At 64.3% G+C, this 55,415-nt stretch carries 61 protein-coding genes and 1 tRNA gene (1 of these 62 running past the window's edge); 21 read left to right on the top strand and 41 right to left on the bottom strand.

What is annotated here, in order from left to right:
- Window positions 1–356 carry the 3' end of a hypothetical protein gene (locus AC3WN8_RS23855; protein WP_492671992.1) on the top strand. 640 nt of this gene lie to the left of the window's left edge, so 356 of the gene's 996 nt are visible here — the last part of the coding sequence; the start codon falls outside the window, past its left edge; its stop codon occupies window positions 354–356.
- A 5-nt stretch (window positions 357–361) separates the two neighbouring features.
- Here the strand turns inward: AC3WN8_RS23855 and AC3WN8_RS23850 are convergent, their stop codons facing one another.
- From AC3WN8_RS23850 to AC3WN8_RS23775, 16 genes are all read right to left on the bottom strand, one after another.
- Window positions 362–1,513 carry a hypothetical protein gene (locus tag AC3WN8_RS23850; protein ID WP_492671991.1) on the bottom strand — a complete coding sequence of 384 codons (1,152 nt, stop codon included), beginning with the start codon at window positions 1,511–1,513 and terminating at the stop codon, window positions 362–364.
- Between the two features lie 79 nt (window positions 1,514–1,592).
- Window positions 1,593–2,663, bottom strand: a complete 1,071-nt coding sequence (rfbB, locus tag AC3WN8_RS23845; RefSeq protein ID WP_492671990.1) for a dTDP-glucose 4,6-dehydratase — start codon at window positions 2,661–2,663, stop codon at window positions 1,593–1,595.
- Window positions 2,656–3,522: a dTDP-4-dehydrorhamnose reductase gene (rfbD, locus tag AC3WN8_RS23840; RefSeq protein ID WP_492671989.1), complete on the bottom strand. Its 867-nt coding sequence runs from the start codon at window positions 3,520–3,522 to the stop codon at window positions 2,656–2,658. Before rfbD ends, rfbB begins: the two co-directional genes overlap by 8 nt.
- Entirely contained in the window at window positions 3,519–4,067 is a 549-nt protein-coding gene (gene rfbC / locus AC3WN8_RS23835; RefSeq protein WP_492671988.1) for a dTDP-4-dehydrorhamnose 3,5-epimerase, read from the bottom strand. Before rfbC ends, rfbD begins: the two co-directional genes overlap by 4 nt.
- Entirely contained in the window at window positions 4,064–4,945 is an 882-nt protein-coding gene (gene rfbA / locus AC3WN8_RS23830; RefSeq protein ID WP_492671987.1) for a glucose-1-phosphate thymidylyltransferase RfbA, read from the bottom strand. Before rfbA ends, rfbC begins: the two co-directional genes overlap by 4 nt.
- Window positions 4,946–5,057: 112 nt before the next feature.
- Window positions 5,058–6,713 carry an AMP-binding protein gene (locus AC3WN8_RS23825; protein ID WP_492671986.1) on the bottom strand — a complete coding sequence of 552 codons (1,656 nt, stop codon included), beginning with the start codon at window positions 6,711–6,713 and terminating at the stop codon, window positions 5,058–5,060.
- Window positions 6,710–7,201, bottom strand: coding sequence for an AMP-binding enzyme (locus AC3WN8_RS23820; RefSeq protein WP_492671985.1), 492 nt, complete (start codon window positions 7,199–7,201; stop codon window positions 6,710–6,712). The genes AC3WN8_RS23825 and AC3WN8_RS23820 overlap by 4 nt, the downstream gene beginning before the upstream one ends.
- Complete coding sequence (locus AC3WN8_RS23815) at window positions 7,110–8,306, bottom strand: AMP-binding protein (protein ID WP_492671984.1); 1,197 nt, start codon at window positions 8,304–8,306, stop codon at window positions 7,110–7,112. Before AC3WN8_RS23815 ends, AC3WN8_RS23820 begins: the two co-directional genes overlap by 92 nt.
- Window positions 8,303–9,706 carry an aldehyde dehydrogenase family protein gene (locus tag AC3WN8_RS23810; RefSeq protein WP_492671983.1) on the bottom strand — a complete coding sequence of 468 codons (1,404 nt, stop codon included), beginning with the start codon at window positions 9,704–9,706 and terminating at the stop codon, window positions 8,303–8,305. The genes AC3WN8_RS23815 and AC3WN8_RS23810 overlap by 4 nt, the downstream gene beginning before the upstream one ends.
- A 46-nt stretch (window positions 9,707–9,752) precedes the next feature.
- A complete protein-coding gene (locus AC3WN8_RS23805) occupies window positions 9,753–11,975 on the bottom strand; it encodes a TonB-dependent receptor (protein ID WP_492671982.1) in 2,223 nt (740 codons plus the stop codon).
- A 15-nt stretch (window positions 11,976–11,990) separates the two neighbouring features.
- Entirely contained in the window at window positions 11,991–12,449 is a 459-nt protein-coding gene (locus tag AC3WN8_RS23800) for a cytochrome C (RefSeq protein ID WP_492671981.1), read from the bottom strand.
- Complete coding sequence (locus AC3WN8_RS23795; protein ID WP_492671980.1) at window positions 12,446–12,898, bottom strand: c-type cytochrome; 453 nt, start codon at window positions 12,896–12,898, stop codon at window positions 12,446–12,448. The genes AC3WN8_RS23800 and AC3WN8_RS23795 overlap by 4 nt, the downstream gene beginning before the upstream one ends.
- Window positions 12,895–13,449 (bottom strand): methylamine dehydrogenase light chain, encoded by a 555-nt coding sequence (locus AC3WN8_RS23790; RefSeq protein ID WP_492671979.1) that lies wholly within the window; start codon window positions 13,447–13,449, stop codon window positions 12,895–12,897. Before AC3WN8_RS23790 ends, AC3WN8_RS23795 begins: the two co-directional genes overlap by 4 nt.
- A 21-nt stretch (window positions 13,450–13,470) precedes the next feature.
- Window positions 13,471–14,061 carry a redoxin family protein gene (locus tag AC3WN8_RS23785; protein WP_492671978.1) on the bottom strand — a complete coding sequence of 197 codons (591 nt, stop codon included), beginning with the start codon at window positions 14,059–14,061 and terminating at the stop codon, window positions 13,471–13,473.
- Window positions 14,058–14,570 (bottom strand): MauE/DoxX family redox-associated membrane protein, encoded by a 513-nt coding sequence (locus tag AC3WN8_RS23780; protein ID WP_492671977.1) that lies wholly within the window; start codon window positions 14,568–14,570, stop codon window positions 14,058–14,060. The genes AC3WN8_RS23785 and AC3WN8_RS23780 overlap by 4 nt, the downstream gene beginning before the upstream one ends.
- Window positions 14,570–15,745 carry an amine dehydrogenase large subunit gene (locus AC3WN8_RS23775; RefSeq protein ID WP_492671976.1) on the bottom strand — a complete coding sequence of 392 codons (1,176 nt, stop codon included), beginning with the start codon at window positions 15,743–15,745 and terminating at the stop codon, window positions 14,570–14,572. The genes AC3WN8_RS23780 and AC3WN8_RS23775 overlap by 1 nt, the downstream gene beginning before the upstream one ends.
- Window positions 15,746–15,889: 144 nt before the next feature.
- On the opposite strand from AC3WN8_RS23775, the gene AC3WN8_RS23770 reads away from it, so the two are divergent.
- Window positions 15,890–16,564, top strand: coding sequence for a TetR/AcrR family transcriptional regulator (locus AC3WN8_RS23770; protein WP_492671975.1), 675 nt, complete (start codon window positions 15,890–15,892; stop codon window positions 16,562–16,564).
- 23 nt (window positions 16,565–16,587) lie between these two features.
- Window positions 16,588–17,349 (top strand): WecB/TagA/CpsF family glycosyltransferase, encoded by a 762-nt coding sequence (locus tag AC3WN8_RS23765; RefSeq protein ID WP_492671974.1) that lies wholly within the window; start codon window positions 16,588–16,590, stop codon window positions 17,347–17,349.
- Window positions 17,350–17,540: 191 nt separating this feature from the next.
- On the opposite strand, the gene AC3WN8_RS23760 is transcribed toward AC3WN8_RS23765, so the two are convergent.
- Entirely contained in the window at window positions 17,541–17,759 is a 219-nt protein-coding gene (locus tag AC3WN8_RS23760) for a DUF6356 family protein (protein ID WP_492671973.1), read from the bottom strand.
- A gap of 106 nt (window positions 17,760–17,865) precedes the next feature.
- Here AC3WN8_RS23760 and AC3WN8_RS23755 point away from each other — a divergent pair, with 106 nt between their 5' ends.
- Window positions 17,866–18,348: an Lrp/AsnC family transcriptional regulator gene (locus AC3WN8_RS23755; RefSeq protein WP_492671972.1), complete on the top strand. Its 483-nt coding sequence runs from the start codon at window positions 17,866–17,868 to the stop codon at window positions 18,346–18,348.
- A gap of 51 nt (window positions 18,349–18,399) precedes the next feature.
- Here the strand turns inward: AC3WN8_RS23755 and AC3WN8_RS23750 are convergent, their stop codons facing one another.
- The gene (locus AC3WN8_RS23750; protein ID WP_492672016.1) at window positions 18,400–21,204 is read right to left on the bottom strand and encodes a M16 family metallopeptidase; all 2,805 of its coding nucleotides are present in this window, start codon (window positions 21,202–21,204) and stop codon (window positions 18,400–18,402) included.
- Between the two features lie 288 nt (window positions 21,205–21,492).
- Here AC3WN8_RS23750 and AC3WN8_RS23745 point away from each other — a divergent pair, with 288 nt between their 5' ends.
- The gene (locus tag AC3WN8_RS23745) at window positions 21,493–22,278 is read left to right on the top strand and encodes a histidine phosphatase family protein (protein WP_492671971.1); all 786 of its coding nucleotides are present in this window, start codon (window positions 21,493–21,495) and stop codon (window positions 22,276–22,278) included.
- A 62-nt stretch (window positions 22,279–22,340) separates the two neighbouring features.
- Window positions 22,341–22,985: an alanyl-tRNA editing protein gene (locus tag AC3WN8_RS23740; RefSeq protein WP_492671970.1), complete on the top strand. Its 645-nt coding sequence runs from the start codon at window positions 22,341–22,343 to the stop codon at window positions 22,983–22,985.
- Window positions 22,986–23,272: 287 nt separating this feature from the next.
- On the opposite strand, the gene AC3WN8_RS23735 is transcribed toward AC3WN8_RS23740, so the two are convergent.
- From AC3WN8_RS23735 to AC3WN8_RS23725, 3 genes are all read right to left on the bottom strand, one after another.
- Window positions 23,273–23,833, bottom strand: coding sequence for a hypothetical protein (locus AC3WN8_RS23735; protein ID WP_492671969.1), 561 nt, complete (start codon window positions 23,831–23,833; stop codon window positions 23,273–23,275).
- Window positions 23,834–24,156: 323 nt separating this feature from the next.
- Window positions 24,157–24,750, bottom strand: a complete 594-nt coding sequence (locus tag AC3WN8_RS23730; RefSeq protein ID WP_492671968.1) for a TetR/AcrR family transcriptional regulator — start codon at window positions 24,748–24,750, stop codon at window positions 24,157–24,159.
- 2 nt (window positions 24,751–24,752) lie between these two features.
- The gene (locus AC3WN8_RS23725; RefSeq protein ID WP_492671967.1) at window positions 24,753–25,895 is read right to left on the bottom strand and encodes a sterol desaturase family protein; all 1,143 of its coding nucleotides are present in this window, start codon (window positions 25,893–25,895) and stop codon (window positions 24,753–24,755) included.
- Between the two features lie 137 nt (window positions 25,896–26,032).
- Here AC3WN8_RS23725 and AC3WN8_RS23720 point away from each other — a divergent pair, with 137 nt between their 5' ends.
- From AC3WN8_RS23720 to AC3WN8_RS23685, 8 genes are all read left to right on the top strand, one after another.
- The gene (locus AC3WN8_RS23720) at window positions 26,033–29,440 is read left to right on the top strand and encodes a DUF2339 domain-containing protein (RefSeq protein ID WP_492671966.1); all 3,408 of its coding nucleotides are present in this window, start codon (window positions 26,033–26,035) and stop codon (window positions 29,438–29,440) included.
- 130 nt (window positions 29,441–29,570) lie between these two features.
- A complete protein-coding gene (locus AC3WN8_RS23715) occupies window positions 29,571–32,966 on the top strand; it encodes an acyl-[ACP]--phospholipid O-acyltransferase (RefSeq protein WP_492671965.1) in 3,396 nt (1,131 codons plus the stop codon).
- Between the two features lie 186 nt (window positions 32,967–33,152).
- The gene (locus tag AC3WN8_RS23710; RefSeq protein ID WP_492671964.1) at window positions 33,153–33,617 is read left to right on the top strand and encodes a helix-turn-helix domain-containing protein; all 465 of its coding nucleotides are present in this window, start codon (window positions 33,153–33,155) and stop codon (window positions 33,615–33,617) included.
- 55 nt (window positions 33,618–33,672) lie between these two features.
- Window positions 33,673–34,032 (top strand): hypothetical protein, encoded by a 360-nt coding sequence (locus tag AC3WN8_RS23705; RefSeq protein ID WP_492671963.1) that lies wholly within the window; start codon window positions 33,673–33,675, stop codon window positions 34,030–34,032.
- Window positions 34,033–34,226: 194 nt separating this feature from the next.
- Window positions 34,227–34,652 (top strand): hypothetical protein, encoded by a 426-nt coding sequence (locus tag AC3WN8_RS23700; RefSeq protein ID WP_492671962.1) that lies wholly within the window; start codon window positions 34,227–34,229, stop codon window positions 34,650–34,652.
- A 17-nt stretch (window positions 34,653–34,669) separates the two neighbouring features.
- Entirely contained in the window at window positions 34,670–35,047 is a 378-nt protein-coding gene (locus tag AC3WN8_RS23695) for a winged helix DNA-binding protein (RefSeq protein ID WP_492671961.1), read from the top strand.
- Between the two features lie 120 nt (window positions 35,048–35,167).
- On the top strand, window positions 35,168–35,602 hold the full coding sequence (locus AC3WN8_RS23690) for a hypothetical protein (RefSeq protein WP_492671960.1): 435 nt from the start codon (window positions 35,168–35,170) through the stop codon (window positions 35,600–35,602).
- 175 nt (window positions 35,603–35,777) lie between these two features.
- Window positions 35,778–36,926 carry an aminotransferase class V-fold PLP-dependent enzyme gene (locus AC3WN8_RS23685; RefSeq protein WP_492671959.1) on the top strand — a complete coding sequence of 383 codons (1,149 nt, stop codon included), beginning with the start codon at window positions 35,778–35,780 and terminating at the stop codon, window positions 36,924–36,926.
- A gap of 55 nt (window positions 36,927–36,981) precedes the next feature.
- Here the strand turns inward: AC3WN8_RS23685 and AC3WN8_RS23680 are convergent, their stop codons facing one another.
- From AC3WN8_RS23680 to AC3WN8_RS23655, 6 genes are all read right to left on the bottom strand, one after another.
- Window positions 36,982–37,263: a hypothetical protein gene (locus AC3WN8_RS23680; protein WP_492671958.1), complete on the bottom strand. Its 282-nt coding sequence runs from the start codon at window positions 37,261–37,263 to the stop codon at window positions 36,982–36,984.
- Between the two features lie 174 nt (window positions 37,264–37,437).
- Window positions 37,438–37,513, bottom strand: a tRNA-Lys gene (locus tag AC3WN8_RS23675).
- A 22-nt stretch (window positions 37,514–37,535) separates the two neighbouring features.
- On the bottom strand, window positions 37,536–38,024 hold the full coding sequence (gene folK / locus AC3WN8_RS23670; protein ID WP_492671957.1) for a 2-amino-4-hydroxy-6-hydroxymethyldihydropteridine diphosphokinase: 489 nt from the start codon (window positions 38,022–38,024) through the stop codon (window positions 37,536–37,538).
- A gap of 29 nt (window positions 38,025–38,053) precedes the next feature.
- The gene (locus AC3WN8_RS23665; RefSeq protein WP_492671956.1) at window positions 38,054–38,347 is read right to left on the bottom strand and encodes a putative quinol monooxygenase; all 294 of its coding nucleotides are present in this window, start codon (window positions 38,345–38,347) and stop codon (window positions 38,054–38,056) included.
- A gap of 13 nt (window positions 38,348–38,360) precedes the next feature.
- Window positions 38,361–39,209, bottom strand: coding sequence for an N-carbamoylputrescine amidase (gene aguB, locus AC3WN8_RS23660; RefSeq protein WP_492671955.1), 849 nt, complete (start codon window positions 39,207–39,209; stop codon window positions 38,361–38,363).
- Window positions 39,206–40,186: an agmatine deiminase family protein gene (locus AC3WN8_RS23655; RefSeq protein ID WP_492671954.1), complete on the bottom strand. Its 981-nt coding sequence runs from the start codon at window positions 40,184–40,186 to the stop codon at window positions 39,206–39,208. The genes aguB and AC3WN8_RS23655 overlap by 4 nt, the downstream gene beginning before the upstream one ends.
- 168 nt (window positions 40,187–40,354) lie before the next feature.
- Between AC3WN8_RS23655 and AC3WN8_RS23650 the strand changes: the two genes are divergently transcribed.
- Window positions 40,355–42,334, top strand: a complete 1,980-nt coding sequence (locus AC3WN8_RS23650; protein ID WP_492671953.1) for an alpha/beta hydrolase family protein — start codon at window positions 40,355–40,357, stop codon at window positions 42,332–42,334.
- A gap of 64 nt (window positions 42,335–42,398) precedes the next feature.
- On the opposite strand, the gene rpsD is transcribed toward AC3WN8_RS23650, so the two are convergent.
- Window positions 42,399–43,013 (bottom strand): 30S ribosomal protein S4, encoded by a 615-nt coding sequence (rpsD, locus tag AC3WN8_RS23645; protein ID WP_492671952.1) that lies wholly within the window; start codon window positions 43,011–43,013, stop codon window positions 42,399–42,401.
- 213 nt (window positions 43,014–43,226) lie between these two features.
- On the opposite strand from rpsD, the gene AC3WN8_RS23640 reads away from it, so the two are divergent.
- Window positions 43,227–43,532, top strand: a complete 306-nt coding sequence (locus tag AC3WN8_RS23640; RefSeq protein ID WP_492671951.1) for a chorismate mutase — start codon at window positions 43,227–43,229, stop codon at window positions 43,530–43,532.
- Here the strand turns inward: AC3WN8_RS23640 and AC3WN8_RS23635 are convergent.
- From AC3WN8_RS23635 to rpiB, 4 genes are all read right to left on the bottom strand, one after another.
- A complete protein-coding gene (locus AC3WN8_RS23635; RefSeq protein ID WP_492671950.1) occupies window positions 43,523–44,605 on the bottom strand; it encodes a TrmH family RNA methyltransferase in 1,083 nt (360 codons plus the stop codon). The two genes, AC3WN8_RS23640 and AC3WN8_RS23635, sit on opposite strands and share 10 nt — an antisense overlap.
- Before the next feature lie 90 nt (window positions 44,606–44,695).
- Window positions 44,696–45,157 (bottom strand): transcriptional regulator NrdR, encoded by a 462-nt coding sequence (gene nrdR, locus AC3WN8_RS23630; protein WP_492671949.1) that lies wholly within the window; start codon window positions 45,155–45,157, stop codon window positions 44,696–44,698.
- Window positions 45,158–45,160: 3 nt separating this feature from the next.
- Window positions 45,161–46,474 (bottom strand): serine hydroxymethyltransferase, encoded by a 1,314-nt coding sequence (gene glyA / locus AC3WN8_RS23625; protein WP_492671948.1) that lies wholly within the window; start codon window positions 46,472–46,474, stop codon window positions 45,161–45,163.
- The gene (rpiB, locus tag AC3WN8_RS23620) at window positions 46,471–46,917 is read right to left on the bottom strand and encodes a ribose 5-phosphate isomerase B (RefSeq protein WP_492671947.1); all 447 of its coding nucleotides are present in this window, start codon (window positions 46,915–46,917) and stop codon (window positions 46,471–46,473) included. Before rpiB ends, glyA begins: the two co-directional genes overlap by 4 nt.
- A 142-nt stretch (window positions 46,918–47,059) precedes the next feature.
- Here rpiB and AC3WN8_RS23615 point away from each other — a divergent pair, with 142 nt between their 5' ends.
- Both AC3WN8_RS23615 and AC3WN8_RS23610 read left to right on the top strand, forming a co-directional pair.
- Window positions 47,060–47,521, top strand: coding sequence for a hypothetical protein (locus AC3WN8_RS23615; protein ID WP_492671946.1), 462 nt, complete (start codon window positions 47,060–47,062; stop codon window positions 47,519–47,521).
- 123 nt (window positions 47,522–47,644) lie between these two features.
- The gene (locus AC3WN8_RS23610; protein ID WP_492671945.1) at window positions 47,645–48,076 is read left to right on the top strand and encodes a hypothetical protein; all 432 of its coding nucleotides are present in this window, start codon (window positions 47,645–47,647) and stop codon (window positions 48,074–48,076) included.
- Window positions 48,077–48,083: 7 nt separating this feature from the next.
- Here AC3WN8_RS23610 and AC3WN8_RS23605 read toward each other — a convergent pair whose 3' ends face one another.
- Window positions 48,084–48,374, bottom strand: a complete 291-nt coding sequence (locus AC3WN8_RS23605; protein ID WP_492671944.1) for a hypothetical protein — start codon at window positions 48,372–48,374, stop codon at window positions 48,084–48,086.
- Window positions 48,375–48,441: 67 nt separating this feature from the next.
- Here AC3WN8_RS23605 and AC3WN8_RS23600 point away from each other — a divergent pair, with 67 nt between their 5' ends.
- Window positions 48,442–48,873, top strand: a complete 432-nt coding sequence (locus tag AC3WN8_RS23600) for a hypothetical protein (RefSeq protein ID WP_492671943.1) — start codon at window positions 48,442–48,444, stop codon at window positions 48,871–48,873.
- Between the two features lie 42 nt (window positions 48,874–48,915).
- Here AC3WN8_RS23600 and AC3WN8_RS23595 read toward each other — a convergent pair whose 3' ends face one another.
- The 8 genes from AC3WN8_RS23595 to AC3WN8_RS23560 form a co-directional block, all read right to left on the bottom strand.
- Window positions 48,916–49,347: a hypothetical protein gene (locus AC3WN8_RS23595; protein WP_492671942.1), complete on the bottom strand. Its 432-nt coding sequence runs from the start codon at window positions 49,345–49,347 to the stop codon at window positions 48,916–48,918.
- A gap of 370 nt (window positions 49,348–49,717) precedes the next feature.
- Window positions 49,718–50,290 carry a JAB domain-containing protein gene (locus tag AC3WN8_RS23590; RefSeq protein ID WP_492672015.1) on the bottom strand — a complete coding sequence of 191 codons (573 nt, stop codon included), beginning with the start codon at window positions 50,288–50,290 and terminating at the stop codon, window positions 49,718–49,720.
- Window positions 50,242–50,733 (bottom strand): hypothetical protein, encoded by a 492-nt coding sequence (locus tag AC3WN8_RS23585; RefSeq protein ID WP_492671941.1) that lies wholly within the window; start codon window positions 50,731–50,733, stop codon window positions 50,242–50,244. Before AC3WN8_RS23585 ends, AC3WN8_RS23590 begins: the two co-directional genes overlap by 49 nt.
- 57 nt (window positions 50,734–50,790) lie before the next feature.
- Window positions 50,791–51,123, bottom strand: coding sequence for a hypothetical protein (locus AC3WN8_RS23580; RefSeq protein WP_492671940.1), 333 nt, complete (start codon window positions 51,121–51,123; stop codon window positions 50,791–50,793).
- Between the two features lie 53 nt (window positions 51,124–51,176).
- Window positions 51,177–51,701: a hypothetical protein gene (locus tag AC3WN8_RS23575; RefSeq protein ID WP_492671939.1), complete on the bottom strand. Its 525-nt coding sequence runs from the start codon at window positions 51,699–51,701 to the stop codon at window positions 51,177–51,179.
- A gap of 92 nt (window positions 51,702–51,793) precedes the next feature.
- Window positions 51,794–51,979, bottom strand: a complete 186-nt coding sequence (locus tag AC3WN8_RS23570; RefSeq protein ID WP_492671938.1) for a hypothetical protein — start codon at window positions 51,977–51,979, stop codon at window positions 51,794–51,796.
- A gap of 68 nt (window positions 51,980–52,047) precedes the next feature.
- Window positions 52,048–52,611 carry a helix-turn-helix domain-containing protein gene (locus tag AC3WN8_RS23565; protein WP_492671937.1) on the bottom strand — a complete coding sequence of 188 codons (564 nt, stop codon included), beginning with the start codon at window positions 52,609–52,611 and terminating at the stop codon, window positions 52,048–52,050.
- Between the two features lie 88 nt (window positions 52,612–52,699).
- Window positions 52,700–53,689: an ATP-grasp domain-containing protein gene (locus AC3WN8_RS23560; protein ID WP_492671936.1), complete on the bottom strand. Its 990-nt coding sequence runs from the start codon at window positions 53,687–53,689 to the stop codon at window positions 52,700–52,702.
- An 18-nt stretch (window positions 53,690–53,707) separates the two neighbouring features.
- Here AC3WN8_RS23560 and AC3WN8_RS23555 point away from each other — a divergent pair, with 18 nt between their 5' ends.
- Together AC3WN8_RS23555 and AC3WN8_RS23550 are read left to right on the top strand one after the other, a co-directional pair.
- A complete protein-coding gene (locus AC3WN8_RS23555) occupies window positions 53,708–54,385 on the top strand; it encodes a glutathione S-transferase family protein (RefSeq protein WP_492671935.1) in 678 nt (225 codons plus the stop codon).
- 353 nt (window positions 54,386–54,738) lie between these two features.
- On the top strand, window positions 54,739–55,415 hold a 677-nt coding region (locus tag AC3WN8_RS23550), incomplete at its 3' end, for an outer membrane protein (RefSeq protein WP_492671934.1).

Raw genomic sequence — 55,415 nt, 5'->3', positions numbered from 1 at the left:
AAAGGTCAGGAATTTATTCCGACGACGTAAAATCGATTGGCCTTAAGTCCTTTGCCGTTTTTGTGATTTTTGCAACTTATGTATCATTTGCAAGATTCAGAAAGATGAAGCTTGACTACATATTTGACATTGTTGGAATGTCGGTCGTTTTTGTGATGACCGCTATGTGGTTTCCTTTTGTAAATCGTACGATTGTTATAGCTCTTCTGTGTTTGTCATTCGATCTTAATTATTCAAATTATAGTTTTTATAGAGAGAATTACCTATCAAGGGTGGCACTGTTGTTGGTGTACCTGTTTATGACTGTGCCATATATCTATTTTGTGAGGGATCTTTTTTATAGCAATCTCTGGTAGTCACGTCATGTGATGCAGTTTTTGAATTTCTTGTTTGCTATGATGATTTTCGTTGAGGGGTCCGCCGTAAAGCAGCGTTGATCGCTCGGTCTTGATTTGGTGATCGTGGCGCGCTCGATCCTCACTTGACCGGCACCGGACAGGTGCATCTCGCCGAATTGTTTCCGATTGGTCCTTGAAGGATCCAGGCCGTTGTCCACGCCAAGATAGGATTGGATGGAGAGCTTTCCCCGGACTTGTTCGGGAAGAAAGGCCGCGAAAATCGAACACCAGCGTTTGCCGTAGCACGCGATCGATCCAATCTCGAGATTGGTCCAGTTCGTCAACGATGCACCCACGTCCCTGTCGAAATTGGGGTAGGGTGTTGATGCCTGCCTCGTTTGCCTGTCATCGAGGATCATGCGCAGGATTCGAACGGTTCCCACCGGATGATGCAACTGGCCGGCAATCTGGAATTTGCTGCCTTCGACCAGATTGACCCTTATTTCATCGGGGAATGTTCCTTGGTCGTCGTTGGGTTCGATGTCGAGGGTCGTGTATCCGCACCATCCGCCTCGCACGGCCTCGATCAATACGTCCTTCGCTCCCGTAATCGAACAGATGCTCCGGAAGACATCGTCTCCGCTTATCCTTCCGGCCCGGATATGCGTGACGGAGGCCTCGCCTGTTCCCCCGACATAGAGAACGTCACCCCGGATCCGGCGGCCCCGGATATTGCCCAGGCTGATACGCGTGACCGGATCGCGCGCCCCGCCGATCTCCACACCGTGATTCCATTCACCCTCGTCCGTATCGATATTGCCGACCAGATCGAGATCGGCGACCGAAATTCGCGATCCCGTTATCCAGATCAGAGGGCGGCGGCCGCCGCCTTTTTTGTGAAGGAGCGTCGTGCCTGGCGCGGTCTCGACATCATAGTCGCTTCCGTCCAGCATCATCTGCGAGACGAGATAATTGCCCCGCAGCATCAATATGCCGTGATTGCGTTTCACTTCCTCCAGCGCTTCTTGGATCGCCTTGGTGTCGTCGGTGTGCCCTTGTCCGCTTGCCCCATAGTCTTCAGGTCGGAAGATGGGGCGCGCCGTTTGTGCGTAGCAGCTGGCGGACAGGAAGCCGCCGCATGCACCGATGAACGAACGTCTGTTGACTAAGGGCACATATCCACCTGAGCACGGAGAACATTTGGCCGGCCAATTTGCATCCGGCGGACTTAACAGAAGCTGTCAGTGGGTTTTGTTACGCCGGATTCCGGTAGCTTCCGTCGAGCACCGCGCGCCACCAGCTTTCGTTTTTAAGATACCAGTCAAGGGTCTCCGCGAAACCGTAAACGAAATCGCGTGAAGGCGTATAGCCGAGTTCCTCCCGCGCCTTGCGCTCGTCGATCGCATAGCGCCGGTCATGGCCCAGCCGATCGGCAACATAGGTCTTGAGCGAGATGCTGGCTTCACCGCGTGCGGCCGGTGCGTTGGGAAAACGCGCGGCAAGCCGGGGATCCGCCGCGAAAGCAGTGTCGACGGTCCGGCAGATCGCATCGATTACGGCCATGTTGGGCAATTCCTGTCCGCCGCCGATATTATAGGTTTCGCCAGGCCTGCCATGCTCAAGTACCAGTTCGATACCGCGGCAATGGTCCTCGACATGCAGCCAGTCGCGCACGTTCATGCCGTCGCCATAGATCGGCAGCGGCTTGCCCGTCAGGCAATTGATCAGGAACAGCGGAATCAATTTCTCTGGGAATTGGTAGGGGCCGTAATTGTTCGAGCAATTGCTCGTTGTCGTGCGCAGGCCGAATGTGTGGTGATAGGCGCGCACCAGATGATCGCTGGCTGCTTTCGACGCCGAATAGGGCGAATTGGGGGCATAGGGCGTCGTTTCGCTGAATGCCGGATCGTCCGTGCCCAGACTGCCATAAACTTCGTCGGTTGAGACATGATGAAAGCGCCGATTCCTGCCGATCCCCGTATCGAGCCACTCCGCCTTGGCGGCTTTGAGCAAGCTGTGCGTGCCGACGACATTGGTCTCGATAAAGGCGTCGGGGCCGTCGATCGAGCGGTCGACATGGCTTTCGGCCGCGAAATGGACGATCGTGTCGACATCGTGGGCGCGCAGGATCTCGCGAACCCGGTCGGTGTCGCCGATCGATGCTTCGATCAGCGACACGTCGATACCCACCAGATTGGCGCGATTGCCGGCATAGGTGAGCGCGTCGAGCACGATCACGGTATCGGCCGGATATTGGATCGTCCAACGACGGACGAAATTCGCGCCGATAAAGCCGGCGCCGCCGGTGACGAGAAGGTTAGCCACGCTCGATCAGTTCCCTCAGCATAGTGCGCAGCGTTAGGCGCCAGTGCGGGGTGGGGGCACCCAGCAGCGACCAGGCCGAACTCTTGTCGAGCACACTATAGGCCGGCCGGCGCGCGGGGGTGGGGTAATCGATCGTGGCGATCGGGACGATCACGGGAATGCGCGCCAGCAGGCCGATCGCGAACGCCTCTTCGGCAACCGCCGCCGCCAGATCGTACCAACTCGCGACGCCCGCATCGGTCAGATGGTGTGTGCCCGAGGCGCCGGCTGCCATCAGGGTCCACAACGCGCCGGCGAGCGTCGTTGCCCAGGTGGGGGTGCCGATCTGATCGGTCACGACACGGACCTCGTCGCGCTCGCGCATCAGCCGCAGCATCGTCAGCGGGAAATTGCCACCCTGGGCGGCGTAAATCCAGGATGTCCGCACGATCAGTGCATCGGGATCGGCGGTACGCAACGCGATCTCCCCGGCCAGCTTGGATCGACCGTAGACGCTGAGCGGATTGGTCGGGCTGTCGGGCCGATAGGGCGTGCCGGCAGTCCCGTCGAAAACGAAGTCGGTCGAGATATGCACGACGCGGATGCCCGCCGCTCGCGTGGCAGAACCGATCCAGCCGGGCGCCGCGCCGTTGATGGTCTGGACCAGCGTTTCCTCGCTCTCGGCGCGATCGACGGCGGTATAGGCGGCGGCGTTTACCAGCCAGTCGCATCCGGCGCTCGCGATTGCCGCGCGGATCGAGCTTTCGTCCGACAAGTCGCAGGCGTTGCGGTTGAGCGCTATCACCGAGGCGCCGGCGGGGCAGGCGGCGCGCAGCGCGCGACCGACTTGTCCGTCCGCGCCGAGCAGCAGCAGCTTCATGCGAAGACGTCCGCCGCGTCGAGCCCCGGCGCGGCCGCGTCCTTCCCCGAAAGCTGGGGCGCGCCGATACCGTCGAGCGGCCAGTCGATCGCCAGCGCCGGATCGGACCAGAGCAGCGAATGCTCATCGTCGGGCGCATAGAAATCGGTGCATTTGTAAAGAAATTCGGTGCCGTCCTCCAGGCTGAGGAAACCGTGGGCGAAGCCGGGCGGCACCCACAGCATGCGCTTGTTCGCTTCCGACAGCGTCACGCCCACCCATTTTCCGAAATTGGACGAGCTGCGACGGATATCGACGGCGACGTCGAACACCGCGCCCCTGATGACCCTGACGAGCTTCCCCTGCGGCTGGCGGCGCTGATAATGCAGCCCGCGCAGCACGCCTTTCGCCGAGCGGCTGTGATTGTCCTGAACGAAGCTCAGGTCGAGTCCGGCCTTGGCGAATGCCGCGGCATTCCAGCTTTCCAGGAAGAAGCCGCGATCGTCGCCGAACACCGTCGGCTCGACGATCCTGACCTCGGGCAGGTTGGTATCGACCAGTTTCACGCGCGCGACTTCTGGTCGAGCAGCTTCAGCAGATAATGGCCGTAACCGCTTTTGCTCAAAGGTTCGGCAAGGCGAAGCAACTGCGCGTCGTCGATCATACCCTGGTTCCAGGCAATTTCCTCGGGGCAGCAAATCTTGAGGCCCTGGCGTTCTTCGATCACTTGCGTGAAATGCGCCGCTTCGAGCAGCGAGGCATGGGTGCCGGTGTCGAGCCAGGCATAGCCGCGGCCCATCAGTTCGACGTTGAGCGCGCCTTCCTCCAGATAGAGGCGGTTGATGTCGGTGATTTCGAGCTCGCCGCGCGCCGAAGGCGTGATCCGGCGCGAGAAATCGACGACGCGATGGTCGTAGAAATAGAGGCCGGTTACCGCATAGTTGGAGCGCGGATTTGCCGGTTTCTCTTCGACCGAGACCGCACGGAAGTCCTTGTCGAACTCGACGACGCCGTAACGCTCGGGATCCGAGACATGATAGCCGAACACGGTGGCGCCAGTGTCGCGTGCATCTGCGCGCCCAAGCAGTTCGGGCAGGCCGTGGCCGTAGAAGATGTTATCGCCCAGGATCAATGCGCTGGGGCCGCCATCGACGAAGTCGCCGCCGATATGGAAGGCCTGGGCAAGCCCGCCGGGCTCGGGCTGCACTTCATAGCGCAGCGTGATGCCCCAATCCGATCCGTCGCCGAGCAGATTCTGGAAGGCTGCCTGTTCATGGGGCGTGGTGATGATCAGGATTTCGCGGATACCCGCCATCATCAGCACCGACAGCGGATAATAGATCATCGGCTTGTCGTAGATCGGCATGAGCTGTTTGCTCAACGCGCGCGTGGCAGGATAGAGGCGTGTGCCCGTTCCCCCAGCCAGCACAATCCCCCTGCGCACCAACGGTCTCCAGATCAGCGAAGCGATATCGGTCGTCTACATAGCCGAAAGGTGAGCGAAGCAAAGCGCTCAGAACTGTCTGAGTGAAGAATGGCAGAAGGTCGGCCTGACCTCAGTTCGCGTCGGCGGCGAAAATCGCAATCATCTCCTCACGCATCGCGAATTTCTGGACCTTGCCCGTCACCGTCATCGGAAAGGTTTCGACGAAGCGGATGTGCCGGGGGATCTTGAAATGGGCGATTCGGCCACGGCAATGGGTGCGGACCGCCTCATCGTCGATCGCGGCGCCGGGGCGCAGCACGATCCAGGCGCACAGTTCCTCGCCATAGCGTTCGTCGGGCACACCGATCACCTGTGCGTCGGCGATCGCTTCGTGCGTGAGCAGGAATTCCTCGATCTCGCGCGGATAGATATTCTCGCCGCCGCGGATCACCATATCCTTGATCCGTCCGACGATCCGGCAATATCCGGCCTCGTCGATCGTCGCGAGGTCGCCGGTGTGCATCCAGCCATCGGCGTCGATCGCCTCGGCCGTCCGCGCCGGATCGTCCCAATAGCCGATCATCACCGAATAACCGCGCGTGCACAGCTCGCCGGTCTCGCCATGCGCGACGGTTTCACCGACGGCATCGACCAGCTTCACTTCCAGATGCGGCTGGATGCGGCCGACGGTGGAGACGCGCAGGTCCAGCGGATCGTCGGTCTCGCTCTGGAAGCTGACCGGGCTGGTCTCGGTCATGCCATAGGCGATCGTCACTTCGCGCATGTGCATGCGCGCGATCACTTCCTCCATCACCGCGATCGGGCAGGGCGATCCTGCCATGATGCCGGTGCGCAGCGAGCGCAGGTCGAACCGGTCGAACTCCGGGTGATTGAGCGCGGCGATGAACATCGTCGGCACGCCGTAGAGCGCGGCGCAGCCCTCTGCCTCCACCGCTTCGAGCACGGCGAGCGGATCGAACGCCTCGGCCGGATAGACCATGGTCGCGCCATGAACGATGCAGGCGAGATTGCCCATCACCATGCCGAAACAATGATAGAGCGGAACGGGAATGCAGACGCGTTCGCCTGGTTGCAGCTTGATGCCGCGCCCCACGAACTGGCCGTTGTTGAGGATATTGCGGTGCGACAGCGTCGCCCCCTTGGGGAAACCCGTGGTGCCGCTGGTGAACTGGATGTTGACCGCGTCGTCTGGCGCCAGCGTATCGGGAAGCGCCGCGTCTCCACCGGCCGCCAGCGCGGCGAAGGGCAAGCAGCCGGCATGCGATGCGTCGCCGAGCGTGGCGACGAGGCGTAGCGCGGGCAGGCGCGCGGCGTGAAGCGCGCCGGGCGTGGCGCCAGCCAGTTCGGGCGCCAGTTCGCGCAGCATCGCGACATAATCGCTGGTCTTGTGCGAGGGAGCGAGCACAAGCGCGGCGCAGCCCACCTTGTTCAGTGCATATTCGAGTTCGGCAGTGCGATAGGCGGGGTTGATATTGACCAGGATCAATCCCGCCTTGGCGGTCGCGAACTGCATCAATGTCCATTCGGAACAATTGGGCGCCCAGATCCCGACCCGGTCGCCGGGGGCGAGCCCTGTGGCGAGCAGCCCGCGCGCCAGCGCGTCGACGCGCCCGGCAAGCTCGGCATAGGTCCAGCGGACGCCCTGATGACGGACGATCAGCGCGAGCTGGCCGGGAAAACGCGCGACGGTCTCGTCGAACTGGGCACCGATCGTCTTCTCGATCAGCGCCGGGGCGTCCGCACCCTTCACATAGCTTTGGGTCATGTTTCGGTCTTGGCCCATTCCTGTTCGCGCAGTTCCTTCCGTCTTATCTTTCCGCTGACCGTTTTGGGCAAGCTCCCGACGAACTCGATTTTGCGCGGATATTTGTAGGGGGCGGTTGTCGCTTTCACATGACTCTGAAGCTCGGCGGCCAGCGCGTCCGATCCCGAATGGCCGGCGGCGAGCACGACGAACGCCTTCACCACTTCGCCGCGCGTCGGATCGGGGCTGGCGACCACCGCGCTTTCGGCGACGGCTGGATGCTCGAACAAGGCGCTTTCCACCTCGAACGGGCCGATCCGGTAGCCGGCGGAGAGGATGACGTCGTCGGCGCGGCCGACGAACCAGAAGAAGCCGTCCGCGTCGACGGTGGCGCGGTCACCGGTCAGATACCAGCCGTCACGGAAAACGCCGGCGGTGCGTTCGGGCTCGCCACGATAGCCGGTGAACAGGCCGGGGGGGGCGGGCGTCGCCGGTGCGCAGCGCGACATCGCCTTCCGCGCCCGGCGCTGCGGGAACGCCATTCTCGTCGATCACCGCCAGATCGATGCCGGGGGCAGGGCGGCCCATCGCGCCGATCCGCGACGCGCCCGGGCGGTTGCAGCACAGCAACACCGTTTCGGTCTGGCCATAGCCGTCATGGATATCGAGCCCGGTCGCGGCCTTCCACAGATCGATCACTTCGGGATTGAGAGGCTCGCCTGCGCTGACGCAATGACGCAGCGCCGGGAATGCGCGGCCGGCAAGGTCGGCGCGCACGAACATGCGGTACGCCGTCGGGGGCGCGCAGAGCGTGGTGATCGGAAAACGTGCCAGCAGGTCGAGCGTTGCCGCCGGATCGAAGCCGGGCGCATGGTTGACGAAGATCGCGGCCCCCATCAGCCAGGGCGCGAACAGGCTGCTCCACGCGGCCTTCGCCCAGCCGGTATCCGAGAGATTCCAGTGAAGGTCGCCGGGTTTCAGGTCGAGCCAGTAGCGGCCCGTGATCTGGTGGGCGAGCGCATAGCCATGGCCGTGGATCGTCATCTTGGGCTGGCCGGTGGTGCCGCTGGTGAAATAGCAGAGCGCATCCTCGTCGAATGCGGCGTCGGCGATTCCGGCCAGCGGCGTCGCTTCCTGCTTCTCCGCGCCATAATCGCGCCAGCCCGCGCGGCCGCCGCCGATATGGATCAGCGCCACATGCTGGCCGGCAAGTGCGGCCTCCACCCGTTCTGCAATGTCTCCACCCGCGATCACGCATGTTGCCTGCGCCGCGTCGCGACGATAGGCGATGTCCTTGGCGCTGAGCTGGATCGTGCCGGGCGAGGCGATCGCGCCCAATGCCAGGCAGCCCAGCATCAATTCCCACCATTCGATCTCGCGCGACAGCAGGATCAGCACGGTATCGCCGCGCTTCACCCCCACGCCCGCCAGCACCGCCGCGGCTTGTGCGGCATGGCCGGCAAGTTCGGCGAAGCTGCGGTCGATCAACTTGCCGGCGGCATCGGTCCACAGCAATGCTCGGTCGTCGGGCCGTTCGGCGGCGAGGCGGCCGATCTCGTCCCGCGCGAAATTGTAGCGCGCGGGCGGATCCCAGTTGAAAATGGTGTCGGTCATTTGGCCTCGTTGATCACCCGGATCTGCGTGAATTCTGCCAGCCCTTCCTCGGCGAACTCGACGCCGATGCCCGATTGCTTGGCGCCGCCGAACGGGATGTTGGGGCCGAAATCGAGATGCTTGTTGATCCAGACCGTACCGGCCTCCATCCGCTCGGCCAGGTCATAGGCGGTGTCGCGGTCGCCCGACCAGACCGATCCGCCCAGCCCCCAGGGCGAGGCATTGGCGCGGGCCAGCGCATCCTCGGCGTCGGAAAAGCGGATGACCGGCAGGATCGGGCCGAACTGTTCCTCGTCGACCAGTTTCGTGCCGTCCGAAATGTCGCGCACGATGGTGGGGCGGACGAAATAGCCGGGGCGATCGTCCACCGTGCCGCCGGCGATGATGTTGCCGTTGGCGCGGGCATCGTCGATGAAGGTCTTCACTTTCTCATATTGCGCCTTGTTCTGGAGCGGACCGATCTGCGCGCCCTGCAGCAGCCCGTCATCGACCACCGCCGCTTCGGCAAGCTTGGCCAGCGCCGCGCACATCTCGTCATAGATGTCGTCATGGACGTAGACGCGCTTGATCGCCAGGCAGACCTGCCCCGCGTTGAGGAAGGCGCCGCCGAAGATGCCGGGCGCCGCCTTGGCGGGGTCGGCATCGGGCAGCACGATCGCCGCGTCGTTGCCGCCCAGTTCCAGCGTGATCCGCTTGATCGAGGCGGCGGCGCTCGCCATCACTTTCTTGCCGGTTTCGGTCGATCCGGTGAACGAGACCTTGGCGACATCGGGATGGCTGGTCAGCCGCGCGCCCAGGTCGTTCTGATCGGTGACGATGTTGACCACGCCGGCCGGGAAGATCTCCGCGCAGAGTTCGCCCAGCAGCAAGGTTGTGAGCGGCGTCGTCGGCGCGGGCTTCACGACGATGGTGTTGCCGGCCAGCAGTGCCAGCGGCAGTTTGAATGCGACGATCAGCACCGGGAAATTCCAGGGGATGATCGCGCCGACGACGCCCAGCGGCTTGCGCTTCATCTGGACGCGGCGGCTGTCGCCGTCCTCGATCAATTTCTCTTCGAGTTCGAGCGTGGCGAGATGACGGATGAACGCCTCGGTATAGGCGATCTCGGCCGTCGCTTCGGGCAGCGGCTTGCCCTGTTCCTGCGTCAGCAGCCGGGCGAATTCGGGCGCGCGCGCCTGCAATCCATCGGCAAGCTTGAGCAGCAGCGCCCGACGCGCGGTGATCGGTGTGGCGGCCCATGCGGGAAAGGCGGCCTTGGCCGCGGCGACCGCGGCGTCGAGCTGTGCCTCGGACGCGCGCGGGCAGGTGGCGAGCACCGTTTCGGTCGCGGGATTGAGCACGTCCATGGTCATGTCGCCATCGACGAGCGCGCCGCCGATCAGCAGCTTGTATCCGGTCATATCGCTCTCCTTGCGGGCGGCTTCACCGCCTTGTTTTTCGTCATGGTCAGAATCGCGTTCCGACGCTGATGCCGTAGGTCCGCGGCGTTCCGACGTGGTTATAGTCGAAACCGAAGCCCGCGAGCAGGTCGACGCGCGAGGTGAAGTAGAATTTGTTGGTCAGATTCTTACCCCAGATCGACGCATTCCATCGCCCGTCTGCCGATTCCCAGTCGATATGGCCCGATAGCAGCGCATAGGCGCCCTGCTTCAGCCGGGGGACGTTGAGCACTTCGAAATATTGGCTGGTGGCATAGCTCATATCGCCGTGAAGGCTGAACTTGCCGCTCGGGCCGTCGACCACCGTCGCATCGACACCGCCGGCGAAGGTGAAGGACGGGGCATTGGACAGCTTGTTGCCCGCCACGTCGACGCCGCTGACGATGCCGCGCTTGATCTTGGTGTCGAGGATGCCGATGCCTGCGCGCAAGGTCAGCATGTCGCTCGCCCGTGCGGTCAGTTCGGCTTCGCCGCCCATGATCCGCGAGCTCGGGATGTTGAGCAATGTCTGCGCGGCGGTCGCCGGATCGACATTGATGAATTGCTGGTTGCTGTAGCTGTAGTGGAACACTGCGGCGTTGAGCGTGATCCGGCGATCGGCGAACTGGGTCTTGGCGCCCAGCTCGAACGCGTCGATCTTCTCCGCCTTGGCGATCGAGAGTTCCGACGGATCGAAGAAGGCCTGGGCATTGAAGCTCGGCGCGCGATAGCCGCGGCTGTAATTGGCGTAGATCAGCGCGTCGCGATCGATCTTGTAGTCGAAGCCGATCTTTCCGGACAGGTTGTTGGTGCTGTAGCGCAGCGACGATGGCGGGATCAGGTTGACCACCAGCACGCCGTTGGGGCCGAGCGCGTTGGATTCGAAATTGGTCTGCGATCCCTTGTCCTTGGTATAGCGCAGGCCGCCGCGCAGCTTGAGCGCATCGCTGATCTCGAAGCTCATATCCGAATAGAGCGCATAGCTTTTCTTCAACTGATCGAAGCTGTTGCGGAACAGGCAGCCGAGCGGCAGGCCGATCGCGCAATCCTGGTCGGTGACGCCGGGCAGGCCATCGGAGTCGATGTCCTTGCCGATCTCGAACGTGGTTTCGTTATAGACCTTTTCGCGGTTGAAATAGGCGCCGAGGATGAAGTTGAACGGCCCGTCGAAATCGCTGGTCAGGCGCAGATCCTGCGCGAACTGGGTCGCACGGTCGGCATAGGGGATTTCGAGCAGTTCGGTCGCGGTGCCGTCGGTATCCTCGTAGAAACGCAGGCTCCCTTTGTCCCATGAGGTCACGCTGGTGATCGCAAGCGCATCGCCGACATCGAATGTGCTGGTGAGCGCCACCGAATAGGTGCGGGCATGGCGCCGGTCGGTGACGTTCGCCTCGATCTGGCGACGGCCGAGGCCTGGCCGGTTGATTGCTTCGGGTTGGGCATAAATGCCGTAATTGCGCGGATTCTGATAGCTGGTCGATGCGCGCAGCACGAAACGCACGCTGTCCGACGGTTCGAGCAGCAAGGATCCGCGCACGCCATATTCGCGTACGCCCGCCAGGTCGGGCTGGCCGGGCAGCTGGTTCTTGAACCAGCCATCGGCACGCGCGACGGTGACGGCGACGCGCGCCGCCGCGATATCGCCCAGCGGCACGTTGACCGCGCCGTTCATCTCCATGCGATTGTAATTGCCGTAACCGAGGTTGAAATAGCCGTCGGTCTCGCCGAGCCGCGGCGCGCGGCTGATCAGATTGACCGCGCCACCCGTGGTGTTCTTGCCGTAGAGCGTGCCCTGTGGTCCGCGCAGCACCTCGACACGCTCGAGATCGAACATCGCGACGCCGAGGAATGCGAAATTGCCCTTATAGACTTCGTCATAATAGGTCGCGACCGGGCTCGCCTGGTTGAGGCTGTAATCGGACATGGAGACGCCGCGCAGCGCGAAGATCGGCGTGTTGTCGCCGACGGTGGAGGTGAGCTGGAGATTGGGAATCTTGCTGACGAGCTCGTCGGCCTGGGTGACGCGCTGTTTCTGGAGCGCGTCGCCGGCGATCGCCGAAATCGAGATCGGCACTTCCTGAAGCCGTTCCGATCGCTTCTGCGCGGTGACGACGATATCGGCGCCCATTTCGACGGGCGCCGGTTCGGCTTGGGCAGGTGTTGCGTCCTGCGCGATCGCTGTGCCGGAGCTTCCGGCGAGCAGCAGGGCGGCGAACCGCACGACGGTGCGGCGCGGGCTGGATATCGTCATTCTCTTCTCCCCTTATTATTCTGTTCCTCCACCGGAAGAGAGGCTGGCCAGGATGCGCGCGCGCACCGCGGCAGCTTCGGTCCGGAGCGGCCTGCTGCGTAATTGCCCCACCTCTTTGGTCGTGTAGGGCTTGAAATCTTTGGGGACGTGCGCGGGATCGAAGCGCAGCAACGTCCAGTTCAAAAGCTCGGCGAGCTCGGCGTCGGGCAGCGCCGCGCTCGCCACGCCGGGCACGCGCGCCAGATAGTCGCGGCCCTCGGGCGTTTTCAGGAAAGTGCCGATGATGCCCGCCATCGCCGGCGTGGTCTGCGGTGTGCCGGTCGCATCGGCGCGGTGGCAGCCCTGGCATTTGAGGATCCAGTTGCTGTGCGCGCGTGCCGGCTTTTCGACGCCGGGCATGGCGATGCCCGCCGCCACGCCGCCGGTTGCCGCCACCCCGGCGGCAAAAAGCGCAAGGGCGGAAGCAAATTTCATTTCGCGGAAAGCGCCGCGTTGAGCTTGCCGATCGCGGCGGGCGTCATCCCGGCAGCACCCGCCTTGACCTGCGCGACCTCGGCGGCGGTGAAGGGCTTGGCGGTCCCGCCCTTGGCCGAAGTCGCGAGCACATGGTTGAGTACCGCGGCGATCTGGACATCGCCCAGGCCCGCCTGCGCCGGCATCACGCCGCGATAGGGTTTGCCCTCCACCGTGATCGGCCCGGACACGCCCTTGGTCACGACCAGTATCAGATAGCGGCGGCCGTCGGGCTTGGCCGCGAGCGCGCGGATATCTGCGCGCAGCGGCGGAAAGGCGCCCGGCACGCCGGCGCCGGTGGCGAGATGGCAGGCGGCGCAGCGCTTGTAGATCGCGGCGCCGTCCGCCGTCTGCGCGGCCGCGGGGGCGGCAAACACGGCAAGACCCAGCAATGCGAACCGGCGGATCATTTCTCGTCAACCGCCACGCCGAGGATCACCGCAGTCGAGCAATTGTAGATCGCGCTTTCGGTGCCCAGGCACCAGTTGATGTCGTTGTTCGCCTGCGGACGCACCATCGGCCGGTCGCCGTCATTGCGGTTGCACAGGCAGTTCCCGCACGAGGATTTGCCGCAGCAGTCATTGTAGCTGATGATATAGGCGCGGTTGTCGGCCGGGTTGCGGCAGGTGCCGATCCAGGTGATCGGCGACATCTCGGTGCCCGGCGGGCAAGTGCTCGCCGATCCCCCGCAGCAGCTGCACAGAAAGCCGTCGATCGCGCAATAGCGCCAATAATCGCATTGGGTTTGGTCGCCGGGATCCTGCGGATTGCCCGTGGTCTGCGGCGCCATGCCGCTGGGGCCGCCGCCATGGCTCTGCGCCTGGGCGCGCGAGACCGGGAGGACGGGGATCACCGCCGCGCCGGTGATGGCACCGCCGATCAGGGTGAGCAGGCTGCGGCGCGAGGTCGACTGCGCGACCTTGCGCGTCATCCGTTCGGCGAAACTGTCGAGATGCGACATGGTGATCCCCCTGTCCGGTGTTCAGCGTTGTGCGAGATATTGCTGGATGGAGGCGACACCACGCTCCTTGGCCTCGAACAGGCTTTCCAGATGCTCACGGTTGTTGACGAGACCGAGCGACGCGATCTTGCCATTCTCATCCAGCAGCACGGCATAAGGCAGCTTGGACACGCCCAATTGCCGGCCGAGCGTTTCGGAAAGCACATAGGGGAAGCCCGCGAGATTCTCCGCCATCACCAGCCGGCGATGCGCGGCCGCCTCTCCGTCGCTGGCCAGCACGATGTCGAGCCAGTCATTCTCCGCGCCATTGGCCGAACGGATGATCGGCAGCAGGGTCTTGCAGACCGGGCAATCGGGCGAGAGGAAGAACAGCAGCTGGCTGCGGCCCGGACGGACGCCGCCGATCGTCACTTTCGTGCCGTCGAGCGCAGCCAGCGTCATGCTGGGGCCGGCATCGCCGACATTGACCTTTTGATGCAGGGTCAGCGCACCGGCAGGGGCGATGCGTTCGTGGAGCACGCCGACCTGGCGGGCGAGCGCGGCGACGAGCACGCCGAGCACGCCGACGGTGATCCAGAGGAAGATCTGCGAAGCGAGAAACAGGCTGCTCATCGGGCAAGGCTCCGTTTGGAGGGCAGGGCGGCGATCTCGCCGGCGGCAAGGAACAGGGCGTAGAGCGCGAGCGCGGCAAAGACGGGCTCGACAAGCGGGGCAGGGGCGCCCGGCGCCGAAGCGACGAACAGGGCGAGCAGGACCAGCCCGAAGGGGCGCGCCATGGTGAAGCTGTCGACGGGCTTGCGCTGAACGGCAAAGCCGCAGCCGCAATCAAAGGCGCTTTCGCCGCGTCGCCGCGCCGCGAGCAATGCCACGCCATAGCTTGACCAGAGCGCGGCGGCGAGCAGCGCGCCGATCGGCCGCGCGGGCGTCAGCACCAGCGCGATCGCGGCGGCGGCCTCGATCGCGGCCGCGGCGAGCATCGCGACACCGGCCAGCGGCGCATCGAGCCGAAGCAGCCGCCCGGTCGCCATGGTCAGCCGGTCGCGCGCCACCAGTTTATGGACGGCGGCGGCGGCCAGGACCAGCGCCAGGAAGAGGGCTGCAGCCTGGGTGATCCCGGCCATCAGCGCGCCGCCGTCATCGTCATCGGGTCATGGACCACGCCGACGATTGTCCTCTGGAATGCGCCGGTCGCCGCGTCATAGACGTCGAGCGATCCGTCGGGCTTCGACGCCACGAGCAGCGGGCTCGCCTGTTGCGTCGCCTCGATCGAGACGCTGTGGCTCTTGAGCGCGATCCGGCGGACCAGCGCCTTTTTCACCGGATCGATCACCCAGGCTTCGGTGCCGCCATCCTTGTGGCTGCCCTCCTTGCCGTGCGGATTCATCAGCACATAAAGCAGCCCGGTCTTGTCGGCGGTGATCACCTGCCACCCGCCGGGGCGCCATTCGGGATCGCCGCCCGCGGGCTTCGCGATCTTGAACAGACCCAGGTCGCGCGCCGCGGCGCCGGAGAAATCGATGCCGCGGATATTGCCGGTGAAGCTGACGAACCAGGCGGTGCGCCCCACCATGGCAGGGCTCATGAACAGCGCGTCCTTGTCGATGTCGTTGAAGACCTTGCTGGTGACGGTGGGGCCAGCGCGGCCGGCTGCATCCAGCGCGATGCTGGTCATCGTGCCGTCGGCGCAAAGCGAGGTGAAACCGCGCGGTCCGGTGGGATAGACCAGCGAGCAGCCCGGCAGATCGATGTCCGACAGGATTTTGCGCGCGTCGAGGTCGACCACCGTCACCGACGATCCGGGCGTGAAGTTGAACACCAGCGCCCATTTCTCGTCATTGGTGAATTGGAGGCTGTTCTTGAGTGTGACGAACAGGCCGCGCTTGCCGCCGGGCAGGATGATCTCGCCCTTGGGCGCCAGCGTCTTCGTGTCCCAGATCGTGATCACATCGGTGCGTTCGCCACGCGTCAATCGCGACAGGAAGGTTTCCCCGACATAGAGTTCGGACTTGGTGGTGGCGGGCAGGAAGCTGGCGAACTGCGCGGCCGGGATCTGACCCTTCACATTGCGGTTCTCGGCAGCGACGTCGACCACCGCGACACGGCCATCGGGCAGGCTGTTGAAATGCAGGTCGTGCACGAAGACCCAGCTTTCGGGATATTTCTCCGGCAGCACCGCGACCGCAGGCACCGGTTCCTCGGGCAGGGGCTGCGGATAATCCGCGGCGATCGCGGGCGCTGCGATGTGCAGGCTGGCGATGGTCATGGCTCCGGCAATGCGGCTGGCGGCGCGGCGCATGCGAACTCCCCTCTTTCAGTCTGTCCGGCCTGAACGACCGAGTCGCTGAAATCTGGACTAGTGTCCAAATTTAGTCAATTGCCAAAAGTTGATCGCTTGCCCTAATATCGGGACGCGGCTAGCAGGGCGTCAGGATTGCTGATTTTGACCGATTTTATTGTCCCCGACCTGAAGATCGCGCCTCGCGAGGGCGGATATGCACGCGGCCAGGATGGCTTCGAGCAGATCCTCCGTGCCGCGCTGTCGCTGCTTGTCGAGCATGGATCGGGCGCGCTGACCTTGCGCCGCATCGCCACGGAAAGCGGCATGAATGTCGGCAATCTCAACTATTATTTCCGCTCGAAGGACGAGCTGATTCGCGAGCTGCTCAACGCGGTGATCAGCAGTTACGAGGATTCGTTCGACGCGATCATGCACGAGCCCGGTGCGACCGCCGCCGAGCGGCTCGAAAAGCTGGTGACGCTGATCCTGGAAGACATCACCACCAAGAAGACGACGCGCTTCTTCCCCGAACTCTGGGTGCTCGCCAATCACGATCCTTTCGTCCAGGATCGCATGGAGGAGCTTTACGATCGCGCGCGCGTCTCGCTCAACGAGCTGATCGCGGAGATCAATCCGGCGCTGCCCGCCGACGAGCGCGAGACGCTGGCGCTGTTCATCTCGGCCTCGATGGAGGGACTGACGGTGTTCGCCGGCTATGAAAAGCCGTGGCGCGCGCGGATGCCCTGGCTCGAACAGATCGCCAGGCGTTCGTTCGTCACGCTGGCGCGCGAGCTGAAACCCGGCGAGATCAAGGGGCTGGCGGCGGACCCGTCCTGATCGCGTCGGAGGAAAGGCGGGTAATGCGCGTCCATCTGCTCGGTACGCCGATCGACCTGATCTCGCATGACCAGAGCGTTGCGCGCGCCGTTGCGGCGATGGCGGGCCGCGTGCCGACCGTGCATGTCGCGCTCAACGTCGCGAAATTCGTCGAGATGCGCCGCGACGCGGATTTGCGGCGCGATGTCGAGGCCGCCGAAATGATCGGGCTGGACGGCATGGGGCTGGTGCTGGCGCTGCGCCTGTTCGGCGCACGCGGTGTCGAGCGCGTTGCCGGCATCGACCTGATGGAGGCGTTGTTCGCCGAATGCGCGCGGCGCGGGCTGAAACCCTATGTGCTGGGTGCGCGCGCCGAGATGCTGGCACGGGCCCGAACGGCGGCGGAAGTGCGCTGGCCCGGCCTTGTTCTCGCCGGGATGCACGACGGCTATTTCACCGTCGATGAGGAAGCGGATGTCGTCGCGGCGATCCGGGCGAGCGGTGCGGATTGCCTGTTCGTCGCGATGCCGACGCCGCGCAAGGAACGCTTTCTCAGCCGCCACGCGGGCGCGCTCGGCGTGCCCTTCGTGATGGGTGTCGGTGGCGCGATCGATGTGCTGGCCGGATCGGTCCGTCGCGCACCGGTCTGGATGCAGAGGGTGGGGCTGGAATGGCTGTACCGTCTGATCCAGGAGCCGCGCCGGATGGTCTGGCGCTACGTGTCCACCAATATGCGCTTTGCCGGGCTGATGCTGGGCGCGGTGGTCATGCGTCTTTTTGGTCGGCAGGTGTTGCGGGTGGAATAAAACCTTTCACCGCAGATGTTTATCCATTCACGTCATTCCGGCGAAAGCCGGAATCTCACTTCCTGTTCATTGCCGTACCAAAAGAAGTGAGATCCCGGCTTTCGCCGGGATGACGAACAAACAGGGGAATGACGTGAGTGGCGAAGTCGCTGTATCTGAAAGACTTCCATGCATAATCGAGAGAAGGCGGGTTACCCCACTTCCTTCCGCCGACGATTGACCACCATGCGATCATGCAGGCGGCGGATGGTGTTGCTGCCGGTCGAGACGAACCAGGCGGGGATCAGGCCGTGGATCAGGCAGGCGATACCGGCGAGGATCAGGGACGTGCCGAAGCTGGTCGCATGCCCCATATGCTCCAGATAGCTTTCGCCGACCGAGGCAGGGTGATCGGTGAGCAGGCGACGCATTTTTTCCTCCGGGCTTGATCTGATGAGGAATTTATCGTCATCTGAGGCGGAAATGATTCCTGATTTTGATAGGAATCATCAAAATTCAGGGAAATTTCTCTCAATCGTGACTCGTTCGGAAAATCTTTCTCTCGATCGCCATGATCGACGCATCCTGCGTGAGCTTCAGCGCGACGCGACACTCTCCAATGCCGAACTGGCGTCGCGCGTCGGGCTGTCGGCGACGCCGTGCTGGAATCGGGTGAAGCGGCTGCAGGCGGCCGGGATCATCACCGGCACCGTCGCGCTCGTGAACCGCGAGGCGATCGGACTGGGCGTGACGATCTTCGTCGCGGTGCGGACCAATCGCCATGATCGCGACTGGCTGACCATGTTCGCCGATCATGTCAGGGATATCCCGGAAGTCACTGAATTCTATCGAATGAGTGGCGAGATCGACTATATGCTCAAGGTCGTCGCCGCCGACATTGCCGACTATGACCGGATCTACAAGAAACTGATCGCCAACATCGTCATCCACGATGTCAGCTCGTCCTTCGCGATGGAGCAGATCAAATACACGACCGAAGTGCCGGTGCCGGGGATTTGAACCCCACTTCCCGCCATTCCGGCGAAAGCGGGAATGGCGAGTGAAGGTTCGTCAATTGGCTGGTGACGGGCTCGCGCTCACCAATTCCACTCCCGGAAACCGCGTCCGCAGCGTCTCGATCCATTGTTTCGCGTCGCCCACCACGACGATATTGGCGTTGCCCGGCGCCAATAATGCGGTTGCGCGGGCAAGCTGGGCATCGCTCACCGCGATCGGGCCGGAGAGTTCGGTGCGCGCTTCGGTCAGCGGCGTCCCCGTCATGACCAGCGATGCGAGATAATCGGCGAGACCGGCGGTGCGTTCGGACTGGGTGGCGCGCATATTGGCGAGGAAACGGATTCGCTCGTCGCGCCGCGCGGCCATTGACGGTTCGCTCGCCAGCCGCCCGAATTGCGCCAGGATCAGATCGGCCACCTCGGGCGCGGACTCGTTCTTGGTCTGCGATGCGGCCATGAGCTGCCCGCCGTTCGCGCGCATCGTGACTTCGCTACCCGCGCCATAGCTCAGTCCGCGCTTCTGCCGGATCTCCTGCGACAGCCAGGCCTGCGAGCCGCCGCCGACGATCGCGCTGGCCAGCTCGATTCCGCGGAACGCAGTGTCCGATCGCGGCGGCAGGCGATAGCCGGCCAGAACGGCGGTCTGGCCGGACCCGGGCAGATCGATCGCGACGATGCGCGGGGCGGGGGGCGGTGCGATCGCGGCGCGCGGCGGCGAAGCAGGGGCGCCATGCCAGCCGCCGAACAGCCGCGCCGCGAGCGCCTCGGCTTGGGCGGTGGCGAGCGATCCGGTCACGATCAAAGTCGCGCCATCGGGGCGCCAGCCCGCGCGCGACGCCTTGACGTCATCGATGCTGATGGCGCCGAGCGATTGGGGGGTGGCGAGCAGTGCATAGGGCGTGCCGGCGAACGTCACCTGTTGCAGCATGCGGAGCGCGGTCTGCGTCGGTTGCTTCTGCGCGACCTGCAGCGCCGCGAGCTGTTTCTTGCGTTCGCCGTCCAGTTCGGCGGCGGCGAAATTCGGCCGCAGAACGGCATCGGCAAGCAATGCGCCTGCCGCATCGATATTCGCCGTCGGTGCGGTCAATCGCAGCGTCGTCGCATCGGGTTGCGCGGTGGCGACCAGGCTGGCGCCCAGCGCGTTGAGCGCGGCGATGAAACCGGTGGCGTCGCGCCCGTCTGCGCCGCGCAGCGCCAGCGCCGCCGTGATGTCCGCAAGTCCGCCGCGTTCGGCGGGATCCCCGGCGTCACCGCCGGGAATGACGAGGTCCAGCGTGGTGAGCGGCAGTTCGGTGGAGCGCGCCGTCACCAGCCGCAGCCCATTGGCCAGCCGGCGCTCGACGATCGGCGGAACCGCACGCGTCACGGCCGTGCCGGCGGGCGGCGGCGCTGTCCGATCGGCCGGCGCGGCGATCGCTACAGGGGGTCGAGCCGCCGCCGGGACGACGGTGCCCATCGCATCCACCGCATTGGCCGACCGGTCCCCGACATAGCCCGCCGGACGTGCGCTTTCATCCTGATAGCGGATGGTGACGCGGCGTTCGGCCGGAAACAGGCGCCGGGCCGCTTGCTGCACATCGGCCGGGGTCAGCGCCCGGATCGCGGCGAGCATCGCGTCGTCGGATGCGGCGCTTCCCGTCAGGATCGCGGCCTCGCCGAGCGCATAGGCGCGGCCATCGACGGTTTCCCGGCCGGTCAGCGCATTTCCGAGCATCGCATTGCGGACCCGATCGAGCTCCGCCTGGCTGAGCGGCGTGTCGCGCAATGCGGCGATTTCGGTATCGAGCGCGGTCTGCGCATCGGCCAGTTTCGCGCCATTCGCCAGCGTCACGACAAGCGCGAAGCTGTAACCGTCGCGCGCCGGCAGATTGTAACTGGTGATGCTCGACGCCAGCTTCTTCTCCGAAACCAGCCTTTGATTGAGTCGCGCGGCCGGGCCGGCGGTCAGCATTGTCTCGATCAGCGCGAGCGCCGCGCGGTCGGGATCGCGTGCGGCGGGCGCGCGCCAGGCGAAGATCAGCGCGGGCAGCGGCACATTGGGCGCATAGGCGTCGAGATCGGCCGGTTTGTTCCGGGGCGCTTCGTCGCGCGTATCGCGTGGGATCGCCGCTGTCGGCCGCGGCAGCGACCCGAGATAGCGATCGACCCACTGGTTCAGCGTCGCCGGATCGAAATTGCCGACGACCACGACGATCGCATTGTCGGGCCGGTAATAGGCTTCGTGAAAGGCGCGGACCTCGGCCAGGTCGGCGCGATCGAGATCGGCCGCGGTGCCGCCGATCGGGCGGGCATAGGGATGGGTGGAGAAAGCGAAGCCGGGGATCAGCGTATAGAGGATCCGGCCATAGGGCTGGGCGAAGATGCGCTGGCGCAGCTCCTCCTTCACGACGTTGCGTTCGGACATGTACGCGGGCTCGTCGATGACGAGATTGCGCATACGCTCGCCTTCGATCCACAGCATCCGTTCGAGCTGATCGGCGGGGCCGCTCATATTGTAGATGGTGAAATCCCACAAGGTGGAGGCGTTGGCGCGCACGCCGATCGAGGTCATGTAGCTTTGTGCGCCTTCGGGCAGGTTGCGCGTCGTCTTGAACATCAGATGTTCGAACAGGTGCGCGAAGCCGCCGCGCTGGACGGGATCGTCGCGCTGGCCGACATCGTAGAAGACATAGACTGCAGCCGACGCCGCCTTGGGATCGCGCGACGCGATCAGGCGCAGGCCGTTGGGCAGGGTGCGTTCGGTGAAGCCCATTGGCGGCACCGCGATATTGGGGGCGGAGACGGGCGCGGCGGGCCTGTCCGCCAGCGCCGGAGCCGACATCATCAACAGCGCCACCGACGCGATACGCACAAGCTTCATCACTCAACGCCTCCCCATTGGGGATAAAGAGCATCGGGCGCCGAATGTCCGCCATTGCAGAATCCGCATGGTTCGCGCGGAGCTGCGAAATCGCGAAGATGAACTGCCCTGCTGTCCGATGCGATCGACGATCCTCCGCGTCTCCGCGGCTCCGCGTGGACCGTGGCGGCCCAGCGGAGACATCATAGACGGACCGGTTCGCGCGGAGCCGCGGAGGGAGGGAGAGCTTTCGGCCCGGCACCGGATATTGCATGGTCGGGCTGCGTTGTTGTCGGCGACGATGATGGAGTGACGGAATTGGCCCGATCGAACACCGCCCATTGGCCCTCGACATTGTGGATCGTCCGCCACGGCCAAAGCGCGGGCAATGTGGCGCGCGACGCCGCCGATGCCGCGGGGTTGGCCCGGATCGCGATCACGGGACGCGATGTCGATGTGCCGCTGTCTCCGCTGGGATGCGAGCAGGCACGGGGGCTCGGCCGCTGGTTCGCGCGCGCCGGGGCGTCCGGGCGGCCGGATGTGATGCTGTCCTCCCCCTATGTCCGCGCGCTTCAGACCGCGCGATTCTTCCGCGATGCCGGCGGCTGCGATCCCGACGAGGCGATCTGCCTCGACGAGCGGCTGCGCGAACGGGAATTCGGCATATTGGACGGGCTGACCCGTGCCGGGATCGCCGCCGAATTTCCCGACCAGTCGCGGTTCCGCGACGTGCTCGGCAAATTCTACCACCGGCCGCCGGGTGGCGAGAGCTGGGCAGACGTGATCCTGCGGCTGCGCTCGCTGATGGACACCGTCTCGCTCCATTATTCGGGCATGCGCGTCATGATCGTCGCGCATCAGGTGGTGGTGCTCTGCCTGCGCTACATCATCGAGACGCTGGACGAGGCGCAGATATTGGAGATCGATCGCGCCGGCGACGTCGCCAATTGCGGCGTCACCGAATATCATTTCCGCCCCGGCCATGGCCGCAAGGGGGGCCTCGTCCTGACCCGCTATAACGAGACCGCACCGGTGGAGGACGGCGCCGTGCCGGTCACCAGCGCACCCGATCCGATCGTCGCCGTGCGCGGCTGATCTTCACCATCGGCCAGGTGCGATATAGGGTGGCGGCATGCGTCGTTCCTGAAAGAGCCCCGATGACCGTCAAACACTATCTCGCTTCCGATGCCCTGACCGCCACCGCGACCATCACCGCGATCCTGACCGAGCCGGCGCCTGTCATCCGCCTGGATATCACACTGTTCCACGCACAGGGCGGCGGGCAGCGCGGCGACAGGGGGCGGATCGGCACCGCGCAGGTGCTCGACACCCGCCACGCCGCGGAGGGTGAAGTCGATCACTTCGTCGACAGCGTGGCCGGCCTGGCGGTCGGCGACCAGGTGGAGATCGCGGTCGACGAAACGCATCGCCGCGAAGGCGCGCGGCTGCACAGCGCCGGCCATCTGCTTGCCGATGCGGTGCAGGCGATCCGCCCCGGGCTGCGCGCAGTCGCGGGCCATCACTGGAAAGGCGAGGCGCGCGTTGAGTTCGAAGGCGATATCGAGATCGACGACGCGCTGGAGGGCGACCTGACCGAAAAGATCGCGGCGCTGGTCGCGGCCGGCCTGCCGGTCCGTGTCGTCGGCGATCCCCATGCGTCGCGCGCGCTGGCGATCGGCGATTTCACGCCGGTGGGCTGCGGCGGTCTGCATGTCGCGAGCACCGCCGAACTCGCCGGGATCAGCGTGACCGCGATCCGCAGCAAGAAGGGGCGGCTGCGGGTGAGTTACGAGGTTGGCTAGAGCGATTTGCAGTTCGATCGAACCATCGAGCGAATCGAAAATCATGATAAAACAAATATATGGATCAGGCTGCGTGATTCCAAAATCACGCAGCCTGATCCAGGATGTGCGGCGTTGGGTGCATGCCCGGGACCGGGGTGGAGATCTGACTGTGCTGCCCGATGCCAAGCCGTGCGCATCTGATTGTCTGCCTGCGCGTAGCCGGACTTTACGACTGGGCGCCTCTGTGCGGGTGGCGATGGTTGCCAAGGCAAGCGGCCGAGGATGGGCCCCGGCCGCTGCCGGGTTCAGGCGAAGTTGGCGATAAAGGCTGTCAGGCCGCTTTCCGCCATGCCATGTGCGAGGACGCCTCCGCCCGCATGGATGGTGGCTGCGGTAACCGCTTCATCGACCGTAGCGACTGCGAAGGTATCAGTCGCCGAATCCGGGCTGAATGCCGATGGGGCGGGGGCGGGATCGACGGCGGTGGCGGTCGAGGTGAGGATCTGGCCGTCGAGAACGACGTCTGTGCCATCGATCACCAGATTGCGAGCGTCGGTCAAGGATCCGGTCGAGCCCTGGAAGACCACCGACAACCCTGCGGTCCCGACCGGGATATTTACGGTGATGCCGTCCACCGCGCTGGTGAGGATGGCGTCCGAGCCGCTCAGTTGAATGGTGAAGTCGGTTGCGCTGCCGAGGAGCCTGATGGTGTCCCCTCCATAGGAGAAATCGCTCTGGAAATACGCGATAGTATTGTCCATTACCGTTACTGTTTCCGTTCCAGTGTCGGTGCCGAAAATGTCGTAAATTCCATCGAAGGCGTAGGCACTGTCCCCGAATGGAACGATGATCTGATCGTTTGGCACAAACATACTCCCGTCTTACTGGTAGGGGGTGCATGTATAGGCCGAATGAGGTTTGATGAAACCAGGACGGGAAAAGTTAACCTTGGTTTTTTGATCCATTTAGGATCGAATTTATCTCTCGCCGATGATCCATGCGGATATGGATGGACATGACTATCCGGATGCGGCGGTGGCAGTCATGTCGTGGCGTTGACGAATTGGCGGCGTTGATCTTACGAGTGCCGGTCACTTCGGCTGCGGCGACATATTGTCGGCTTCATCGCCCGATGAATGGATGCGGCCGGAAATCGCTCCATAGCCAATCCGGTAGGTGGGCCCGTTCCTCAATCCCCGCACGCCGCGATCGCGTCGGTCACGCGGGCATAAGCGGCTTCCAGCGGGTCGGTTTCGCCGAGCAGGCGGAAGGTGCCGTTGAGCGTGAAGAAGCAATGGCCGTGGACGCAGGCGAGCAGCGAGCGGGCGAGGGGCGCGGCGCGGTCGGCCTGGGCAGGGGGCAGCACCGCCGCGATCTCCTCGATCACGATCTGCGTGATGTCGCGCACCTTTTGCTGGTAATAATCCGGCATCTCCTCGCCGTCGGGCAGGCGGAAATCGTAGAGCGCGGTCCAGAGATTGCGGTTGAGGATGGCGAATTCGAAATAGGCCTGGATCGCGCGATGAAGGCGGTTCTCGGTCTCGATCTCCAGCCGCGCCTCGAGATGGCTCTGCCAGCGATCGAGCGTCAGCCCGTTGATCGCGAGCATCAGTTGGTCGTGCGATCCCAGAACATTGTAGACCGTGCCGATCGAATAGCCGATGCGCTTGGCCACTTCGCGCGCGGAGAAGCGCGCATAGCCGGTTTCGGAGAGCTGGCGATGGCCCTCCGAGACGATCATCTCGCGCAATTCCTCGCGGCTATGGTCGGATCGGCGGCCCATGGTCAGCCGCCCTTGCGCACGAACGGATATTTGAGCTGGGCGAGATAGCCCTTGGGCACGGCTTCGGGCACGCCGTAGCCGGTCGGCCATTTGCTCTCCGGGAAATAGTAAGTGCCGAAGATCCGGTCGAGCAGCGGGAAATGGATCGCGAAATTCTTGTCGACGCCCTCCGCCTCGATCGCGTGATGCCAGTGATGATAGCGCGGCGTGACCAGCCAGCGGCCGAGCCCGTTGAAATCGCCGCGCAGATTGGCGTGGACCAGCGAGGCGTAGATATAGACCATCGCGATATAGGCCTGCAGCACCGAGGGCAGGAAGCCGAGCGTCAGCAGCGGCAGCGAGGTGACGCCGCGCAGCAGGATGATCTCGACGAAATGCATGCGCGCGCCCGCCAGCCAGTCCATCGATTTGGCCGAATGATGAACGGCGTGGAATCCCCAGAGAAAAGGGATGCGATGGAACAGCCGGTGGAACCAATATTGGGCGAGGTCGGTCAGGATCATCGCCAGCGCAAACTGGACCAGCCAGGGCAGGGCGCCCACCCAGGCACGCGCGTCGGCGAGATTGCCGGTCTTCGCCATGACGAAGGTGGAGGGCGCGAGCGCGAGGAAGGTGATGAGCTGCACCAACATCGAGCTGACCAGATAATAGAACAGGTCTTCGCGCCATTCGATGCGGAACAGCCGCTGCTTGGCATTGTGCGGGAAGATCCGTTCGATCGGCGCGAACATCAGCCCGGTGGCGATCATGTTGATCGCGAAGAAATCGACGCCGAAGAAAATGCCCCAGGTGCGGGTCTCCTCCGGCTGGACGCTGGCGCCGCCCAATATGGTGGCGCCCAATGCGATGACGAGCGCGGTCATGCCGATCGCTTTGCGCGGGCGCAGCAACAGGCTGAGCAAGGCCAGCGCATAGCTGGTGAGCAGGGTGACATGGATCAGCGTGCGGAAGCCGGTCCAGTTCCGCACTGCCTCGAGTTCGGGCATTGCGAAGAATTCCGGCCAGCGCAGCGCCGCGACGAAGCTGAGGCCGGCAATGGCGAGCACGATACCGAAAAAGCCGGAGAACCATCCGGTGCCGAAACCGCGCGCCTCGATCGGCGCCTCCAGGTCGCGGGCCAGATTGTTCAGGAAAGATCGCGCCATAGTCCATGCTCCCCCATCGCGCTTTCGGCGCGACCGTATATGCTGGCATAAAACGCCAATTGAACGATGTCTAATATTTTAATTGAACATTGATAAATTAACGGCTATCACGACCGTCCGCCAAGGGGAGAATTGCCGTGCTCGTCGCCATCGCGCTGCTGGTCTGCTTCGGATTGATCCTGAACACGCGCAGCCGCCTGTCCCGTATGGAGCAGCGCATCCGCATCCTCGAAGATGCACGGCGCGAGGCATTTCCTGGCATCACCGATACCGACGCGGCCCAGGTCGCTGCCGCGCCGATACCCGAAACGGTTCCGGAGCCGGTGGCGCAGCCGATGCCGGAACCGCCCGCGCCATCGGTGCCGGAAACCGCGCCGATTCCCGCACGCAGGCCTGCGCGGATCGTCCATCGTCGTGCGGCGATGGATGCCCCCGCCATCGGCTCGATCCAGGGCGATGTGCCCGAGATGCTGCCCGAGCCGGCCTCTTCTCCGACGGAATCTGTCGCTGCCGCTGCCGTAGATGCGCAGCAGGTCGAGAATGCACCGGTCGAGCCGGCGCCGGTTGTCCCCGGAGCCGAAGCGCCGCGTGGCATCTCAATCAATTTCGAGGATCTGTTCGGCCGTCGCCTGCCGATCTGGGCGGGCGGGATCACGCTCGCCATTGCCGGCGTTTTCATCGTCAAGCTCGCGATCGACGCCGGTTTCTTCACGCCCTGGATCCAGGTGGTCTGCGGGCTGCTGTTCGGCACCGCATTGATCGGCGGCGCCGAAGCCGCGCTGCGTGCCGAAGAAAAAGTGCGCGACGATCGCGTGCGCCAGGCATTGTCGGGCGCGGGGCTGGCGACGCTTTATGCGAGCGTGCTGATGGCGGGCAACGCCTATGCGCTGATCGGTCCGGCAGCCACCTTTGCAGGGCTGGCACTCGTCACCGCGATCACATTGGCACTGTCGACCCGTTTCGGCGCGCCCAGCGCCTTGCTCGGTCTGGCTGGCGGTCTCGCCACGCCCGCACTGGTCAACAGCGCACAGCCGGATATTCCATTGCTCTCCGCCTATCTCGCGCTGACCATCGGCGGGCTGACTGCCGTTTCGCGGATGAAGCGCTGGGCATGGCTGGGCGTCAGCGCGCTGATCGGCGGCGCGGGCTGGAGCCTGGTGCTGATCGTGGGCGGCGCGCTCGATCTGGTTTCCTCGCTGTCGGTGGGTGTGCTGGTGATGCTGCTCGCGCTCGGCCTGCCGATGCTGTCCTTCGCCGGACCGCGCGCGACGATGCTGCGCAGCCTGACCGCGCTGATCGGCGCGGGCCAGCTTGCGCTGCTCGTCGCGGTCGGCGGCTTCACCCCGCTCAACTGGGGGCTGTTCGCGCTGATCGCAATCGCCGGCCAGTGGCTGAGCTGGCGCGAGCGCGGCTTCGAGATCGTGCCGAGCATCGGGCTGGGCCTGTCCGCGCTGTTGCTTGCGATCTGGCCCGATCCGGATGCCGGCTGGTTCGCATTGATCGGCGGCGCCATGGCGCTGATCCATGGCGTACCCCTGCTGCTCAAGCTGTGGCGCGATCCGCCGCGCTTTCAGCTCGCGCTCGAACTCGCGGCGCTGTCGCTTGCGATCCCCGCATTGGCCGCATGGCATTTCTATCGTCACGATGGCAGCCTCGACACGCTGCTCGCCCTGCTGGCGACGCTGGGGGCCGCCGTCTCCGCGCTGGGCGCCGGGTTGGGCTGGAACAAGCCTGAGCGACTGGCCGATGCACGTTTCGCACTGCTGGCGACGAGCGCGGGTTTTCTCGCTGCCTGCGCACTGGCGCTGGTCCTGCCATATTGGACGCTTCCTTTCGGCGTTGCCGCGATCGCCGCCGCGATGCTGCTGCTGGGTGAGCGTGCCCGCGACACCCGGCTGGAGCCGGTCGCCGCCGCCTTTGCTGCCGCGACTTTGCCCATCCTGTTCGCGAGCGATCCCGGAGCGATCGGTGAAGCCGTGCGCCTGGCCGGTGTCGATGCGCGCGGGGCCGATATTCAGGGTCTTGCCCGCTGGCTGGGCGCGGGCGCGCTGTTTGCGCTGTTCGCGACACGCGCGGCGGTGACGCCGATCCGGCTCTGCGCCTGTTTCGTCGCGGCCGTGCTCGGCTATGGCGCGCTTGCCCAGATCGTGCCCGGCTGGGCGATGCCGCTGGCGCTGGGCGCCGCCGTGCTCGGCCTGTTCCTGGCGGGCGGGCGCAAGGCCGATCTGCGGATCGAGGCGATTGCGGGCGTGATCGCGCTTGCCGCGCCGGCCTTGCTGTCGATCACCGGCGCGCATCCCTATGAGGAGTGGCAGCGGCTGGGCGGCGCCGGTGATCCGGCGATCGATCCGCTATCACTGCTGCGCTGGGTTGTGGTCGCCACGCTTGGCCTGCTCTTTGCGATCCGCGCGCGTACACCCGCAATCCGCATGACGGGGCAGGGGGTCGCCGCTTTGTTCGCTTATGGCGCGCTGGCGCAATTACTGCCTGCGGCGGTGTTGCCGGCAACTGCGGCGGCGGGGCTGATCGGCCTGTCGGTTCTGGCGCGTCGATCGGGCTGGAAGCCGTTCGCGCCCGCCACCGGCATGCTCTCGCTGATCGCCGTCGCCTGGGCGGCGGAGCCTGCCGCGACCTGGTCGGGCGCGGCGCTGCTGTCGCTGGGTGGCCTGCCGATGACGATCGACGCCGTGATGCTGTCGATATCTGCGGTGATCGAGCGGTTGCTGGCGCCCACCGCGCTTGCCGGCCTTGCGCTCTGGCACGGTCGCGCCATGCTGTCGCGGCGTGCGACGATCATTGCGGCCTCGGTGGTCGCGGTGCCGGCATTCATCGCGGTGCACAGCCTCTACCGGATCGGCTTTGCGGCACTTGCCGGCGGCGACTTCATGGTCACCGGCCTGGCCGAGCGCTGTATCTGGGCCGGCCTGTTGCTGGCCGGGGGCTGGGCGCTGTCGCGCCGTGCCGAGATGCGGCCGATCGCGATCGGCGTGATCGCGGCGGGTACGCTCCATGCGCTTGCCTATACGCTGCTGCTGCACAACCCGCTCTGGCATGATCAGGCAGTAGGAGCGATCCCGATCGTCAACTGGCTGATCCCGGCATTTGCGCTGGTGCCTGCCGGTCTGTGGCTGCTCGCCGGCCTTGCGCCCGCGGCGATGGCACGGTTCGAGCCCGCGGCGCGCGTGCTGCGGATGATCCTGATCGTGCTGTTCGCCTATGCCACGTTGCGCCAGGCCTTTGTCGGTACGCTGCTGACGGCGCCGGGGCTTTCCAGTCTCGAGGATATCCTGCGTTCGATCGTGGCGATCGCACTCGCCATCGGTTTCCTGCTCTGGGGCATCCGCAGCGGCGGACGCGACTGGCGGATTGCGTCGCTGCTGCTGATGCTTGCCGCGGTCGCCAAGGTCTTCCTGCGCGATGCGTCGGGGCTTGAGGGGCTGTTGCGGATCGGATCCTTCGTCGCGCTCGGCTTCAGCCTGATCGGGATCAGCTGGCTCTATGGCCGCCAGTTTTCGAGGGCGCCGGCGAAAGCCACGGAATCATAATCAAAAACTCATGATCGCCCGCTAGCGCAGCCTGCGCTAGCTGTTTGTGATCGCATCGTTTTTGCGGAAACCCGGTTCCCACTTTTCCGCACGATACTCTAGACGACCTGCTCGGGGGAGTTTCTCAATCATGTCCGCACCTGACCTGTCCTTGCTTGCCAAGCGCCGCTTCGGCCCGATCTTCGCCGTCCAGTTCCTCGGCGCGTTCAACGACAATCTGCTGAAATTCGCGCTGCTGTTCATGGCCAATTTCGGGATCCATGCGGCAGCGCCCGAAAAGGCGGAGATGCTCGCGACGGTCGCGACGGGCGTGTTCATCCTGCCCTATTTCCTATTCTCTTCACTGGCCGGCCAGGTCGCCGATGCGTGGGACAAGGCACGGCTGGTGCGGATCGTGAAAGCGGCCGAGGTCGGGATCATGGCGCTGGCGCTGCTCGGCTTCTGGCTGTCGTCCGTCCCCCTGCTGATCGGCTGCCTGTTCCTGATGGGCATGCATTCGACGATCTTCGGGCCGGTCAAATACGCAATCTTGCCGCAACATCTAAGCTCCAATGAAGTGATGGGAGGAACCGGCCTGGTGGAGGCGGGCACATTCATCGCGATCCTGGGCGGGCAATTGCTGGCCGGCATGGTGCCGCCCTGGGAGGCGGGGCTGATCGCGGTCGGCCTGGCGGTGCTCGGCCTTGCCGCAAGCCTTGCCGTTCCGTCCGCACCGCCGGCTGCTGCTGCGCAGCCGATCGATTTCAACCTGTTCCGGGGCACGGCGGCCATCCTGCGCGCATCCTATGCGCATCGCGGCGTCTGGCTCGCGATCCTGGGCATCAGCTGGTTCTTCGCGGTGGGCGCCGTGATCATGTCGGAATTCGCGCCCTTGGTCAGCGGCGTGCTTGCGGCCAAGCAGGAAGTGGCGACATTGTTCCTGCTGGTCTTCTCGATCGCGATCGCGATCGGCTCGTTGACGGTCAATCGCCTGCTCAAGGGCGAGGTGTCGGCGCGCTACGTGCCCGCGTCGGCGCTGGCCATGGCCGGATTCCTCATCTGGCTGTGGCTGGCGACGCGTGGCTATGACGTCGAGCGTCAGGGCGCCGATGTCGCGACCTTCCTGGCCAGCGACGGGGCATGGAGCATCATGATCGCGCTGGCCGGGATCGCCTTTTCCGGCGGCATGTTCATCGTCCCGCTCTATGCGATCCTGCAGACGCGCAGCGCAGCCGAAGACCGCAGTCAGGTGATCGCGGCCAATAATGTGATCAATGCCGGGCTGACCGTGGCGATGGTGCTGATCACCGCCGGGCTGCTCGCCATCGGCGTCGACGTGCCGGGCATCATCGGCGTGCTCGGTTTCTCGACGCTCGCGGTCGCGTTCGTCGCCTGTTGGCTGCTCCCCGAAACCGTGATCAAGGCGCTGGTCCGCAGCCTGCTGGTACTGCTCTACGGCGTGAAGGTGACGGGCGCGCAGAATATGCCGAAGCCCGGCGAGCCGGCGGTGGTGGTGGTCAACCACGTCTCTTTCCTCGACGGACTGCTGCTTGCCGCCTTCCTGCCGGGCAAACCGACCTTCGCGGTCAACACGCATATCGCCAAGAGCTGGTGGATCCAGCCGATGCTCAAGCTGTTCGACGCCTTTCCCGTCGATCCGACCAATCCGATGTCGGCGAAGCGCATGGTGAAGGCGGTGCGCGAGGGGCGGACGCTGGTGATTTTCCCCGAGGGCCGGATCACCGTGACCGGCGCGCTGATGAAGGTGTTCGACGGCCCCGGCATGGTCGCCGACAAGGCCGATGCCCCGATCATCCCCGTGCGTATCGACGGCGCGCAATTCTCGCTCTTCTCGCGGCTGCGCGGCAAGGTGAAGCTGCGTCTGTTCCCGAAGATCAAGCTGACCATCCTGCCGCCGCGCCGGCTGCACGTCGAAGGCGAGATGTCGGCGCGCGCGCGCCGCGCGATCGCCGGGCGGATGCTTTATGAGGAGATGAGCCGGATGATCTTCGCCACCTCGAATATCGATCGCACCTTGTTCGAGGCATTGCTCGATGCGCGTCGCATTCATGGCGGCAAGGCGCTGGTGGTCGAGGACGTGAAGCGCGAGCCGCTGAGCTACGATCGGCTGATCACCGGTGCCTGCGCGCTCGCTCGCCCATTGCGAACGAAGACGGCGGCTGGAGAAGCGGTCGGCTTGCTGCTGCCCAACATCAACGGCGTGGTCGCGGCGTTCTTTGCGCTGCAGCTGGCGGCTCGCGTGCCCGGCATGCTCAACTTCACCGCCGGTCTTACCAACATGCGCGCCGCCTGCACTGCGGCGAAGATCCGCACCGTCGTTACCGCGCGTGCCTTTGTCGACCAGGCGAAGCTGGGCGACGTCATCGCGGGGCTGGAGGCCGACGGCATCGCGATCCTCTATCTGGAGGATGTCGCGGCCGAGATCGGCGCGGGGGCCAAGCTGCGCGCGCTGGTGCAGAGCCGCTATGCCCGCCGCATCCATAGGCGCGAGCGGCTGTTGCCCGATGCGCCGGCGGTGGTGCTGTTCACCAGCGGATCCGAAGGGCTGCCCAAGGGCGTCGCGCTGTCGCACCGCAACCTGCTGGCGAATTGCCATCAACTTGCCTCGCGGATCGATTTCAACGCCAGCGACGTCGTGCTCAACGCGTTGCCGGTCTTTCACAGCTTCGGCCTGACGGGCGGCACCCTGCTGCCGATCCTCAACGGCATCCGGACCGTGCTTTATCCCAGCCCGCTCCATTACCGGATCGTGCCGGCGCTGGCCTATGACGCCAATGCGACGATCATGTTCGGTACCGACACCTTCCTGTCGGGTTATGCGCGCATGGCGCATGATTATGATTTCTATAGTCTTCGTTACATCTTCGCGGGCGCCGAACGCGTTCGTGACGAGACGCGCAAGGCGTGGGCGGACCGGTTCGGGCTGCGCATCCTGGAGGGGTATGGCGCGACCGAGGCGGCGCCCGTCATCGCGGTCAACACGCCGATGCATTTCCGCGCGGGCACCGTGGGCCGACTGCTGCCGGGCATCGAATCGCGCCTGGATCCCGTGCCGGGGATCGAGGAGGGCGGGCGGCTGTCGATCCGCGGCCCCAATGTGATGCGCGGCTATTTCAAGGTCGAGGCACCCGGCCTGCTCCAGCCGCCCGAGGATGGCTGGCACGACAGCGGCGATATCGTCACCATCGATGCCGAGGGATTCGTCACCATCAGGGGGCGGGCCAAGCGTTTCGCCAAGATCGGCGGCGAGATGGTCTCGCTGCCCGCGGTGGAGGGGTATGCGGCGGCGCTCTGGCCCGGCTTCGATCACGCGGTGGTGACGCGGCCCGATGCGCGCAAAGGCGAGCAGCTTGTGATGTTCACGACCCGGCCGGATGCGCGCTTTGCCGAACTGTCTGCTTGGGCCAAGGCCAATGGCGTCACCGAATTGATGATTCCGCGGGACATCCGCATGCTCGCTACCTTACCAGTATTGGGCACGGGCAAGCTGGACTATGTGACGATGGGCCAAATGGCAGCGGGTTGAGGCCCGGATGTGCGCCGCGCCAATCGCCCACTCGGGTCAGGATATGCGCGAAGTTCGGCTTGCACCGACATTGAATCCTTGAAAGAAGTTGCTTGGTGCCTGACATGAGTAACACTGTATGAGAGGCACGAACGAATCGATTCCGTAACGAGGCGCTAACCAGTTGACGCAGCAAGCATCTAGGCGATGAGCGAGGGCGGACCGGAGCCGATCGGCAGCCTGACCGAGCGGCAGAAGGAGATTCTTCGTCTCGTGGGTGAGGGCTACACCTCCAAGGAGATCGCGCGTCATCTCGGGCTGTCGTTCCGCACCGTCGACACGCATATCCTGCGGATGGCGAAGCTGCTGAACGCGTCCAGCCGCGCCGAGGCGGCACGCATGCTGGCCGACTATGAGACTAAGCATAAAATACGTACGTATCCGGAACGGCTTCCCAACACGCAGAAATCCGGTTTCTCTGACCCCGTCACGTCACAGGGATGGCGAGGGGTCATAAACAGGCTCTTTGCCCTCCCGCCACTGGGAGGGCGTCCGAATGACCTTCGTTGGGATCAGAAATCGATCCACATATTGCGGGTTGCGACGATGTCGCTTGCCGTTGTGACCGGTCTGGCACTGGCCATAGCGGGCGTGATGAAGACGTTTAGCTAACACCATTCCCCATCAATCAAATCATCGGCGCCCGCGCGGCGCAGAAGGGAAAATCATGCTCACGATCCAGCCGGGCGCCGCAGGCGCCGTTGCCGCCGACACCAAGCGGGCCGTCACCGCGATCGACGCCGCATTGCTGTGTGACACGCAGCTGATGGTGACCATCATCGAGGCGCTGCAGGAGTCCGATCTGCCGATCAAGCGCAGCCAGGATCTGCTGCAGTCGGTGACCACGGGCATCAACCATGTCGTCGCCGGCCGCGCCGCGATGGTCGGAACGATCGCCAAGCTTGCCGCGATCAAGAACCAGTCCAACATTGCGCCGGTCAGTTACGGCTGCCCCGCCGGCCTGGGGGGAGGGTTCATGGAATCGCGGACCATCGAAACCGCGAGTGCCGAAACCGTTCCCGCCTGATCGTTTCGCATTCGATATATTTCCGTATCCGATCGATCTGGTGTTGACCGTTCAATGAGCAGTCCTAGAGCCTTTCCCGCCAGGGCGGAATCGTCCTGGCGGGAAAGAAAGGCTCCAGACCTGATATCTGGAGCGCTTCCCGGCCGAAAAACCGGTTCCCGCTTTTTCGGGAAGCGCTCCAGGCGGTCAGCATCATGATGATCATTCTTCTCTTTTGGTTCCTCGCGCTGATCTGCTGCTTCTATGCGGCCGTGGCCGGGGGCAGGGACGGCAAATGGGCTACCGCGATCATCATTCTCGCCTCGATTCTGACGGTGCCGGCTACGTTTCTGGCACATTGGGGGCAAACCCAGATTCCCGTGATGGTCGTGGACACAGCGGTCCTGATCGCGATGTACGTGCTCGCGCTGCGGAGTCGCGCCTATTGGCCGATCTGGATGACGGCATTTCAACTGGTGTCGGTGACGACGCACTTCGCGACTCTCGTATCGCCTTCCTTCACCCCCGCAATCTATCAGGCGATGGAGAGCCTGTGGGCGATCCCAGGATTGCTGACCATGGTGGTCGGGATTTCGCTGGATCGCGGCCATATGGAACAGAGGCAGAGGATGCCGGGCTAAGCAGCCTGGTCGCGCAGTTGCAGAGCGTATCGGCCAAGCTCGCCCAATTCACCGAAGTGTCGCGCAACGAGGCGATCTTCCGCGCGCGCACGCATCTGGATGCCCGTCGCGCCCGCGCGCGTTTCCTGCCCGTCGATCTGTTCGGTGAACCGGCCTGGGATCTGCTGCTCGACCTTTTCATCGCCGGTGAGGAGGGCAAACCGATCAGCATCACCTCTGCGTGCATCGCGTCCGGCGTTCCGTCGACGACGGCGTTGCGATGGATCGGCGTGCTCGACGAGCGTGGCCTGATCTCACGCGATCCGGATCCGGAAGATGGCCGCCGCATCTACGTTTCCCTGACCGAAGCAGCGCGGGCCGCGATGCTTCACTGGCTCGAAGTCGTCGGTCATTGATCGGGGCGCGACCGCGTGATGCAGAGCATTCCACGTCGTCATGCAGCGCCGGCGCGTGAGACGCGCCGGCGGCAACCATCCGGGCACCGGCCATGTACCGGGCTACCGGTGCGCGATGCGATGACATCGGGCGAAATCGGAAAGGGGGCGGCACGGATCGGCCCGAGCGATCTGGCCGAGATGCCGGTCGGTGCGCCGATGCGCGACGAATTGCTGAAGCGGTGGGCCTATGTCCTGCTGGAACAGCATGGCGCGGAAACGGCGGCCTATATCCAGGAGCGCAGGCAGGCCCGCGCGCTGCAGGCCGATCCGATGGGCGTCGGCGACTGGACCGATGTCGGCGCGATCGTCTGCGAATTGATGGGGCTGGAAACGCTGCCGGGCGACGGCAGCGACATGGCGGCCGTCGGTCGATCCCCGACGGCCGATGCGCCTTTGCCGGTCATCGACGATGATAGGATGCCGCCTGCATCGCGTGAATGGGCCTTCTGGCTGATCCTGTTCGTGCTCGCTGGCGGAATTCTCATGCTGCTGCTGGTCGCACGCCACATCTGATTGCGTCTTCTCGACACCTGGTTCCCGGCCGGCCTTTACCGCGGTCGATCGCCGGGATTTGGCGCTTGCGCGCGAGCGCGGTGATCGCGACAAGGCGGCTTCGTCACGGAGCGGCTTGCGGCGTCGAGGCTGGTCGCTCTCCACATATATGCGCGACAATGGAGTGGGATGTTCGATGAAGACACTTGCTGATCAACGGCATCTTTTCGATATCCCGCGCGAGATAACCTATTTCAATTGCGCTTATATGTCGCCGCTGCTGAATGATGTGGTGGCCGCGGGCACGGCCGGGCTGGCATCCAAGGCCAGGCCCTGGGAGATCACGCCGGCGTCGTTTTTCGGCGATTCCGAGGAAGCGCGGCGGCTGTTCTCGGTGATGATCGGTGCGCGCGCGGACGATGTAGCGCTGGTGCCGGCCGCCAGCTATGGGCTCGCTGTCGCCACGGCCAACCTGCCGGTTGCGGCTGACCAGACCATCGTCATGCAGGCCGAGGAATTCCCGGCAAGCGTGCTTGCCTGGCGCAGCGTGGCGCGACGCACCGGTGCGCGGATCGTGACGGTGGAACGACCGGAGGATGGCGACTGGACCGCGGCCATTTGCGAGGCGATCGACGATCGCACCGCCGTGGTCTGCATCGGCCAGACGCATTGGGTCTGTGGCGGCCTCACCGATCTGGTGACGGTGTCGCGGCGCTGCAAACAGGTCGGCGCGGCGCTGGTCATCGATGGCACGCAATCCTGTGGCGCGCATCGGTTCGACGTCACCGCGATCGATCCGGACTATCTGGTCGCCGCCGGATATAAATGGCTGCTCTCGCCTTACTCGACCGGCTTTCTCTACGTCGCGCCGCGCCATCACGGCGGCGTTCCGCTCGAACAGGGCTGGGTGGTGCGTCAGCGCGCCGAGGATTTCCGCAACCTGATCGACTACAGTGAGGAATTCCAGGACGGCGCGCGCCGTTTCGATGTCGGCGAACGGTCCAACATGGCGCTGATCCCTGCGGTCAACGCGGCACTGCGCCAGCTTCTCGACTGGGAGGTCGAACGAATCGAGGCGACGCTGGGCGCGGTGACCTCGAAGATCGCCGATGCCATGCGCGACATCGGGGCGATCGTGGTTCCCGATGCGCATCGATCGCCGCATTATCTCTCGCTGCGATTCCGGCAGGGCCTGCCCGACGATATGGTCGCGAGGCTGTCGGCCGATGGCGTCCATGCCAGCATGCGCGGCGACCGGCTGCGCGTCACGCCGCATCTGTACAATGACGACGCCGATATCGAACGGCTGATCGCGTCGGTGCACCTGGCCGTGGCAAAGGGCTGACAGGCGGGCTTCGAACCGGCGCTTGCAGGAGCGGCGTCGCGCCGCCGTCCGGATCTCAGTCGGCTCGGCCGAATGCGAAGGCGATGGCGCGGCTGACCGACGGCTGCTGCACGCTGCCATGATCCTCGTCGGCGAAAACGACGTCCTGGACGGGAAGCGGCTTGCCCGCGCGCCGGATCGTGCGCAGGCGCCGCGCCATTTCGCGCATATTGTCGACCATCTTCGCAGGGGCGGCGACCCCGTCCTGTTCCTTTTCGCCCATGGCCAACAGGATCCGTGGCGGGGGCAGGCCCTGTTCGATGCGGCGCGCGAATGCCGCCTGTTCGTCCCACAGCACCGGCGCCGCCCAGATCGAGGGGCTGGCGGAGATGAAGCTGTCATGGCGTTTGGGGCGGGTGAACAGCGAGTGGTCGACTCATGTCGCGTTGCGATTCGCTTGTGATCCTGTCGGCATGAATCGGTCGGCCGTCCCCGGGAGCCCCTAACGGGGAAATTCTGATGCAGATTTTATTGGTGAGCCCTGCTGGATTCGAACCAGCGACCTACTGATTAAAAGTCAGTTGCTCTACCGACTGAGCTAAGGGCCCGGCGCAAGCGCCATGCGCCCAACTAGGGGGCGTCTGGCGAACGGTCAACCGGCCTTGTTCGCCGCAATCGTGCGGCAAGGTGGCGGATCGCAAGATTGGTCAGCGGGTCGACCCAGTCGGGCGCGATCCACTCGAGCGGAAAGAGCGCGAAGTCGCGACAACGGAACTCGCGATGGGGGATGGAAAGTTCAGGAGACGCCCAGAGCCCGCCGGTCCAGAGCAGGATATCGAGATCGAGCACGCGCGCGCCCCAGCGGCGCCCGCAGCGCCGTCCGAAAGCCCGTTCGATCGCCTTCAGTCGCCTGAGCAGCGCCTGGGGCTCGTCATCGGTTTCGATCAGCGCGGCGGCGTTGGCGAAGCGGCGTCCGCCCGGGCCGAGCGGCGGCGTCGGCAGGATGGGGGAGGTCGCGACGATCTCCAGCCCGGCGTCCGCCATTGCGGCGAGCGCGGCGACGATGACGCGTTCGGGCGCGCCATGACGTCCATGGCGCCGGTTCGAACCCAGCGCCACGGCATAGAGGCTGCGATCGCCCGCCAGGGTCAGACGGTCTTCAGATAATCGAGATAGATGCCGTCGGGTGGACCGTCGAGCACGGCGCCCACCGGTGCGAAGGCATCCTTGGGCAGGTGGTTGCGCGCATTCTTGTGCGCTTCCACCGATTCCCATTTCTCGATGAAGACGAAGCGGCGCTCGTTGCCGAGATCGCGCAGCAATTCGACGCCCTCGCTGCCCGGGACCGCGCGGACCGCGTCGGCAAGTGCGGCGAGCGCGGTTTCCAGCGTCGCGTCATGCCCTTCGGCGGCGTGCATGATATAATGTCTGGCGATCGTCATTTGCGTCTCCCCTTCAGATATCCTGGACGATCCGGCCGTAAAGTTCGGGCCGGCGGTCGCGAAAGAAACCGAAACCTGCACGATGCGTGCGCACCTTGTCGAGATCGACGGTCGCGACGAGTACGCCCGTTTCCGCCGCGCCGAAATCGGCCAGGAAATCGCCGCGCTCGTCGGCGATGAAGCTGTGGCCGTAGAAATCCATCTCGCCTTCGGTGCCGATACGGTTGGCGGCGATCACGGGCACGACGTTCGATACGGCATGGCCCTGCATCGCACGGCGCCACATCCGGCTGGTATCGAGATCGTCGTCATAGGGCTCGGTGCCGATCGCGGTGGGGTAGAACAGCAGTTCCGCGCCCATCAGCATCATCGCGCGCGCGGTTTCGGGATACCATTGGTCCCAGCAGACACCGACGCCGATCGTGCCGTAGCGCGTCTTCCACACCTTGAAGCCGGTATTGCCGGGGCGGAAATAATATTTCTCCTCATAGCCCGGACCATCGGGGATATGGCTCTTGCGATAGATGCCCATGATCTCCCCGGCATCGTCGATCATCGCCAGGCTGTTGTAGTGATGCGGGCCGTCGGCTTCGAAGAAGCTGGTGGGGATATAGACCTTCAGCTCCGCGGCCAGCGTGCGCATCGCCACCACCGCGGGGTGCTCCGCGGTCGGCCGGGCGCGGGCGAACAGCGCTTCGTCCTCGACCTGGCAGAAATAATGGCCTTCGAACAATTCGGGGGGAAGGATGATCTTCGCGCCCCGGTCTGCCGCGTCGCGGACGAGATCCGAGACGGCGGCGATGTTCGCATCGATGTCGTCGCTCAGCGCAAGCTGGAGCGCGGCGACTGTGATCTCGGTCATTCTGGCACCTGCTGGCTGATGCAATGGAAGCTGCCCCCGCCGACCAAGATATGGTCCGCGCGCAATCCCACAACCCGGCGGCTGGGAAACAATGCCTGGATCGCGGCGATGGCGGCATCGTCATTGTCGGCACCGTAGATGGGCACGACCACCGCGGCATTGCCGATGTAGAAATTCATATAGCTGGCCGGGACGATCTCTCCGTCGCGATGGACAAGGCCGGGAGAGGGCAGGGCGACCGTCTCGATCCCCATCGCCGCCGCGCGGGCGCGGACATCGGCGTAGATGGCGGCATTGGGATCGTCGGGGCCGGCGGATTCAGGAACCGCCAGCCGGTTGACGCCGACAAAACGCGCGAGATTGTCGACATGGCCGTCGGTATGGTCGTTGAGCAGTCCGTCGCCCAGCCAGAGCATGCGATCCAGCCCCAGATCGATGGCGAGCCGCGTCTCGATCGTCGCGCGATCCATGTCCGGATTGCGGTTGGGGTTGAGCAGGCATTGTTCGGTGGTCACGGCCAGGCCGGTGCCGTCGATATCGATCGCGCCGCCTTCGAACACCCAGTGGCAGCGCGTGGCGGACAGGCCGATGGTTGCGGCGAGGCGCTCGCCGATATCCTCGTCGCCCGGCATTTCATATTTGCCGCCCCAACCGTTGAAGCCGAAGTCGCGCGCCTGACGCGCCGCGCCCGTGCCGACGATGATCGGTCCGGTGTCGCGCAGCCAGATGTCGCCGAAGCGATGTTGTTCGACGACGACCCCCGGCGAGACGAGCGCGCGGGCGGCATCGGCGGACGCCGCATCGGCCGCGACGAGGTGAACCGCCTCGCCCGCGCCATCGGCGTGGACGGCGTCGGCAAAGGCGGCGACCTCTGCGCGTGCGGCGTCGAGTACGCCGGGCCATTCCACCTCATGGCTGGGGAAACCGATCCAGACGCGCGTATGCGGCGCCCATTCGGGAAGCATGCGAAGGGTCACTGTCGATTGTCCTTGGGTGGCGAAGGCGACCCGTGCCTAGCGAAGCGCACGGGCGCCTGTAAAGCGCGTCGCGCGCACTTGGGTCCGTTATGGGGCTTTTGCGGGTTGAAACTTGGGGAACTTTGCTGACAGCTGGGGCCGAAGTGTCACGAGTGAGGGGGTATTTGGATGCGCAGGGGGTATTTGGCGGCGCTGGCCGTGGCGACGCTACCGGTGTCGGCCGGGTGGGCGCAGACCGACAATGCGACGTTGTTCGGAACGCGCGAAAACATCCAGGGTATCGCGCTGTCGCCGAACGGAGACAGGCTGGCAGTCATTCAGCCTGCGCCGGTCGGCCAGGGGGCCGTGCTGTTCGTCGTCGACCTCACCACCGGCAACCCCGTGCGCGTGACCAGCATCGACGGCGATCCCGAGCGGCTGGACTGGTGCCGATGGGTGTCCAACGATCGGCTGCTCTGCTCGATCTTCATGATGTCGGAGGTCGAAGCCACGCTGGTGCCTGTTGCCCGCATGGTCGCTTTCAACGCCGATGGCAGCGAAGCGAAGATGGTCAGCACGCGGACGAGCGATTACGCGCTCGGCTATGATCTGTCAGGCGGCAGCGTTCTCGATTGGCTTCCCGAGGAGAATGGCGCGATCCTGAAGAGCCGGCGCTACATCCCCGAACAGGAGACCGGCCGGCGGGTCGCCAGTACGGCGGACGGCGTCGGCGTCGAGCGGATCGATACGCTGACGCTCAAGACCCGAGCCGTCGAAAGTCCGAAGCGCGATGCGGTGGAATATATCTCCGACGGTCATGGCCGGATCCGCATCATGGGTGTCCAGCCGCCCCAGGGGGCGACCGGCTATGCCGGCCGATCGATCATCTATCGATATCGCGCCAAGGATTCGGACGATTGGAAGCCGTTGTCCAAGGTGGATGTGAATCGCGGCGATGCGTTCGATCCCTATGCCGTCGATCGCGATCTCAATGTCACCTATGGATTTGAGCGGGTCGACGGACGCCGTTCATTGTACAGCGTCTCGCTCGACGATGCGATGACGAAGAAGCTGGTCTTCGCGCATCCCGAAGTGGATGTGAGCGGGCTCGTGCGCATCGGTCGGCGCAATCGCGTGGTGGGGGTATCCTATGCGACCGAGCGACGGCACGTGGAATTCTTCGATCCGGAGTTGAAGCGCCTGCAGACTTCGCTGGCCAAGGCGATTCCTGGACTGCCTCTGATCTATTTCGCCGATTCCAGCGTGGATGAGGGCAAGTTGCTGCTCTGGGCAGGCAGCGACATCAATCCCGGCCGCTATTATCTGTTCGACAAGAAGACGCGGCAATTGGCCGAAGCCCTGCCGGTGCGGCCGCAGCTCGAAAAGACCAAGCTCTCGCCGGTGAAGCCGGTCAGCTACAAGGCCGCGGACGGCACGATGGTGCCGGGCTATCTGACATTGCCGCCGGACGGTGCGGGCAAGAATCTGCCGGCGATCGTGATGCCGCATGGCGGACCCAGTTCGCGTGACGAATGGGGGTTCGACTGGCTGGCGCAATTCTTCGCGGCGCAAGGCTTTGCGGTGCTCCAGCCCAATTTCCGTGGATCGTCCGGCTATGGCGATGCCTGGTACCAGAAGAACGGCTTCAGATCCTGGCGGACCGCGATCGGCGACGTCAATGACGGCGCACGGTGGCTCGCAACGGAGGGGATCGCCGATCCCGCCAAGCTCGCGATCTTCGGCTGGTCCTATGGCGGCTATGCCGCGCTCCAGGCTGCGGCGACCGAACCCGATCTCTACAAGGCATCGATCGCGGTCGCCCCGGTCACCGATCTCGACGCGTTGAAGAGCGATGCGCGAAATTATACCAACTTCCTGGCCGTCGCCGAATTCATCGGCAGCGGGCCGCATATCCGCGAAGGATCGCCGGCGCAGAATGCCGCGAACATCAAGGCGCCCGTGTTGATGTTCCACGGCGACAAGGACCTCAACGTCGCCATCCGCCAGTCCCGCCTGATGGCGGATCGACTGCGCGATGCGGGCAAGTCGCCGACGCTCGTGGTGTATCCGAAGCTCGATCACCAGCTCGACGATTCGGCGGCGCGCATCGACATGCTCAGGAAAAGCGATGCCTTTCTGCGCACCGCAATGGGGCTTCCGCCCAAATAGGGCCGAAATGAAAAGGGCGGCCCCGCAGGGCCGCCCTTTTCATTGTCTGTCGGTATGGACCGGATCAGCGCGAGTAGAACTCGACGACCAGATTGGGTTCCATCTTCACCGGATAAGGCACTTCGTCGAGCGCGGGAACGCGCGTGAAGGTGACCTTGGCCGCGCCGTCGGGCGCCACATAGTCGGGGATGTCGCGCTCGGACAGGCTCTGCGCTTCGAGCACCAGCGCCATTTCCTGCGCCTTCTTGCCCAAAGTGATCTCGTCACCCGGACGGATCAGGCGCGACGCGATGTTGCAGCGGACGCCGTTCACGAAAACGTGGCCATGGCTGACGAGCTGACGCGACGAGAAGATCGTCGGTGCGAACTTGGCGCGATAGACCACCGCGTCCAGCCGGCGCTCGAGCAGGCCGATCAGGTTCTGACCGGTGTCGCCCTTCATGCGCGACGCTTCGATATAGGCCTTTTTGAACTGCTTCTCGGTGACTTCGCCGTAATAGCCCTTCAGCTTCTGCTTCGCGCGCAGCTGGATGCCGAAGTCCGACATCTTGCCCTTGCGGCGCTGACCGTGCTGGCCGGGGCCGTATTCGCGGCGGTTGACCGGGCTCTTCGGACGACCCCAGATGTTCTCGCCCATCCGGCGGTCGAGCTTGTACTTGGCGCTGTTGCGCTTCGACATGATAGTTCCTTCAATTGCTACAACGTGGTCCGCCGAAGCGGATTTTTTCCGGTATGTCGCTCTGCTTGGGATTCGGAAGAAATCCGGCAGGGCCACCGCTTCACCGGAGTGCGGGGCCAATTGCGAAGGCGCGGCCTATGGCGGAACTGTCCCCCAGCGTCAAGATGGTGTGTCAAGATGGACAGCGCCGGCGCTCACGCTAATAGGAGCGCCATGACCGATACACGCATTCCCGCCGAAGACACCACCACCATGGCAGAAGTCCGCGCGGGCGTGGATTCGATCGATCGCGCGCTGTCCGTGCTGATCGGCGAGCGCTTTCGTTTCATGGACGCCGCCGCCCGCATCAAGCCCGATCGCGATCTGGTGCGTGACGAGGCGCGCAAGGCACAGGTGATCGAAAATGCGCGCGCCAATGCCGTTGCCAACGGTTTTTCGCCCGACGCCGCCGCCGCATTCTGGGAACTGCTGGTCGAGACGTCGATCGCCTACGAGCTGGTGAAATTCGATCAGCGCTGACGCGGATTGGTCAGGCTCGACAGCACCCCGCGCAGCGTCCGCACTTCCTGGCTGTTCCAGCCGGGCTTGGTGAGCAATGTGCGCAATGTGCGCTTCGTTGCGGGAATGCGGTCCGGCGGGAAGAAATAGCCGGCAGGCTCCAGCATGGCTTCCAACTGTCCGATCATCCCGTCGAGCTCGAACTGCGATGCTGGCGGATCGAGCTCGACCTTGGGGGGAGATGCAAGCGCCTCGCCCTTGGACCATTCATAAGCGACCAGGATCACCGCCTGGGCGAGATTGAGTGATCCGAATTCGGGATTGATCGGCACCGTCAGGATCGCGCGCGCGATCGCGACATCGTCGGTTTCCAGCCCCGAGCGTTCCGGGCCGAACAGGATCGCGGAGCGGCCGGACGCCTGACGCATTTCGAGAGCCGCCATTTCGGGCGTGACGACGGGTTTGGTGACGCCGCGCTTGCGCACCGTGGTGGCATAGACATTCTGGCAATCGGCGACGGCGTCCGCGACGCTTTCGAAGACCTGTGCCCGTTCCAGCACGATATCGGCGCCCGAGGCGGCGGGGCCGGCGGAGGGGTTGGGCCAGCCGTCACGCGGCGTGACCAGCCGCATCTCGGCAAGCCCGAAATTGAGCATGGCGCGCGCGGCCTTGCCGATATTCTCGCCGAGCTGGGGACGGACGAGGACGATGACGGGGGAGGGAGTGGAGACGGACATGTCGCCCCCGGTACCCGTTTTTCCCGAGCGAAGTCGAGGGACTAGGCCGAGCGAAGCCGAGGCTCTTTCCGTCCGCTCGGATGGTGGGACGGCCAATTGCTTCAAACGATCCCAATTCTCGGCGATCAGCGCTTCCTTCTTCGCACGTGACCAGCTTTTGACCCTGGTCTCGGCAGCTTGTGCTTCCGCGCGGGTCTGGAAATTCTCGCACCAGACCAGTTCGAGAGGGCCGCGCTCATAGGTATATCCGTGGATCGCACCCGATTGATGCTCGGCAATGCGCCGATCCAGATCATCGGTGTGGCCGGTATAATAGCTGCGATCGGCGCAGTGGAGAATATATGTCCAGAAACTCATCTGGAGGCATTAGGGCCTCGGCTTCGCTCGGCCTAGTCCCTCGACTTCGCTCGGGAAGGGCGGAAATTGGGGCTACCGCAGGAAAATAGCCTAATCTCCCCCCATATCCTTCACATTGCCCGCGAAATCCTCGAAATCCTTCGCTTCCGCGAAATCCTTGTAGACGCTCGCGAAGCGGATGTACGCGACGCTGTCGAGCGCCTTGAGGCCGTCCATCACCATCTCGCCGACGCGTTTCGCGGCGATCTCGCTTTCGCCGCTGGTCTCGATCTGGCGTTGTATCGCCGACACCAGCCGCTCCACGCGGATCGGCTCGATCGGCCGTTTGCGGCAGGCGATGGCGACCGAACGCTCCAGCTTCTCGCGTGCAAACGGCTCGCGGCGGCCATCGCCCTTGACGATGGTCAACTCACGAAGCTGGATGCGCTCGAACGTGGTGAAGCGCGCGCCGCAGCCCTCGCACTGGCGACGCCGGCGGATAGCCGCCCCGTCCTCGGTCGGGCGGCTATCCTTGACCTGGCTGTCGTCGTGGCCGCAGAACGGGCACTTCAAGGATCATGCCTCCGGATAGATCGGGAAACGCTCGCACAGCGTGCGGACGCGTTCGCGGACATTGGCCTCGATCTGGCCGTCGCCGGCTTCGCCGTTCTTGCGCAGCCCTTCGAGCACGTCGGCGACCATATTGCCGATCTCGCGGAATTCGGCAGGACCGAAGCCGCGCGTCGTGCCGGCCGGGCTGCCGACGCGGATGCCGCTGGTCTTGACCGGGGGCAGCGGATCGTTGGGGATACCGTTCTTGTTGCAGGTGATGGCCGATCGCTCCAGCGCCTCGTCGGCATCCCGGCCGGTCACGCCGAGCGGGGTGAGGTCGACCAGTGCGAGATGCGTGTCGGTGCCGCCGGAGACGAGGTTCGCGCCGCGCTCCTTGAGCGTGGCGGCCAGCACCTTGGCATTCTCGACCACGGCCTTGGAATAGCTCTTGAACTCGGGTTGCAGCGCTTCGCCGAAGGCGACGGCCTTGGCCGCGATGACGTGCATCAGCGGGCCGCCCTGCAGGCCCGGGAAGACCGCCGAGTTGATCTTCTTCGCGATCGCCTCGTCATCGGTCAGCACCATGCCGCCGCGCGGGCCGCGCAGCGTCTTGTGCGTGGTGGTGGTGACGACATGGGCGTGGCCGAACGGGGTGGGGTGGACACCACCGGCGACGAGCCCCGCGAAATGCGCCATGTCGACCATGAACAGCGCGCCGACTTCATCGGCGATCGCACGGAAGCGCGCGAAATCGATATGGCGCGGATAAGCCGAACCGCCGGTGATGATGATCGTCGGGCGATGCTCCTTGGCCAGTGCCTCGACCTGGTCGAAATCGATCAGGTGATCGTCCGGGCGCACGCCATATTGCACGGCATTGAACCATTTGCCCGACATGGCGGCGCGGGCGCCATGCGTCAGGTGGCCGCCGGCGTCGAGGCTGAGGCCCATGATCGTGTCACCGGGTTTGGCCAGCGCCAGCATGACCGCGCCATTGGCCTGCGCGCCCGAATGCGGCTGGACGTTGGCGAAGCCGCAGCCGAAGATCTGCTTGGCGCGATCGATCGCGATCTGCTCGACCTCGTCGGAGGGGGCACAGCCCTGATAATAGCGCTTGCCCGGATAGCCTTCGGCATATTTGTTGGTGAAGACCGAGCCTTGCGCTTCGAGCACCGCCTTGGAAACGATATTCTCGGATGCGATCAGCTCGATCTGGTTCTGCTCGCGTGACAGCTCGTGACGGACGCCGGCGAAGATCGCGGGATCGGCCTGGGCCAGGCCGCGCGTGAAGAAGCCGTCGGGCTGGACGTCGTTCAGCGAAGCGGGATTCGTGCTCATGCGGGCTCCTTTGCCGGGTGTGTCAGTTTCTCGACGCGGCGCGCATGGCGGCCGCCCTCGAAACTGGTTGAAAGAAATTCGGAAAGACAGGCCTTGGCCATATCGATGCCGGTCAGCCGGGCGCCCATCGCGATGACGTTCGCGTCGTTATGTTCGCGGGCCAGGCGGGCGGAGAGGCTGTCGGACACGCGCGCGCAGCGGCAGGCCGGGTTGCGGTTGACCGCGATCGAGATGCCGATGCCGGATCCGCAGAGCGCGACGCCGAAATCGGCCTTGCCCTGCGCAATCGCGTCGGCAAGCTTGTAGCCATAATCGGGATAGTCGACGCTGGCGCCGTCATTGGGGCCGAGATCGGTCACCTCATGACCCTGTCCACGCGCCCAGTCGGCGAGCGCGGATTTGAGGTCGATAGCGGCATGATCGGATGCGAAGGCAAGGCGCATGGCGGCGCTCCTACGGAACAAAACGAGTCGATGGGGCGCTCTCTAGAAGAGCCGGCCGCTGAACGCCACCAGCGATTGGGTGGACATTGCAACTCTGTTACGGCCAATATCCGCCGATCATCGTTTTCGAAAGGACATGCCGATGCGCATTGCGCCCCTTCTTTTCGCCGGAGTGCTGCTCCTGTCCGCGTGCGGCAAGCAGCCGGCACAGGGCAATGCCGCGGCCGGGGCCGACAATGGCCTGGCGATGGAGATCGAGGAAGTGCCGGCGAATGAAGGCCCCAGCACCGGCGCGACCGATCTGCCGATGGATGAGGCGGGGGCCGCGACCGATGGCTGGGTCGGCAAATGGACGGGGCCGGAAGGGCTGGTGCTCGATATCGCCAAGACGGCGACCGCCGGTCGCTATGACGTGAAAGTGACGCTGCTCGATGGTTCCGGCAGCTATGCCGGTATCGCCGATGGCGGCGTGATCCGTTTCGACCGCGCGGGCACGCAGGAAACGATCCGCAAGGCAACCGGCGATGAAACCGGGCTGAAATGGCTGGCGGGCAAACAGAATTGCCTGGTCATCAAGCAGGGCGAAGGATTCTGCCGGGACTGACCCCGATCCGGACACGCATCACGGCGTAAAGGTGCATATCCTGGCGTATCGGACTGAGGGTTTGGAACCACCTCCACCCGAGGAGGTTCTGTCCGAACAGATGCCATTCGCCAGGAGCAGACCATGGACCTCGCAATGCAACCCGCCCCGACCAGCCCCGTCCTTTCGCGGATCGAGGTCGGGCCGCCAGCGTCCGGACGGTCCAGCTTTGCGCAATTCGCCGCCAGGGCAGTGAACAGGCAGGCCGGCCGCCTGGCGGGCACGTTGACGGGTATTGCAGATTCGATCGACGCATCGGTGGCGCGCGGCGATCCGCAGATTGGCGAAACGTTGAAGGGCTATGCCGTATCGGCATCGGATGGATTGAGGATTCTCGCCCGGCGCACCGGCGATCAGGATGCTGCGGATCTGATAAGCGGACTCGGCCGCGCGGCAGTTCGCCATCCCGTTGTGACCACGGGGGTCGGTGCGATGGTGGGCGCTGCGTTCGGTGTTGCGCTGGTGATGCTGGGGCGTTCCGCAAACCCGCCTGTATCGGACGGCGCGACGGGCTAACCCCCAGTCAGTCGCGGGATTTGCGCGCGGCAGCGACCGCGCCGTCCATGAGGTTTCCGATGGCGAACAGGCGGTGACGCTCCGCCATGACGATATGGGAGTGAGCGACCCTGGGATCCTTGGCGGCGCTTGCCAGGGCTCGCTCCTCCACTTCGCGGCGGAGATGATAGTCGCGACGGCTTTCCTGGACCTTCGTCATGGACCGAGAGTCCGCCATCCTTCCTTTACGAAAGCATAAAGATCGGATTTGGACGTAAATCGCCGAGCCCGGATCGGGACATTGGGGATTTTCGATCATCGCGTCTCCGCTCCGATGCCATCCAGCCGCTGGCGCGACACGCGATGGCGCGCTATTCGCCAGCGCGATGCTCACCCAAATCGACCTCTGGATCGGCAAGACGCTTTTCGTGCCGCCGATCGTCAAGCTGTGCCAGATCACCCGTCAGAGTCAGTTCGCGGTTTCTCGCCTGTTCTGGTTCGTCGCGGCGCTCGATGGATTCTATCGTGCCGAAACGATGTTCGGATCGGTGCTGTTCGGTGCGCTCAGCATCTTCATGATGCTGACGGCGTCGTTGCGCGCCGACATGCCGACATCGAGCTCGATGGTGTTCCGGATGATCGCGTTGGCGTTCCTGATCATCGATCTGATCGGGGGCGCTGCGACGGGCGAATGGCTGGGGACCGAATTCTGGGTGTTCGTGCTGATCGCCGAATATGCCGCGACCATCCGTACGGTTCCGCCGCGAGAGGTAAGGAAGGGCGCAGCTGCGAAGGCTACCAAGTTACGCGGCGGCTAGGCTTCGGCCTGGAATATTACACAATCACAAAGCTGTATTGGGCTAGGCCGCGGTAGGGATCTCGATCGCGAACAAGGTTGCGCCATCATAGCGCGGCGTCGCCGCATCGAACTCGGCAAATGGCTCGAACGAGCCCCCGTCAAGCGCAATTTCGGTCAGCCCGGTAAGCTTGAACGTCCCGAGCTTGGCCTCGCGCGGCGGCTGGCCGTCGCGCTCCAGCGTGACGGCGTCGATGTGCAGCTCGCCGTGACGCGTGTAGAGGATATGCGGCGCGAGCCTGACGGTGCCGCGATTGTAGCGAGCGATCACGCTCTTTCTCAGAGCGATCGCTTCCAGCAGTATTTTGCTTGGCATCTGACCAGCATGGACAAGCGCGCCCGTGGTTTCAAGGGTTTTGTGCGTTGCAGCAGAAAAAAATGGGCGCGAGAATCGCTCCCGAAGATCTGGATTTGCAATAACGGTGTTGGGGACCACGGTAAAAGCGGGACGGCCATCACTGCCGTACGGCGATGCTCGCGGGCGCCTTGTCCCTCGTGATCGCCGGTACCGGCGCCGCCTGCCTGCGGGCGTGCAGGTGGCGGGCTATCTGGAGCGCGATCTGCCCGTGGTCATGGCATAGCCGCGTCGATTTGGTTCGGGGATGTGCTTCACAGAAACACGGCGCCGCAAAGCAGCGCCGTAGGTGGGACTTCAGTTTTTCCCCCTTTTAAGCCCTGCCGTCAGGCAGCGCTTGGCGATACGATGTGACGAATATCGGCCGGGCGCAAGGTCGTGACGCCGGCGATCTGATCCATTTTGGATGATGTCCGAAGTCGGCCGGCTTGGACAACGCGACCGTTGATCGTCATGCCAGCAGCCCCTGCGCCTTGAAGCTGACATAGCCGGCGCGCGCGATCACCAGATGGTCGAGCAGCGCCACGCCCAGTGGCGCACCGGCCTGGCGCAGGTCGTCCGTCGTGCGGATATCGGTCAGGCTGGGCTTGGGGTCGCCGGATGGGTGATTGTGGACCAGGATCAGCGAGACCGCGCCGAGATCGAGCGCGCGCCGCATCACTTCACGCGGATAGACGGGCGCGGTGTCGACGCAGCCACGCCACATCACCTCGTCGCGGATCAGCCGGTTTCCGGTGTTGAGAAACAGGATCCTGATCTGCTCGACGGGCTCATGCGCGAGCACTGCGGTCAAATAATCGACGACCGCCGCGGAACTGGAGAGGATCGGCTGGGTGAAGGCATCCGCCTTCAGTGCATGGATCATCGCTTCCCGCAGCAGTGCGACATGGCCGGCGACCGCGTCATTCTCCGTCGTGCTCAACAGCGCCGACCGGTCGGCGGCAAGCACCGCGGAGAGCGACCCGAACGCGGCGATCAGTCGGTCGGCCGTCTCTGCGGAGGTTTCGCCGACGACAGTCGCCAGGATCCGATCCAGGAGCTGTCGACCCCGGTCTCGCTCCGCCGCCTGTGATGCCGCCAGGTCCCCAGCGCAAGCAGTGCAAGCTGCGGATAGGCAAGCTTCCCGCTCGCCACGGCATAGGTCCACGCCACCAGCGTCGGATCGAATGCCTTCACGCCATGAACCGCGACGATGATCGTCTGAAGGCTCGCTACCCATATCGGCCAATATCTGTTTGCCGTGCTCGCAAGTGCGGTAAGGCCGATCAGCATTGCCGTGTCGATGAGGAGCACCGTCATCTCGACATTCTGATAGGCACTTTCCGGCTGCGCCCAGAGCGCGACATAGGTTGCCGGCCCCGCGCACAGGAAGATTGCGGCGACGATCCGTTCGGGCATGCCGCCGCGCCATAGGGCGTAGCCGCAGCACAGGACCAGGAGGCTGTTGAACAGCACGATATGCGACATCCCTTGACCCGACCAGTTTCCGCCGGCCCGGTCAAGGGTGTGATGCAGTCGCTATGGTCAGCCGCCGCCTTGCCCAAGGCCGGGCTTCGGACCTTCATCGCCCCATGAGACGATGGGCAGGCCGGCCGCTTCGCGAACCTTGTCGAGATGGCGATGCGCGGCGACGGCATGGCGTCGCGTCGCGATCGCCGCGTTCATCGCCTCACCCATCGAGTCGAGCGCATGCTGTCCGACGACCGCCGGGAAATTGGCGTCGGCGCGGGCTCGGGGAAGGGCGGCTGTCAAATCGGCGCCGGCCGTGACCACCTGGTCGATCAGGCGCTCGAACCGGACGAGTCCTTCGGCCACTTTCATCGCGGCGGAAAGCTGCTTGTTGGGTGCTTGAGTCATGAAGCGTCTCCTGCGCGCAATCGCATTGCGCGGCATTGGATTGTCTGGAAATTTCAGCGAATGACCCGAACGATGGCCTGTGCCAGTTCGAGCAAGGTCCTCAGACCGATGGCGAGCATTCCGAACGCCATTGCGAAGGCCAGGGGAAGCGCAAGCATCCAGCCCAGCCGCTGCTTCACCGTCAGGTCATTGATCGTCCCCCGTCCCATGCGGATCGGCAGACGGTAGGAGCCACTGGGGCGGTCGAACCCAACCTGGAAAGGTTGGCGGTCCTCCCGCATCATGTTTCGCTCCGGCTGTTCCGTCTCGACCCGTTCGTTGATTGACGGGTGGAAACTGTCGGATATTGCGACGCGATCAATGTCGATTGGTTCGGATACGAGCCGTTCGTATGTCACGCCTTCATGCTCGGCGAGCAGCCGGGCGGCCTCGAAGCGCGTACCGGCGCCCAATGTACGGATCGCCCGTTCGAGCCTTTTGTCGACGGTGTGGTGCGATATGCCCAGTTCGAGCGCGATTTCCTTGGAGTTGCGGCGAGACAGTACCTTGCGCAGGCATATGCGCTGCGGCTCGGTCAATCTGTCGAAGTCCCGCTCCATTCTGGACGGTTACCATTGCTTAACCTGCAATGGCGAGTCGGCATCTGGAACGCCGCGTAATGTGACGCCCATCAGGTCCAGCGTTTGCGTTGACTCAATGGCCCGGTCCCGGTTGCCGCGTCGACCATGTCGGAGCGATCGCGACCACAATCGCCGATCTTTGCCGCGCGAAAAAAGGCCAGGCTCTGACCGGCAAGTCCCTTGATGCGTAATCGATCGGCGCTTTTCATCGGGGCACAAACGCAGCCGATGCTCAAAAGTTTCTCTTAATGGATTTCGCGGACGAAAGTCTGTCTCCGCCATCGACTGCCTGGAGGAGCCGATATTAAATCGTGCGGACAAGCCGAACGGCTATGGCGATCCAGCCGGGGTCGGCAATCACCTGCTGCCGCGCGCCGGCACCGAGCGGCAGGATATGGAGCCGGCCATCGTCGCGTCCGATCAAACGTCCGAACAGGAAGCGGCCGGCAGGGCGGGGGGCGAGTATGTCGCGATTGAGTGCGGTGCCGAACGCGTCGGGCGCCAGCTTTTCGCACCAGATTTCATCACCGGCGCGATAATCACCGATTCCGGCTTCGACGATCACGGCGACATGATCGGTGGAGGCGGTGGGTGGTGCGACGCTGGTTTCATGGCGTGGGGCGTGAACGCCGTCCGGGCCCAGCACCGCCGCAACCGTCAGGTCGCTGCGCTCCGGGAGCCGAACCAGGTCGGATGCGGTAACGCCGAGCGCGGCGGCGATGCGATTGAGCCAGGCAACGGAGACCGTGCGTGTGCCCGTTTCAAGCCGTCCGATGGTCTGTGCCGTCGTCGGAGGAACGCAGCGCGCCGCCACGTCGGCGAGCGTCAACCTCTTCGCGCGTCGAACTTCGCGAATTGCGGTGATCATCAGTTCCACCCGACCATAGGGTCCGGACCCTAACCGTTCCGGTTTCTTTTCTTCTACAATATTGCTCTCGTAGCAAGGGTTTTTGGTTTCATCGCGTGTCGAGCGTTGCGTTTCGCATCGCCACAGTACGAACCGTTTCGGCGAACATGCGGCCGCCATCGGGCGCCTGATCGAGAAACAGCTGCGGCTCGATCAGTTCGATCTCCATCAACGCATGACCCCCTATGCCGTCGCCGACAAGATCCACTCGCGCATAGAGGAGCGGGGCGTCGATCAGCGCGAGCGCGGTCGTGGCGGTTGCGAGCGCGGTGGCGGGCGGAGCGACCGCGATGTCGCGGCCACCATATTGTGTCTGGACGCGGAAATCCCCCGCACGGGGGCGCTTGACCACCGCGTGGCTGTAGCGGCCGGCGAACCAGAACAGCGAATATTCGCCTTCGTCCGCAATGCTGGACTGCATCGGCTGGAAGAGCATCCGGTGCCCCGCTACCGCTTCGGGCAGATCCTCACCGGGCAGGATCCGGACGATTCCGCGCGCGCTCGCCGAGATCGCGGGTTTGGCGATGATCTCGACATTGCCGAAGCGCGACCGGGCCAGATCGAGATCGGCGGGTGTCGCACGATCGGTCTGCAGCGAGGGAACGATATGGGCGCCGTGGCCGGCGAGCGAGATCAGATAGGATTTGTCATGATTCCAGCGCAGGATGTCCGGCGGATTGGCAAGGTGGACGTCATTGCCTTCCCAACTGTCGACCGCCTCGCACCAGTGCTCGGGCGCATCGTGATAACCCCAGGCCAGCAACGGCATGACCAGATGGTAGCGTGATAGCTGCGCCGCGGCTCCACCCTCGTCTGTCCATGGCACGAAGTCGGGCGCGATTCCCGCCAGGGCAAGCGCCCCGGTGAGGATCCGGGCCTGAGTCGGCCACATCGGCGCATAGTCGCGATGGCCGGAATCGGGCGAAAGGATGCAGATGCGGAGCATGGCGGCATGATAGCCGGGACCGCCAGTGCGCGGAACGCAGGCGTTGCGTTGCAGTTTGCAACGCAGAATGGCACGATCGCGGATCTTGATCACGAACAGGAGTCCGCTCCCATGATTCTCTACGGTGCATCCTTGTCGCCTTTCGTCCGCAAGGTTCTCGCCTATGCGGCCGAAAAGGGTATCGCGCTCGAACTGAAGCCCGGCGGCATGGGGCAGGGCGGCGAAGAATTCGAAGAGGCGAGCCCGTTTCGCAAAATGCCCGCGTTGCGCGACCCCGCATCGGAATCAGGGGCGGACGACGATTTCACCATTTGCGATTCGAGCGCGATCATCGCTTATCTCGAGGCCAAATATCCCGAACCCAATCTGATCCCGATCGCGCCCAGGGCACGGGCCCGGACCATCTGGTATGACGAGTTCGGCGATACGATCGTCATGGGGTGCGGCGGCAAGATGTTCTTCAACCGCGTGGTGCTGCCGCGCTTTCTGGGGCGGCCCGGCGATCTTGCCGTTGCCGATGCGGCCGAGCGCGACGAACTGCCGCCGATCCTCGATTATCTCGAACGGACGATTCCGGAGTCGGGATTCCTGGTCGAGGACCGGTTGACGCTTGCCGACCTGGCGGTCGCGAGCCCGTTCGCGAATATGGAGCATATCGATGTCCGGCCTGATCCGGCGGTATATCCGCGCACGGCCGCCTATCTCGACGCGATCCTGTCGCGGCCCAGCTTCGCGCATTGGGTCGGGCGGGAACGATCCTACCTCATACGCGATCCAGTCGCATCCTGAGTTCCGATATAGTGGCCAGTGGCCCCGCCGGATTTCCCGGGCGGGGTAGGGGCACTGTCACCACATAGGCTAATCCCGCATGGACTTTGTCCCGATCTGGCAACGAACCGGTCCGGGCAGGTTTCCTGTGTGGAGCGCAGAGCGGATCAGTTGCTGCATTGCGCCAATTTATTTCAACTTCAGCGGCAATATGCTGGAACCTTCCAAGCTTTCCATGGTTTTGCGCGTGTCCGATGCGGGGGATGTGCGGCTTTTTGGCCACACCTAACCCAATTGTTTCGCTTGCGTGGAAACATGGCATTGGGTAGTGAGTTTTTGCTGTCCTAAGTGACAAACAAGAAAGGGGAATACCTATGCGGAAAGTCGCCATGGCGATGGCACTTGCCTCCACGGCCCTCGCATCGCCGGCTCTCGCCCGCGACGATGCTTGGTACATCGGAGTTGAGGGCGGCGCGATGATTGTCGAAGATCTCGATCTCGACATCGGCGCCAAGAAAGATGCCGCTCGGGTTGATCATGACTATGGTTATGACTTCGATGCGATCATCGGTTATGATTTCGGCGGCTTCCGCGTTGAAGCCGAGGTCGGCTACAAGAGCGCAAGCGTCGATGGTTACACGTCGAGCGTTCCGACCCCGTTCGGTCCGGGAAGCGCGGCTTCGCCGTCGGGCACCTATGACTATGCCGGCGGCAAGACGACCGCTCTGAGCTTCATGGTCAACGGCATGCTCGATTTCGGCGAAGATGACGGCCTGCAGGGCTTCATCGGTGCCGGTGCGGGTGTCGCTCGCGTGAAGGCTGACAACTATTCGATCAATTCGACTGGTCCTGGCTTCCTGAATGACTCGGATACGGGCTTTGCCTGGCAGGCGATCGCGGGCGTTCGCGCTCCGCTGACCGACAATATCGACGTTGGCCTGAAGTATCGCTTCTTCAACGTCAACAATGTCGATCTGGTCGATCGTCTGGGCCGTGACGTGCAGACGCGCTTCCGCTCGCACAGCCTTCTCGGCTCGGTGATCTTCAACTT

It is taken from the genome of Sphingobium sp. FW305-3-2-15-F-TSA7, from assembly GCF_058787155.1.
This window is presented reverse-complemented; position numbering and strand designations above follow the sequence as displayed.

Coding starts and splice junctions, on each gene's coding strand:
- AC3WN8_RS23635 (WP_492671950.1), bottom strand. CDS start 44,605: ATGAGTTTCTGGACATATATTCTCCACTGCGCCGATCGCAGCTATTAT.
- AC3WN8_RS23750 (WP_492672016.1), bottom strand. CDS start 21,204: ATGAAGCTTGTGCGTATCGCGTCGGTGGCGCTGTTGATGATGTCGGCT.
- AC3WN8_RS23605 (WP_492671944.1), bottom strand. CDS start 48,374: ATGATCGAAAATCCCCAATGTCCCGATCCGGGCTCGGCGATTTACGTC.
- AC3WN8_RS23700 (WP_492671962.1), top strand. CDS start 34,227: ATGATGATCATTCTTCTCTTTTGGTTCCTCGCGCTGATCTGCTGCTTC.
- AC3WN8_RS23825 (WP_492671986.1), bottom strand. CDS start 6,713: ATGACCCAAAGCTATGTGAAGGGTGCGGACGCCCCGGCGCTGATCGAG.
- AC3WN8_RS23730 (WP_492671968.1), bottom strand. CDS start 24,750: ATGGGCCGCCGATCCGACCATAGCCGCGAGGAATTGCGCGAGATGATC.
- AC3WN8_RS23705 (WP_492671963.1), top strand. CDS start 33,673: ATGCTCACGATCCAGCCGGGCGCCGCAGGCGCCGTTGCCGCCGACACC.
- AC3WN8_RS23665 (WP_492671956.1), bottom strand. CDS start 38,347: ATGACGATCGCCAGACATTATATCATGCACGCCGCCGAAGGGCATGAC.
- AC3WN8_RS23785 (WP_492671978.1), bottom strand. CDS start 14,061: ATGAGCAGCCTGTTTCTCGCTTCGCAGATCTTCCTCTGGATCACCGTC.
- AC3WN8_RS23760 (WP_492671973.1), bottom strand. CDS start 17,759: ATGCGTCGCCTGCTCACCGATCACCCTGCCTCGGTCGGCGAAAGCTAT.
- AC3WN8_RS23690 (WP_492671960.1), top strand. CDS start 35,168: ATGACATCGGGCGAAATCGGAAAGGGGGCGGCACGGATCGGCCCGAGC.
- AC3WN8_RS23585 (WP_492671941.1), bottom strand. CDS start 50,733: ATGTCGCATATCGTGCTGTTCAACAGCCTCCTGGTCCTGTGCTGCGGC.
- rpsD (WP_492671952.1), bottom strand. CDS start 43,013: ATGTCGAAGCGCAACAGCGCCAAGTACAAGCTCGACCGCCGGATGGGC.
- AC3WN8_RS23820 (WP_492671985.1), bottom strand. CDS start 7,201: ATGTCGCGCTGCGCACCGGCGACGCCCGCCCCCCCCGGCCTGTTCACC.
- glyA (WP_492671948.1), bottom strand. CDS start 46,474: ATGAGCACGAATCCCGCTTCGCTGAACGACGTCCAGCCCGACGGCTTC.
- AC3WN8_RS23815 (WP_492671984.1), bottom strand. CDS start 8,306: ATGACCGACACCATTTTCAACTGGGATCCGCCCGCGCGCTACAATTTC.
- AC3WN8_RS23810 (WP_492671983.1), bottom strand. CDS start 9,706: ATGACCGGATACAAGCTGCTGATCGGCGGCGCGCTCGTCGATGGCGAC.
- AC3WN8_RS23780 (WP_492671977.1), bottom strand. CDS start 14,570: ATGGCCGGGATCACCCAGGCTGCAGCCCTCTTCCTGGCGCTGGTCCTG.
- AC3WN8_RS23580 (WP_492671940.1), bottom strand. CDS start 51,123: ATGACTCAAGCACCCAACAAGCAGCTTTCCGCCGCGATGAAAGTGGCC.
- AC3WN8_RS23600 (WP_492671943.1), top strand. CDS start 48,442: ATGCTCACCCAAATCGACCTCTGGATCGGCAAGACGCTTTTCGTGCCG.
- AC3WN8_RS23565 (WP_492671937.1), bottom strand. CDS start 52,611: ATGATCACCGCAATTCGCGAAGTTCGACGCGCGAAGAGGTTGACGCTC.
- AC3WN8_RS23775 (WP_492671976.1), bottom strand. CDS start 15,745: ATGCGCCGCGCCGCCAGCCGCATTGCCGGAGCCATGACCATCGCCAGC.
- AC3WN8_RS23805 (WP_492671982.1), bottom strand. CDS start 11,975: ATGACGATATCCAGCCCGCGCCGCACCGTCGTGCGGTTCGCCGCCCTG.
- AC3WN8_RS23715 (WP_492671965.1), top strand. CDS start 29,571: ATGTCCGCACCTGACCTGTCCTTGCTTGCCAAGCGCCGCTTCGGCCCG.
- AC3WN8_RS23610 (WP_492671945.1), top strand. CDS start 47,645: ATGGACCTCGCAATGCAACCCGCCCCGACCAGCCCCGTCCTTTCGCGG.
- rfbD (WP_492671989.1), bottom strand. CDS start 3,522: ATGAAGCTGCTGCTGCTCGGCGCGGACGGACAAGTCGGTCGCGCGCTG.
- AC3WN8_RS23615 (WP_492671946.1), top strand. CDS start 47,060: ATGCGCATTGCGCCCCTTCTTTTCGCCGGAGTGCTGCTCCTGTCCGCG.
- AC3WN8_RS23765 (WP_492671974.1), top strand. CDS start 16,588: ATGCGCGTCCATCTGCTCGGTACGCCGATCGACCTGATCTCGCATGAC.
- AC3WN8_RS23725 (WP_492671967.1), bottom strand. CDS start 25,895: ATGGCGCGATCTTTCCTGAACAATCTGGCCCGCGACCTGGAGGCGCCG.
- AC3WN8_RS23800 (WP_492671981.1), bottom strand. CDS start 12,449: ATGAAATTTGCTTCCGCCCTTGCGCTTTTTGCCGCCGGGGTGGCGGCA.
- AC3WN8_RS23555 (WP_492671935.1), top strand. CDS start 53,708: ATGATTCTCTACGGTGCATCCTTGTCGCCTTTCGTCCGCAAGGTTCTC.
- AC3WN8_RS23795 (WP_492671980.1), bottom strand. CDS start 12,898: ATGATCCGCCGGTTCGCATTGCTGGGTCTTGCCGTGTTTGCCGCCCCC.
- aguB (WP_492671955.1), bottom strand. CDS start 39,209: ATGACCGAGATCACAGTCGCCGCGCTCCAGCTTGCGCTGAGCGACGAC.
- AC3WN8_RS23740 (WP_492671970.1), top strand. CDS start 22,341: ATGACCGTCAAACACTATCTCGCTTCCGATGCCCTGACCGCCACCGCG.
- rpiB (WP_492671947.1), bottom strand. CDS start 46,917: ATGCGCCTTGCCTTCGCATCCGATCATGCCGCTATCGACCTCAAATCC.
- AC3WN8_RS23790 (WP_492671979.1), bottom strand. CDS start 13,449: ATGTCGCATCTCGACAGTTTCGCCGAACGGATGACGCGCAAGGTCGCG.
- AC3WN8_RS23650 (WP_492671953.1), top strand. CDS start 40,355: ATGCGCAGGGGGTATTTGGCGGCGCTGGCCGTGGCGACGCTACCGGTG.
- AC3WN8_RS23685 (WP_492671959.1), top strand. CDS start 35,778: ATGAAGACACTTGCTGATCAACGGCATCTTTTCGATATCCCGCGCGAG.
- AC3WN8_RS23710 (WP_492671964.1), top strand. CDS start 33,153: ATGAGCGAGGGCGGACCGGAGCCGATCGGCAGCCTGACCGAGCGGCAG.
- AC3WN8_RS23640 (WP_492671951.1), top strand. CDS start 43,227: ATGACCGATACACGCATTCCCGCCGAAGACACCACCACCATGGCAGAA.